Here is a 52,392-nt window from a genome sequence, read left to right as displayed (position 1 = left end):
CGTCATGCCCGGTCCGGAAAGTCGACGAGCGGAGCGAAGGAACCGTGCGAAGCACGGCGTGAGGACCGCCAGGCACCGGGCACCACCCGTTGGCGACAGCACTTAGCCTTTAGCTAGCCGGGCACCCGGTCCAACCCGTTGGCGACAGCGCTTAACCTTCAGCGCGCCAGGTAACTTTCATCCGCTCTGTGGTACACCGGGCCTCTGGCCCGGCTTACAGAAGGGGATTAAACCTGCTCAGCTTCCGCTTTCTCACGCTTAAGCTGGTAATACTCGGCAGTGGAAACGCTCAATGGCGCCCGGCCCCGGATCAGATCGGCCATCTTCTCGGCGATCATTACCGTCGGCGCATTCAGATTACCGGTAGTAATCTGCGGCATAATTGAAGCATCGACCACGCGGAGATTCTGCATTCCGTGCACGCGCCCTTCTGCATCCACAACGGCCATCTCATCGTTGCCCATCGCGCAGCTTCCGCACGGATGATAAGCCGTTTCAGCATGATCGCGGATAAAGGCGTCAATCTGCTCATCGCTCTGCACGGCGGCACCTGGCTGGATCTCTTCACCACAGTATTCTGCCAGCGCGGACTGACGCATAATATCGCGCGTCAGACGAACCGCACTGCGAAACTCTTCCCAGTCCCGCTCTTCGGACATGTAATTAAAGAAGATTGACGGCGCAGCATACGGATGCCTGGAGGTCAGCTTCACGCGTCCCCGGCTCTTTGAACGCATTGGGCCAACGTGGGCCTGGAAGCCGTGCTCTTTAACCGGGCTGCTGCCATTGTAGTTAATGGCGACCGGCAAAAAGTGATACTGCAAATCCGGCCAGTCCGGCTTATCATCGCTGCGGATAAACCCACCCGCTTCGAACTGGTTGCTCGCGCCAATGCCGGTGCCTTTAAACAGCCACTCAGCACCGATAGCAGGCTGATTCCACCACTGGAGCGATGGATAGAGGCTGACCGGCTTTTTACAACGGAACTGCATATACACTTCCAGATGGTCCTGCAAATTGCGTCCCACGCCCGGCAGAGCATGCACAACCGGGATATCCAGCTCGCGCAGCCACTCTTCCGGACCAACGCCAGAGCGTTGCAGGATCTGTGGAGAAGCAATTGCACCGCCGCACAGCAGAACCTCACGCGTGGCCTCAGCCTGCTCCTCTTTACCGTTACGCAGCCAGCAAACTCCCGTCGCCGTTTTGCCGCTAAACAAAATCCGATCGGTCTGTGCATGGGTAATGATGGTCAGATTGGAGCGCTGTTTCGCCACGTCCAGATAACCGCGCGCGGTGCTGGAACGCCGACCCTGCGCAGTCACGGTTCTGTCCATCGGGCCAAACCCATCCTGACGATAGCCATTCAAATCGTCTGTCTCGTGGTGCCCTGCCTGCTTCGCGGCGTCAATAAACGCCCGGAACAGCGGATTGTTGCCCTTTTTAGGGGTCGTAACGCTCAGATAACCGTCGCCGCCGTGGTAGTCATTTTCACCGATATCGCGCTTTTCCGCCTTGCGGAAGTACGGCAGGCAGTTGAGATAGGACCAGTTCTCCAGCCCCTCTTTTTTTGCCCAGTTATCGTAATCCATCGCGTTGCCGCGAATGTAACACATGCCGTTAATCAGTGAAGAGCCCCCCAGCCCTTTACCGCGTCCGCACTCCATGCGGCGGTTGTTCATTTTAGGCTCTGGATCGGTTTCAAATGCCCAGTTGTAGCGTTTACCCTGTAGCGGGTAAGCTAAAGCGGCTGGCATTTGGGTACGGAAGTCCAGGCGATGGTCTTTCCCGCCAGCTTCCAAAAGCAGTACCGATACGTCAGCATCCTCAGTCAGTCGCGTTGCCAGCACATTACCTGCTGAACCCGCCCCAATAATAATATAATCAAATTTCTGCATTAAACCTCCAGATAGCCGCGGCCATACCGGCCGCGGCAATAAATCAGAATGCGGACGGATAGTCGCCCATTTCAATCAGGATCGATTTGGTGCGCGTATAATGGTGCAGCGTTTCCAGCCCATTCTCACGCCCAACGCCCGACTGTTTGTAGCCACCCACCGGCATCGGAGCCGGTGATTCACCCCAGCTGTTTACCCAGCAGATGCCCGCCTCAAGCTGATGAATAACGCGATGTGCACGGTTCAGCGAGGTGGTAAACACGCCTGCAGCCAGGCCGTACTGCGTATCATTAGCACGCCCGATGACTTCTTCTTCGTCATCAAAGGCCAGGATGCTCATCACCGGACCGAAGATCTCTTCCTGTACGATGCGCATATCGTCGCGACAGTCGGTAAATACCGTTGGCTCAACGTAGCAGCCTTTTGCCATCGCTCCTTCGGTAATGCGTGAGCCGCCGGCCAGCAGGCGTGCGCCCTCTTCTTTACCAAGATCGAGGTAAGAGACCACTTTCTGGCAGTGCTCTTCGCTCACCAGCGGACCGAAGTTGACCTCCGGGTGGGTCGGATCGCCAATATGGATCCCCGCGACCTTCTCTTTCAGACGCTGTTCAAAAGCCGGCAGCAGCGAACGCTGTACGAACACGCGCGTACCGTTGGTGCATACCTGACCGCTGCTGTAGAAATTGGCCATCATGGCACCATCCACCGCACGTTCAAGGTCAGCATCGTCAAACACGATCAGCGGCGATTTCCCACCCAGTTCCATGGTGACTGACTTCAGGTTAGCCAGCGCCGCATCCGCCATCACGCGCTTACCGGTATTCACTTCACCGGTGAAGGAGACTTTTGCGATCCGCGGATGCTGGCTCAGCCCCTGACCGACTGCACCTGCACCCTGAACAACGTTAAATACGCCATCGGGAAGGCCTGCTTCGGTGAAAATCTTCGCCAGCTCGAGTACGCTGAGAGGGGTAACCTCGCTTGGCTTAAAAATCATCGCGTTGCCAGTGGCCAGCGCCGGGGCACTTTTCCACAGCGCGATCTGAATCGGGTAGTTCCATGCACCAATACCGGCACACACGCCCAGCGGTTCGCGACGGGTATAAACCAGCGCGCTGTCACGCAGGGGGATGGATTCACCTTCAACCGCTACCGCCAGACCCGCGTAATACTCCAGCACGTCAGCACCGGTCACGATATCGACGGCGGTAGTTTCGCTAAGCGGCTTACCGGTATCGGCGGTTTCCAGTTCGGCCAGCTGCTGATTGCGTTCGCGCAGCAGCGCAACCGCTTTTAACAGCACGCGGCTGCGTTCAACAGGCGTATAACCGCGCCAGATGCGCTGGCCGGCTTCTGCCGTGCTGACCGCACGATCAATATCCTGCTGGCTGGCCGAGGTAATTTCTGCAAGAACCTCACCGTTGGCGGGATTGATGGTGGTAAATGTTTCGCCATGACCCGCTTCTTCGCGGCCATTAATGTAAAGTCCACGGCGTTGCATATCTGCCATACCTCCTCCTTAGGGGGTTAGTCTGCCGGGCGGTTAAGCCACAGCGCGAGATTGTGATAACAAAGCGCACGGGCTTTCTCGATGCCCTGCGTCATTGGCTGTGGCGCAAGCGTCATGCGAAGCCACAGTCCATCTATTAATGCGGCCATGCTGGCCCCTGCGTCGCGGGCCTGCTGTGGGGGCAATACCCGGGCAAACTGCGCCGTCAGGTTGGAAAACAGCCGCCGGTCGTTAATACGTTGCAAACGTTGCAGATCCGGCTGATGCAGGCTGTTAGTCCAGAACGCCAGCCAGGTCTTCAGCACCGGAGCAGTAACCTGAGAAACATCGAAGTTACCGTCAATGATTGCCCTGATTTGTGCCTCAGGCTGCGGTGCGGCCTGCTGCCGGTGCGTTTCCACCGCCAGATAAAGTTCATAAAGTATCCGCCGCATACAGGCATCCAGCAGACCGTTCTTGTCACCAAAGTAGTGGCTGACAATTCCGGTCGATACGCCGGCTTCTTTGGCAATAAGGGCCAGACTGGCGTCGGCCAGCCCTACCCGATCAATCACCGTCAGCGTTGCGTGGATCAGCTGCGCCTGACGAATCGCTTTCATTCCAACTTTTGGCATGGCTTGATTAGTTTCAACGATTGAATAGAAGTAATTGTAGCGTTTTTATATTGAACGTTCAATCAATAAAAACGCCCCTGTCGCATATTTATTACCCTGAGAGATATTAGCAGCCCAAGCCAGGGTTAAAAGCGCATGGCTGACGGGTAGCGAAAATATCGGCCCCTCTGTGAGCCCTTATCCCTTCCCGTAACGGCGGCTACGGTGAGTTATTTTGATGATATTATTAACGTGCATTTAAGTGATCTACATCATAAATAACAGCCCGCAGGTCAGCCAGATGCTGCATTCGTAGTGAATTTGGCTATTTATATCTGGTTAAAATGTATTTTACAGAGTTTTATATTGGTTAATATTCAACCCATACTATATTAATCTGACTCAGGCAAACAGGAGGGTGTGCTGCAAAATAAGTAAACGATCGTCTCATTTAAGCAATTAATACTAATACTCTGCTTTATAACAATATATAACCCCAAAATGTACGGTTTATACCCCATTCTCATTCTGTGTCACACTCCATGAACAACAGATGAAAAAAGACTTGCCTGAGACCTGCTGATCGGCGAAATTAACCGCCGCTTTTCCCATCTTATAACCATGCGGCGAATGCCCACTTAACTCTGACGGCGACTTAATTTTCCGGTCGAATCAGGATTTGAAATTCAGAGGTATCAGTGTCAACTGCAAACAAACATTCAGAGGCAATCAGCCTCAATGCATTTAAGCAACCAGGATCGTTTTACCTGATTTTTTCAATTGAGCTTTGGGAACGTTTCGGCTATTACGGCCTGCAAGGCATTATGGCGGTCTACCTGGTTAAAATGCTGGGTATGTCTGAAGCCGGTTCCATCACGCTATTCTCCTCTTTTAGCGCCCTGGTCTACGGTCTGGTCGCCGTGGGCGGCTGGCTGGGTGATAAGGTGCTGGGGACCAAGCGCGTGATCGTGCTCGGTACGCTGGTTCTGGCGATCGGTTACGCCCTGGTGGCATGGTCGGGCCACGATGTGTCGATGGTCTATATCGGTATGGCGACCATCGCTGTGGGTAACGGCCTGTTCAAAGCGAACCCCTCCTCCCTGCTCTCTACCTGCTATGAGAAGGACGACCCGCGTCTTGATGGCGCGTTCACCATGTATTATATGGCGATCAATATTGGTTCGTTTTTCTCCATGCTGGCTACCCCCTGGCTGGCGGCGCATTACGGCTGGGGCGTGGCCTTTTCGCTGTCGTTCGTCGGAATGCTGATTACGCTGGTTAACTTTATGCTGTGCCGGAAATGGGTGAAAAACTATGGTTCTAAACCTGACTTCGCCCCCCTGCATATAGGTAAGCTACTGGCCACGCTGGTCGGTATCGCGGTGTTGATCGCGATGGCTACCTGGCTGCTGCATAATCAGGGTATTGCCCGGGGCGTGCTGGCCGTCATTGCTATCGGTATTCTGCTGGTCTTCGCCAAAGAGACGTTCGCGCTGAAAGGGGCGGCCCGCCGCAAAATGATTGTGGCCTTACTGATGATGATTGAAGCGGTAGTCTTTTTTGTCCTTTATATGCAGATGCCGACCTCGCTGAACTTCTTTGCCATTCGCAACGTCGAACACAGCATTCTGGGCATCGCCTTTCAGCCCGAGCAGTTTCAGGCGCTGAATCCCTTCTGGATAATGCTGTTCAGCCCGCTGTTAGCCGCGCTCTACAATAAGATGGGCGATCGCATGCCGATGCCGCATAAGTTTGCCTTCGGCATGCTGCTCTGCTCTGCGGCCTTTCTGGTGCTGCCGCTGGGCGCCAAATTTGCCAGCGAGCTGGGTATTGTCTCGGTCAACTGGTTAATTCTCAGCTACGCCCTGCAAAGCGTGGGAGAACTGATGATCTCGGGTCTCGGTCTGGCGATGGTCGCGCAGCTGGTTCCTCAGCGCCTGATGGGCTTTATCATGGGTTCCTGGTTCCTGACCACGGCGGGTGCCGCGATGGTCGCCGGTAAAGTGGCCAACCTGATGGCGGTGCCGGGCGATATTAACGATGCCCATCAGTCACTACAGGTTTATGCGCATGTGTTTATGCAAATCGGGATTGTGACCGGGGTTATCGCAGTATTGATGATGCTGATTGCGCCGAAGCTGAATCGCATGACGCAGGGCGTAGAGTCTGAGGTGAGATAAACGCGCCGCTGACGGCTAAGATAAGGGCGATAGCAGCGGTTATGCGTCCTTCCCTCTTTAAGGGCGATACCGGGTATCGCCCTTTGTTGCTAGAGTTTGACCGCCTCGAAAAGCTGCTGCGGATGGGCAATGCCCTCCTGCGCCGCCACCAGCTGTAGCTCGTACTCGCCCATCTCGTGGGTTTTCAGCATCACCGCATAGACCGCGGCAGTGACATGTTCCAGCGCTTCCCGCAGCGGCTTACCGTGCAGTAGGTCCACCAGCAGCAGACCACTGGTCAGATCGCCAACGCCGACCGGCTGACGCACGCCAAAATCCACCAGCGGACGGCTGATATGCCAGGCCTCGCTGGCCGTCACCAGCAGCATTTCAAACCGATCGCTGCGCAGCCCCGCGCGCGCCAGATGCTTGACCAGCACCACTTTCGGCCCTTTAGCGACAAGCTCGCGTGCGCTGGCGACGGCCTGCTCCAGGTTAGCCACGGTATTTCCACTGAGCATTTCCAGCTCCAGCAGATTCGGCGCGATAATATCGCTGGCGGGCAGTGAAGACTGCGTATGAAATTCAGCCACGCCGGGGGCAACGATGCAGCCTTTCTCCGGATGTCCCATCACGGGATCGCAGAAGTACCAGGCGTCAGGATTCGCCGCTTTCACCTGGCGAACGATGTCGAGGATCTCTTCGCCCTGCTCTGCCGAGCCAAGATAGCCGCTCAGCACGGCGTCACAGGTTTTCAGGCGATCGATTTCGGCGATGCCCTTCACAATATCGGTCAGATGGGTGGCGGGCATCACCATACCGGTCCAGTGTCCATACTGGGTATGGTTTGAGAACTGGACGGTATTAAGAGGCCAAACGTTTGCGCCCATACGACGCATAGGGAATTCAGAGGCGCTATTGCCCGCATGGCCGAACACGGTGTGCGACTGAATCGAAAGAATATTTTTCATAGCAGAACCCAGACAACCTTACCAAAAATAAAGGCCGGTCAGAGAGACCGGCCAGGGGAGCGTTTTTATTTCCAGACAATCAGACTGTAATTCTTCTTGCCGCGGCGCAGCAGGGTAAACCGGTCGAAGAGGCGATCCTGGTCAATAAAAGCATACTCTGCGCTAAGTTGGATCTCACCGTTGATGCTGACCGCTTTTGAGTCAATCAGCTTGCGGGCCTGACCGCGAGACGGGGCAAGTTCACCGTCCACCATCGCCTGTTGCAGATCCTGACCGCGCTCAAGGGAGATAATCGGCATGCCGTCCTGCGCCAGCTGCTCAAAATCGGCTTCGGTCATATCACTCAGCGCACCGGAGAACAGGCTTTTGGTGATGCGCTGTGCGGCCGCCAGGCCTTCCTCGCCGTGTACCAGTCGGGTGACCTTTTCAGCCAGCACATACTGCGCACGCGGCGCTTTGCCGCTCGCTTTATCTTCCTGCTCCAGCGCATTGATCTCTTCAATTCTCATAAAGGTGAAGAATTTCAGGAAGCGATAAGCATCGGCATCCGCGGTATTGATCCAGAACTGGTAAAACTTGTACGGGCTGGTTTTCTTCGCGTCAAGCCAGACGGCCCCACCCTCGGTTTTACCGAATTTGGTGCCGTCTGCCTTGGTGATAAGCGGAACGGTCAGGCCAAATACCTGGTTCTGATGCAGACGACGCGTGAGGTCGATGCCTGAGGTGATATTCCCCCACTGATCGGAGCCGCCAATTTGCAGCGCCACGCCGTAACGCTCGTTCAGACAGGCGAAGTCGTAGCCCTGCAGCAGGTTATAGGAGAATTCGGTGAAGGAGATGCCCTGATCGTCACGGTTCAGACGCTGCTTAACGGCCTCTTTGTTGATCATCTGATTGACCGAAAAGTGCTTGCCGATATCGCGCAGGAAGGTCAGCACGTTCATGCTGCCAAACCAGTCGTAGTTATTCGCTGCGATTGCGCTGTTATCGCCGCAGTCAAAATCAAGAAACGGCGCGACCTGATGACGGATTTTATCCACCCATTCATTCACGGTTTCGGCCGTATTCAGTTTGCGTTCGTCAGCCTTGAAGCTGGGGTCGCCAATCATGCCGGTCGCTCCACCCACCAGCGCAACCGGGCGGTGGCCCGCGTCCTGAAAGCGCTTCAGGCAAAGCAGCGGCACCAGATGGCCCAAATGCAAGCTGTCTGCGGTGGGATCAAAGCCGCAATAGAGTGCGACTGGCCCCTGCGCCAGACGTTCCGCTAACGCCTCCTCATCCGTTACCTGGGCAACCAGGCCCCGCTCTTGCAATTGTTTAATCAGGTTACTGCTGTCCATCTGAGGCTCCATGTAGAAACGTCGGTACCTTACTGGTACACCGCTTTCCGCTGACGTGCGGAGAAAATTAAGGCCTATAGAATAAAGCGCTGACGCACTCTGTGCCAGCGCTTAACGGGATTATTTCGTCGCTTCAGGGCGCCAGACGGTCGATTTTCCAGCCCGCTCCGTCTCGCTGGTAGAAAAAGCGATCGTGCAGGCGATGTTCGCCCCCTTGCCAGAACTCCATTGAGTTAATGGTGATGCGATATCCGCCCCAAAAGCTGGGGAGTGGGATTTCGCCCTGCTGAAACTTCTGCTTAAGCTCAAGGAACTTACCCTCCAGCACGCCGCGTGCGGAGATGCGACTCGACTGCTTCGAGACCCATGCACCTATCTGGCTTTCGCGCGGTCGGCTGTGGAAGTATTTCATCACCTCCAGCATGGACAGCTTTTCTACGCTGCCGAGCACCATGACCTGCCGCTCCAGCATATGCCAGGGGAACAGCAGGCTGATGCGCGGGTTTTGCGCCAGCTGATGCGCCTTGCGGCTGCCCAGATTGGTATAGAACACCATACCCTGCGCATCCACATGCTTAAGCAGCACGATACGCTGATAAGGCTGACCCTGTTCGTCCACCGTTGCCACGCTCATGGCCGTCGGATCGGGCAGCCCGGCCTCAACGGCCTGATTCAGCCACTGTTCAAACAGGACCAGCGGATCGGCAGGCAGATCCTTACGACGCAGGCCACCGCGGGTGTATTCGCGGCGCAGATGGGAAATTTGCTGAAGATTATCGTTGTTCATCGCTCAGGCTCGGCTGGCAGGAAAAGGAGCGTGTGCGCTTTATCCTGCTGAATATTAATGGACTAACTGCCGGACAGGCGGCAATCGTTGATGATAAGTTTACCGTTTCGTTCAATAAACGCCTCATCCCCTTTGGACCAGAACGTATAGGTGCCATCGCTGTAGCGCGTACCGGAGGCCGCCACCTGCTGTTTAAGCGTGACCGGATTGCCGTCCAGTATCAGGTTCACTTCTTCCCGCGCATTATCCAGCACCACCGTTAGCGGCAGAGTTCCACAGGTATAGTGCAGGGTTTTCTGCTCATCCGGAGGGGCATGAAACATGCTACAACCCGATAGCAGGACCAGAGTAAAGCCCGGAAGCCACTTTTTCACAGGATCTCCTAATTTATCATCTGTTTGCGCCCGGCTGAAATACCGGGAAATCATCATTCGGTCCGGCTGGCAGGGAAAATAGCGCCGATAACCGATGCCGCGCGCGCGCCGGTCACCGAAGGCAGATTGCCTGGCTGGCCGGACAGCGTGCGGTAAGCCAGCCAGGCAAAGGCCAGCGCCTCCATATCATCCCCGGGGATACCCGCTTCGTCAGTGGACATCACCTGCGTACCGGCCAGATGTACCGCAAGCCGGGTCATTAGCAGCTGATTACGGCTGCCGCCGCCGCAGACCATCAGTCGCTCACAGCCGCCACTGAGCATCACCTGTTCCGCGATGCTCAGCGCCGTCAGTTCAGCCAGCGTAGCCTGAACATCCTGTGGCTGAACGCCGGGAAAAGAGGCGATATTTCGCTCAATCCAGCCCAGATTAAAATACTCTCTGCCGGTCGATTTTGGCGCGGGCAGGGAAAACCACGGATCGCTCATCATCTGCTGAAGCAGCGGTAAGATCACGCGGCCGCCACCGCCCCAGGCGCCGTCTTCATCATAGCCCACCCCGCGCTGACGCCAAATCCAGGCATCAAGCAGCATATTGCCTGGCCCGGTATCGTAGCCGCCCACCGCCCGACCGGGGATCAGCAGAGACAGATTGGCGATGCCGCCAATATTCAGCACCATGCGGCGTTCGCCAGGATGCATCAGCACGGCCTGGTGAAAGGCGGGCACCAGCGGAGCGCCCTGCCCGCCCAGCGCCATGTCACGTCGGCGAAAATCCCCTACCACCGTAATCCCCGTTGCGGCGACGATCTGGTTGTTATCGCCGATTTGTAGCGTATTCGGCGCGTCGCCCCCCGGCTCATGCCAGACGGTTTGCCCGTGGCAGCCGATGGCAGTGATGTCGTCTTTTTCCAGCCCCTCACGCTTCATCAGTGCATTCACGGCTTCGGCAAAGAGACGGCCAAGTCGGGTGTCAAGCTGCCCAAGCTGTGAAAGACTGAGCGCCTGTCCATGACATATCGCCAGAACCTGCTGGCGCAAATCTGCCGGAAAGGGGTGGCAGTAGCTGGCCTGCTGCGCCACCATCTGCTGGTCAATGGCCGCCAGTACAACATCAACGCCATCCAGGCTGGTACCGGACATGACACCGATATATCGTCCTGACTTCATCTTTTCTGGCCTTACCCACGGTGGGTTAATGGAGAATCATGGATACAGACTCGCAAAAATAGCCCGGCAATTCTATGATTAACTGTGCGATTTTACGTAAGCCCGTGACGCGGGCGTCTGTTTTGGTCTTCTGCGTTTGATTGATTTCTGGTTTAATTTGCCTGCGCTACGCTCTTATGCAGTTTTTTTTCCAGAAATAGCAACCGGGCGTGGCTTGTGCCATATAATAATGTTATCGATTGCTGCCCAGTGGGTGCAGCAGGTAAATAAGAATGGAGTTTTAACGATGATAAAGCGTTTATTAATCGTGGCACTGACCGGTGTGACATTAGCAGGATGCACCAATACTGATACGCTGTCCGGTGATGTTTACAGCGCCTCCGAAGCGAAGCAGGTTCAAAACGTAACCTACGGTACGCTGGTTTCCGTAAGACCGGTTCAGATTCAGGGCGGTGATGACAGCAATGTTATTGGTGCCATCGGCGGTGCCGTACTGGGGGGCTTCCTCGGGAATACGGTGGGTGGCGGTGCAGGTCGTAGCCTGGCGACCGCTGCCGGTGCCGTTGCGGGCGGCGTAGCCGGTCAGGGCGTACAGGGGGCGATGAACAAGTCGCAGGGCGTTGAGCTGGAAATTCGCAAAGATGATGGCAACACGATCATCGTTGTGCAGAAGCAGGCAGCAAGCCGCTATGCCGTGGGTCAGCGCGTATCCATGGCGTCAAACGGCAGCCAGATTACCGTTTCCCCTCGTTAAGAAGCACGATGAAAAAACCGGCAGTCGCCGGTTTTTTTTATTCGTCGCGGTTTTGCAGTTCGAGAATGTTTTTCTCAAGCCGGGCTATCAGCGTCACCAGCTTTTCCACTTCCTGCGAAGAGATACCGGATAAAATATCATCCCGCGTGGCGTCAATCACATCCTCAACCTGACCAATAATGGGCGCCGCTTCGGTGGTTAACTTAATGCGTTTGGCACGTCGGTCGCTGGCACAGGTGGTGCGGGTGATTAAGCCTTTTTCTTCCAGCTGATCGAGGGTACGTACCAGCGAGGGCTGTTCAATACCAATCGCTTTTGCCAGTTGAATCTGCGACTGCTCGGGTGGAAGCTGATGAATATTGTGCAGCGTAACCCAGTGTGTCTGTGTGAGCTCAAGCGGCTTCAGGCGTTGATCAATCAATGAACGCCATATGCGTACCAATCTTGCGAGATCCGTTCCCAGTGGTGTATCCAATTTCATCTCCTTATAATTAGCTTGCTACCTATCAAGCTTGATTCTAGACTATTCTGCGAGTTTACAGGACAAATTACAAATTCATCATCGTAACCGTGGTTTCCCGGTTCACCCGTGCGGATCCAGAAGGAAGACTTAATCCGTGAGCAACGTGCTATTTACCCCGACATCGCCGCTGACTGACTTACTGTTCGGCGCCTCTCTCTACTTTCCTCCCCTGTTTAAGGCCGTACTGCTCGGCTTTTTCATCTGGCTGCTGCTACATCCCCTCCTGAGGGACTGGATGTACTCGGGTGAGATTTGGCACCCCACCCTTTTGGATCTTTCTCTTTTTATTTTGTGCGTCAGCGGCTCGCAGTGGCTGCTGATCGCCTGGTGACACCATGAAATTTGGCACTTTAAAATATTTCTCTACCCTGATCTTTTTTGCCGCCGCCCTGTGCGCTGGCTGGTGGCTGTGGAACTACTATATGCAGTCGCCATGGACCAGAGACGGCAAGGTCCGCGCAGAGCTGGTGAATATTACGCCTCAGGTTTCGGGACGCATTGAACAGCTGTGGGTCAGGGATAATCAATACGTCACCCGGGGCACCCGGCTGATGACACTGGACGATGAGCCTTATCGCATCGCCGTCCTTAACGCCGAAGCGGAGCTTGCAAAGGCGCAGTCCGATCTGTTGAAAGCCCAGCACGAGGCACGTCGCCGCGCCAGCCTGCCGCATAATGTTATCTCCGCCGAAGATCTGGATGCCGTTAACCTGAACGCCCAGGCGATGGCGGCCAGTGCCAAAGCGGCTCAGGCGGAGCTGGAGCGGGCAAAATGGAACCTCGGGCAGACGCAGATCCTGGCGCCTGCTGACGGCTGGGTAACCAATCTGACCGTGCGCCCCGGCAACTATGCCACCAGCGGTACGCCGGTGTTTGCCATGGTAGACAGCCACTCTTTTTATGTCGTCGGTTACTTTGAAGAAACCAAGCTGCGGCATATTCGTCCTGGCGACAAAGCCTCTATCCGCCTGTACAGCGACGATCGCCCCCTTACTGGCGTGGTTGAAAGCATTGGACGGGCAATCTATGACCAGAGCGTGGAAACGGACAGTGGACTGGTAGCCGACATCAAACCTAACGTTCCCTGGGTTCGTCTGGCCCAGCGCGTACCGGTTCGCATTCGTCTGACCGCTGTTCCAGCGGATTTGCCGCTGGTCGCGGGCACAACCTGCACCCTTTCCATTCAGCCATGAATCTGCGCTGGCTGGAGTGGCAGCAGCTGCCGTGGATCAAAGCCACCGGCGGGCAGTGGCGCTATGCGTTGCGTAACAGCATTGCCATGTGTCTGGCGCTCAGCATTGCTTACGGGCTGGATCTGGATGAACCCTACTGGGCGATGACCTCCGCTGCCGTCGTCAGCTTCCCCACGGTGGGCGGCGTCATCAGTAAAAGTCTGGGGCGGATTGCAGGTAGCCTGATCGGCGCGGGAGCCGCGATGCTTATTGCCGGGCATACGCTCAACGAGCCCTGGCTGTTCTCGCTGTCGATTGCCGCCTGGCTGGCCCTCTGCACGTGGATCGCGAATCACTATCAGAATAACGTCGCCTACGCCTTTTCGCTGGCGGGCTATACGGCGGCGATCATCGCCTTTACCACGGTCAATATTACCGATATTACCCAGCTGTGGAATATTACCCAGGCGCGCGTTTGCGAAGTCATTTCCGGTATTCTCTGCGGGGGGCTGATGATGATGATCCTGCCCAGCACCTCCGATGGCGACACGCTGATCACCTCGCTCAGGCAGATGCATGACCGACTACTGGAACATGCCGGGCTCCTGCTGCAACGCGAAACGACCGATAACGTGCGCAGCGCCCATGAAAAAGTTATCGGCCAGATCCTGACGCTTAACGTATTGCGCATTCAGGCCTTCTGGAGTCACTATCGCTTTCGACGGCAGAACAACGTGCTTAACTATGTTCTGCACCAGCAGCTCAGGCTGACCAGCGTGATTTCCAGCCTGCGGCGCATGCTGCTGAACTGGCCGGATGCGCCCCCCGGGCTGTTCAGTGCCCTACAACAGTTGCTGAACGAGCTGGCAAAGTCAGACTGTGACAAATTTCGCCTGGCGCGCATTCTTCAGTCCGCCGCGCCTGCCGACCCGGCGGATTATCGCCATCACGCTTTCTGGCATCGTCTGCGCTACTTCTGCTGGATGTACCTGAATATCAGCCGCTGGCTGCGACAGTTTGAGCATGCGGATACGGATGCGCGCCTTTCGCCGCCTCCCGTCCCCTCGCTGGCGCGGCACACGGACAGCGCAGAGGCGGGCTGGAGCGCCTTCCGCACCTTTGTGGTTATTATTCTCGGCTGTGCGTTCACGATCGCTACCCAGTGGGAATCGGGCGAGGCGGCACTGACGCTCGCGGCAATCAGCTGCGTGCTGTACTCCTCGGTGCCCTCACCGGCCAGCAGCGTCTCGCTGCTGTTGAAAACGCTGCTGTTGCTGAGCGTGTTCAGCTTTGTCATAAAATTTGGCGTTATGGTGCAGATTGATGTGTTGTGGCAGTTTCTGCTGCTGCTTTTCCCCCTGTTGATTACGCTACAGCTCTTTAAGCTCCAGCAGAAGGAGCGGGCCGCGCTGTGGGGGCAGCTGATTGTGTTTATGGGATCCTTTATCTCCGTCACCAATCCCCCCTCCTGGGATTACCAGCAATTTATCAATAATAACCTGGCGAAAGTGTGCGGGGTGATGCTGGCATGGCTGGCTTTTCAGATCCTGCGCCCCAGCTCGGATAAGCGACGCAGTCGTCGTCATATTCGCGCGCTGCGCCGCGATTTTCTCGATCAGCTCAGCCGTCGCCCCCGACTCAGTCAGAACCGCTTTGAGTCGCTGATTTACCATCGGGTGAACCAGCTGAGTGCCAGTCGCGACGAAAATGCCCGACTGTGGCTGCTGCGCTGGGGGGTGGTGCTGCTTAACTGCTCACATATTCTCTGGCAGCTCCGGGAGTGGCAAACCGCGTCGGCTGGCTTAAACCGGGAGCGGGAGGCAACACTTCAGGATTTGCAGAGCATTATCAGCGCGCGCGGCGTACGTCATCGCTCGCTGGCTGAGACGCTCGCCGGACTGGAGGAACGCGTTACCACGCTGGCGGCGGAGGGCGGGCGGGAAGAGACGGTGCTGGCGGGGATTATCTGGCGCCTTTACTGCTCACTTTCACAGCTACAGCAGGCCCTGCCTGAACAGGCCAGTCCCAACAGCGCATAACCTTACAGAACAGGTAGCCTCTGCCGCCGCCTGCCCGCAGGGAAGATGTCCGCCCGAAATATTCCCGCTCAGAATAATGTGGGTTGTTCAGGCTCGTCGGGTTCGTCACGTTTTCCGGCGCGCTGCGCGCGTAAATAGCGCTGACGACAGAGGCGCAGCACCTCACGCTTCTGCGCGTCGCTCATCCGTCCCCAGTTGAAGCGTTCGTCGCGGCTGCGCAGGCAGCCTGTGCAATACCCCAGCCGGTCTGCCTGGCAAATACCCCGACACGGCGAGGGAACGGGAAAGAGTTCCAGCTGTTCTGACACCGCACCTCCTGATGATAAACCTGTCTCAATTGAAGATCGGTTATCGCAGCTGCGCAAGCAGCGGGAAAAAAATAGTCGTAAATCTGATGTTTTTCGCGATATTCCCGGTACAGTCTGCCAGAATGCTAACGCCACTTTTTTATGCCGGGCCTTGTTATCGCTGGATATTAGTTAAGGTTTCACTAAGTTTGCAGCGATATTATCCCGGCAGTTTAATTTGTTATCGGATAATCATGAAACTCCTGTCCCGGTTACGTTGTAACGAAAATGCATTTAATATCTACGCTGCGCTTTTTTTTACCGTCGTGCTTAATGCCGTTTTTATTAGTCATGCCTGGGAAACCATCCCTTATATCACCCTGCATGACTACCTGTTCGCGGCGACGCTGCCGCTGGTGCTGTTTTGTGCCTTTCTGTTCATTTTCAGTCTGATCGCGCTGCCGTGGATACGAAAACCGTTAGTGGTGGTGCTGGTGCTGGCCAGCGCGGCGGCCAACTACTTTATTTACAGCTTTGGTACCGTCATTGATACCAATATGATTCAAAACGTTTTTGAAACCGACGCTCAGGAGGCGACCGCTCTCTTCACCCTGCGCTATATGGTATGGATGGCAGCCTTCGGCCTGCTCCCCGCGGCAATTTTTACCCTGGTACGTATCAGCACCCGCCGCCCTGGCTGGATGAATGCGGTGCATCGCGTGGTCACTGCCCTTGCGTCGATTGTTATTATCCTGCTGGTGGCTGCGCTGTTTTATAAAGACTACGCGTCGCTTATTCGTAATAACAAAGGGCTGGTCAAGATGATTACGCCTGCCAACGTTATTAGCGGCGTCAGCCACTATGCGGATAATCGCTGGTTTGCGGGCGATCAAAAGCTGGTGAGAATCGGCCTGGACGCGCATAAAGGCCCGCTGATTAAAGCAGAGCAAAAGAAAACGCTGGTGGTGTTTGTCTTAGGCGAGACGGGCCGCGCCGAAGACTTTTCGCTTGGCGGCTATGCCAGGGACACCAATCCGAAGCTGGCGCGTGATGATGTCATCTATTATCCCAATGCCAGCTCCTGCGGCACGGAAACCGCTATCTCCGTTCCCTGCATGTTCTCTAATATGCCGCGCGCCCACTATGACGCCAACCTGGCCCATCACCAGGAGGGCGTACTGGATATTATGGCCCACGCAGGCGTTAACGTTCTGTGGCGCGAAAACGACGGCGGCTGCAAGGGTGCCTGCGACCGCGTGCCGCATACCGATATGACAAAATGGAAGGTCAGTGAACTGTGCCGGAGCAATTTTTGCCTCGACGACGTGCTGCTTCACCGCCTGAATAACTATATCGACAGCGTAAAGGACGACACGGTGATTGTGCTTCATCAGATGGGTAGCCACGGCCCGGCCTACTATCAGCGCTATCCCGCAGAGATGCGCCGGTTTACGCCCACCTGCGACAGTAATCAGATCCAGGACTGCGATCATCAGGCGCTGGTTAATACCTACGACAATTCGATCCTCTATACCGACTCGATGCTGGACAGCACCATCACCCTGCTAAAGTCGTGGAGCAGCAAATACAATGTGGCGCTGGTTTATCTCTCCGATCACGGTGAATCGCTCGGCGAGCATGGCATGTACCTGCACGGCACACCCTACGTTTTTGCGCCCAGCCAGCAAACTCATATCCCTTTCCTGCTGTGGATGTCAGACGACTATGCCCGCACCTATGACATTAACCAGACCTGCCTGCGGCAGAAAGCAAAGTCTGACGCGGTTTCCCAGGATAATATTTTCCACACGCTGCTGGGGATGATGAATGTGCAAACCCGTGAATATCAGCCGGCGCTGGATATGGTAAAAGCCTGTCAGTCTTAACGTTTGCGCGGGGGCGGATAAATCATTCCCTGTCCCCGCCTGCGGATCGGACTTGCAGTCAGGTTTGTAACAGACCGATCGGTCTGTTAAGGTAGAAAGATGAAAACGGCCCGACATGACACACGTGAACATATCCTCACCACTGGCGAAGCGCTTTGCGTGCAGCGCGGCTTTAACGGTATGGGACTGATTGAGCTGCTGAAAGTGGCTGAGGTGCCTAAAGGGTCGTTTTATTACTATTTCCCCTCGAAAGAGGCCTTTGGCGTGGCCATGCTGGAGCGTTATTTTGCGGCCGGACATGCACACCTGCGCGATGCGCTTGACGCACAACCGGGCAATCAGCGACAGTCCGTGCTGGATTATTATCATCATTCCCTGACCCGCAGTCAGGAGATGGGTTTTACCGGCTGTCTGTCAGTGAAGCTTTCTGCCGAAGTTTGCGATCTTTCTGAACCGATGCGTAATGCACTGGATGCGGGCTCAAAGGCGCTGATAGCGACCCTGACGGGTGCGCTTGAGCGTGCCGTACACCAGGGCACGCTGTGCCTTGAATATACCGCCAGAGACTGTGCACAAAATGTCTATACGCTCTGGCTCGGCGCAAGCCTGCAAAGCAAAGTTTCCCGCGACAGCGCGCCACTCTTCAGTGCATGGCAGGAAATGAAAAGAATGCTGCCCGCGCCCGCTTAAAAAAAAACACCTCAACTAGTCGACCGGTCTACCAGGAGTAATAATGGAACTTAAGACGCTTTTTACCCCCTTAAAAACCGGCGCGATTACCGTGTCGAACCGCGTGTTTATGGCACCGCTGACGCGTCTTCGCAGCATCGAGCCGGGTGATATTCCTACCCCGCTGATGGGCGAGTACTATCGCCAGCGCGCCAGCGCCGGCCTGATCATCACCGAGGCGACCCAGATCTCCGCTCAGGCAAAAGGCTACGCGGGCGCGCCGGGTTTACACTCATCTGAACAGATTGCAGCCTGGAAGAGTATCAATCAGGGTATCCACGATGAGGGCGGCCACAGCGCCGTTCAGCTATGGCATACCGGCCGCATCTCTCACACCAGCGTTCAGCCCGGCGACGAGGCCCCGGTCTCCTCTTCAGCTATTAATGCCGATACGCGTACTTCATTACGTGATGATACCGGCGCGACCATCCGCGCGGCGACCTCCACGCCCCGTGCACTGACGCTGGATGAAATCCCGGGCATTGTGAATGATTTCCGTCAGGCGGTCATCAACGCCCGTGAAGCGGATTTTGACCTGGTGGAGCTGCATTCTGCCCATGGTTATCTGATCCATCAGTTTCTCTCCCCGGCTTCTAATCAGCGCGCGGATGGCTACGGCGGCAGCGTAGAAAATCGTACCCGCTTTGCGCTGGAAGTGGTGGATGCGGCGATTGCGGGCTGGAGCGCCGATCGTATCGGCATCCGCATCTCCCCGCTGGGTCCTTTTAATGGACTGGACAATGGAGAAGATCAGGAAGAGGCGGCGCTGTACTATATTGGCGAACTGGCCAAACGTAAGCTAGCCTACCTGCATATTTCCGAACCTGACTGGGCAGGCGGCAAGCCTTACAGCGAAGCGTTCCGCAAGGCCATTCGCGCCGTCTATCCGGGAGTGATCGTCGGTGCCGGCGCCTATACGGCGGAGAAAGCCGAAACGCTGATTGAGCAGGGGCTGATAGATGCGGCTGCCTTTGGCCGCAGCTATATCGCCAATCCCGACCTGGTGGCGCGACTAAAGTCCAGCGCACCCCTGAATGAGCCTCGCCCGGAGACCTTCTACGGCGGCGGCGCTGAGGGTTATACGGATTACCCTGCGCTCGGGGATTGAGGCTTTAGCCTCAGGGTTGCCTGGATTACGTCCGGCTGCGAACGCCGCTATACTGAATATTTACCGTTGTCGGATGATAACGCTTACCACATATTTACCGTTATCGGATGATAACGCTTACCACAAGAGGATGTTATGCGCTTACTTCACACTATGCTCCGCGTTGGCGATTTGCAGCGTTCAATAGATTTTTACACCAACCTTCTGGGCATGCGCCTGTTGCGCACCAGCGAAAACAGTGAATACAAATACACGCTGGCTTTTGTGGGCTATGAGGAAGAGAGCGAAGGGGCAGTGCTTGAGCTGACCTGGAACTGGGGCGTTGAAAAATATGACCTCGGCGATGCTTATGGTCACATCGCGCTGGGCGTTGATGACGTTGCCGCCACCTGCGATCGCCTTCGTAAAGCAGGCGGCAGCGTGGTGCGTGAAGCCGGCCCGGTAAAGGGCGGCTCAACCATTATCGCTTTTATTGAAGATCCGGACGGATACAAAATCGAGCTGATTGAGAACAAGCACGCCGGCCACGGCCTGGGTAACTGATACCCACGGGTGCTTTCGGGCACCCTCTCCCCCTCTTCCCCTGCTGCATCCCGTACTGAAATTTGCCATAATACGCGCTGCATTTTTTCGCCTGTGAGATCCTGATGTCTGAATCGAACGAACTTAACGCCCTGAGCAGCCGTTTTCGCGGTTTTTATCCGGTGGTCATTGATGTGGAAACCGCCGGGTTTGACGCTAAAACCAATGCGCTACTGGAAGTCGCCGCCGTCACGCTGAGAATGACTGAGGATGGCTGGCTGGAGAAAGACGAAACGCTTCACTTCCACGTTGAGCCGTTTGAAGGATCTATCCTGATGCCAGAAGCACTGGCGTTTAACGGCATTGACCCCGGCAATCCGCTGCGCGGCGCGGTCAGTGAATATGAGGCGCTGCATGCCATTTTCAAAATGGTGCGTAAGGGCATCAAAGAGCGGGGCTGCAATCGCGCCATTATGGTGGCCCATAATGCGACCTTTGATCTTAACTTTATGAATGCGGCGGCGGAGCGCTCAGGCCTGAAGCGTAATCCGTTTCATCCCTTCGGGACCTTTGATACCGCTGCGCTAAGCGGGCTGGTGCTGGGACAGACGGTGCTGGCTAAAGCCTGCCTCGCGGCCGGTATGCCTTTCGATAGCAGCCAGGCGCACTCCGCGCTGTACGACACCCTGCAAACCGCCGATCTGTTCTGCGAGCTGGTTAACCGCTGGAAGCGACTGGGTGGCTGGCCGCTGCCCATTGCCGACAGCGAGGCATAAAAAAAGCGGGGATCGTCGATCCCCGCTTTGCAAACCCAGCGAAAACTTACTCAGCCGCGTCAGACGGATATTTTTGCGCCGTCTCTTTAATCAGCTGCAACAGTTCACCGCGCTGATACATCTCGATGATGATATCGCATCCGCCCACCAGCTCACCGTCGATCCACAGCTGTGGAAAGGTCGGCCAGTTAGCGTATTTTGGCAGCTCGGCACGAATATCCGGGTTCTGCAGGATATCAACATAGGCAAAACGTTCGCCACAGGCTGACAGCGCCTGAACGGCCTGTGCTGAAAAGCCACAGCTTGGCAGTTTCGGAGAACCTTTCATATAAAGCAGAATCGGGTTTTCTGCTATCTGGCGCTCAATTTTCTCAACAGTACTCATAAATGCCTTCCTATAACGGATACTTCGTGTTTATTTATTGTAGCGACTCTGGCCCCCTGATGAAAACGACATTTTCAGTAAGGGAATTATCCTGGGGGTTCCGCGTGGCGAATTATCCAGCGGTAAAAACAACAAAATAACATTTGCCTGAGCCTGACGCCGCTGCTGTCCGGGCTTACCCCGGGTTGATGAGCACATAACCAGCTGATTATGCTGAAATTGCCAACAATTACTTGTTGTACATCATTGAAACAAAAAAGACCTTACCTTTTGTTAAAGAGTTAGATTAGAATTGCGCTCACTTGTCTGCCGTATAGCAGATATCCTAATTTAGCCGAGCTTCTGCCTCTGGCGGGAGCATAAACAGTTAATGGTAACGATGCGTTTACTTATCACGCTCCTGATGCTGGCCTTCGCGCAGCTCTTTTTTAATGTGGCGCACGCATCGCCACATGCTCCAGTTAATGCAAACCACCATAAGGTGGAAGGCAGTGCCGCACGTGAGGACGATCGTCGTAAGCGGCGGCAGGTCAAGGGTAGCGTAACGAAAAAAGTTAAAGAGTCCACCCGCAAGTCACGCCGTATACCCGCCACCCGCCTCAAGGCCAAAAAAACGCTCGCGCCGCAGCCTGTATCGTCCCACTCCCGGAAATCTACCCTCAGGCATAAAGCGGCTTTACAGGCCAGTTTGGGTAAAAAACACTATGGTCACCGTCGTGGCAAATCCGTCGAACAGGGTGAAGAACTGACCGCCGAGGTGCTTAGCGCCCCGCTAAAAATGAGCAAGGCACACCGGGCGCGTTATCAAAAAGCTCGCCAGACGGCGATGAACAAGCTGATGGGCCAGTTGGGTAAACCCTACCAGTGGGGCGGAACATCGCCTAAAACGGGCTTCGACTGTAGCGGCCTGGTGTGGTATGCCTACAAGGATCTGGTGAAGTTTAAGATCCCCCGCACCGCCAATGAGATGTACCACCTGCGCGATGCGGCGAATATTAAACGCGGCGAGCTGGAGAAAGGCGACCTGGTTTTCTTCCGCATTAACGGACGCGGCACGGCGGATCACGTAGGCGTTTATCTTGGCGGCGGTAAATTTATTCAGTCGCCCCGTACGGGAAAAGATATTCAGGTTAGCGCGCTGGCTGATGAATACTGGCAGAGTCACTACATCGGCGCACGTCGGGTGATGACACCCAGAACGATCCGCTAATCTCCGTGTCGCGTAGTGAATAAAAAAAGGCCGATCTGACGATCGGCCTTTTTATTTTCCTGGACTAATGATTTCTCCGCACTCTCTTTCTTTACTGATTACGGATAGTGAATTCAGGCAGCATCATGCGTTATTTATGGATTGAAAAAAATTTCATGTGATGAACTAATAACGATTTTTACCTTTGTAGTACGTCAGGTAAATAAACAACCAACTAAAATACAATGACCAAAGTTCAGAAAAAACATTCAATCCTGTAAATCGCGCATGGATTCTTGCGTCAACCTAAATTATGCTCTTTTCAGACTTAATCAGTATCGTCTCAGTACTCTCAATTATGTGAGTCAATATCAATTTTTATTACCTGAAACAAATACTGAAGAGGTATGTATGAAAAGGCATTCCAAACTTGAATCCACAGCCAGCGATAAGCAAAAGGTTTCAGTAAAGGATGTCGATGATGCCAAGGGTTTCATCAATCAGGAGTATTTCTATGGTCCTGTCAGCGTGACTAATAGTAGTAATGTGGACCTGACCGGCTTATCAGTCCATGTTGAGCGTTTCCGCGGAGGTATGAACGCTTCTGTAAGATGGGAAGACTACTTTGAAGTTTACTATACGCCTGAGAAATTTGATTTACAAAAAGGCAAATCAACATTTGTTTCTATGGTATATAAACCGAAAAAGGTTTCTATGCCGGGCTGGGTAATTAATGGTGAGACGTGGAGTTGCCAGGTTAGAATTGTAGATAAAAACGGGAATAAAAGCCAATCGTATTATTCTCATGTTGTGTTTATTATGCCTCAGGAGGACATCAATATTACACAAAAGTTTTTGAGTAAGTGGAAGCCTGACCATACCAAAAATGAATATATCTATAGCTATCGATTGAACCTCACCAGCGATTATGAAACTGTTACTGACTGGTATGTTTTCCTGGATATACCTGGAAACGGTGTTGTATATCCGGCATGGCTTGACACTGTGAGTAGCTGGGTTAAACTCAGTGACTACCAGACCCCAGTCAGCAACACCACACTTGTAAGCATTGGCGATGCCAGCCACGCTATTCTGCCAGACACAAGTGTTACTCTTGATATCCAAATATTGTATCCTGATGAATCTGAAAAATACGAAACGCTGGGTAATATTGGGCTTAATGGTAAATTTTTCGGACAAAAATTAGCGCGATTCGAGAAATAAACAGTGCTTAGCCTAAGCTGGTTTTATTTTTGGTTAGTCAATACTATAAAGTGGATCAGCACATTATTTTATCTCTTATCTCGCAGAAATAGCAAAGCGCCTGTCGGTTTCTGAGGAGTGTCCCATCGACGCGGTAGCGGCACGATATCGCTAAAGTAAAAAAATAGGCCGATCTGACGATCGGCCTGTTTTTTTTAGTGCATGACGGCGGTAAAGCTGAAAATAATAATCATTAACAGCGCGCTACCGGTGGTCAGCAGAGACAATTTCAGATCGGTGTCCACAGAAACTCCTTTATACCCTTACAGTTTGTGTCACCATCAATTTTCCCACACCCGGCGGTAAAAATCTCGTTTTCTCTGCTCAGCCTTGCTAGAATTCCATTTCGTTGCGCAACGGGTTGCGTTCGCGGTCTGCAACCGACGCAACAGGCCTGGCTGGCTGCCCCCTTTTCCTTACTGACGCCACCGACTATTCATAAAAAACGGCGACGGATTTTGCCGTTTCAGGCAATCGTTTAACAATATACTTATCAGCAAGTTGCGGTAAGTACAGGAGTAGTGATTTCATGGCAACAATCAAAGATGTGGCTAAACGTGCCGGGGTGTCGACCACCACGGTGTCCCACGTCATTAATAAAACGCGCTTTGTGGCCGAAGCCACGCGGGAAGCAGTATGGACTGCTATCCGCGAACTGCATTATTCGCCAAGTGCCGTCGCCCGCAGTCTCAAGGTTAATCACACCCGGACCATCGGCCTGCTGGCAACGTCCAGCGAGGCGCCCTACTTTGCCGAGATTATTGAAGCCGTGGAGAACAGCTGCTTTGCCAGCGGTTACACCCTGATTCTGGGCAATGCGCACAACGATCTGGTCAAACAGCAGGCGTATCTGTCAATGATGGCGCAAAAGCGCGTCGATGGCCTGCTGGTGATGTGCTCCGAGTATCCTGATGAACTGATCCAGATGCTTGAAGATAACCGAAATATTCCTATGGTCGTCATGGACTGGAGCGAGTCACGCGGTGATTTTACGGATACGGTGCTGGATAACGCCTTTGAGGGGGGTTATCTGGCAGGCCGCTATCTGATTGAGCGCGGCCATCGCGATATTGGCGTCATTCCCGGTCAGCTGGAGCGTAACACCGGCGGTGGTCGTCATGCCGGTTTTCTAAAGGCGCTATCCGAAGCGGGGATCACCCTGCGCGATGAGTGGCTGGTACAGGGTGATTTCGAACCCGAATCTGGCTATCGTGCCATGCAGCAAATTTTATCCCAGAAGCAGCGTCCTACCGCCGTATTCTGCGGCGGCGATATTATGGCGATGGGGGCGATTTGTGCCGCTGATGAGATGGGTCTGCGCGTACCCCAGGATATCTCGGTCATCGGCTATGATAACGTGCGCAACGCGCGCTACTTCACCCCGGCCCTGACCACCGTTCACCAGCCAAAAGAGAGGCTGGGCGAAACGGCCTTTGAAATGCTGCTGGATCGTATTACCAGCAAGCGTGAGGAGCCACAGACGATTGAAGTTCATCCCAGCCTGATCGAGCGTCGTTCAGTGGCGGATGGTCCCTTTGTAGACTATCGCCGCTAACGCCATTAGTCGCCTGCTCACTCCTCTGCCCCCTCGTTCAGCCACTCATTATTGAGCGTCCCGGTGTCGCCAAGATAGTCGAGCAGCCAGCCCAGGGCGGGGCCGGCCTGCTGCTGCGACCAGCTGACGCAGCAGGGGCTGTCGGGAAATGTCGCGGTGAGCACAAGTTCCGTCAGTGCGCCGCTGCTCAGCAGCGGACGGGCAAAATGTCCTGGCACCATTCCGACGCAAAGCCCGGCCAGCAGGCAGTCCGCAGCGCTTTCCCAATCGGGCACCACCAGCCGACGCTGATTATCCAGCGTCCAGGTAGTGCGTTTGGGCAGCGCGCGGGACGTGTCTTCCAGCGTCAGAGAAGGCCATTCGCGGATGGCTTCCTCGCTGACCGGTCCTGAGATTTCTGTCAAAGGATGGCGGGCGCTAACCACACAGCGCCAGTTCAGCGCGCCCATATTGCGAAAGGCAAAGCGCCCGCCAACGGGTATTGCCTGAGTTGCGCCAATCGCCACATCTACCCGGCCATCCGCCAGCGCATCCCACACGCCATTAAACACCTCCGGGGAAAGGTGTAATTCCATATCCGGGAAATGACGGTAGAAATCGACAACCAGCTGCCGGGTGCGCTGGGGTTTCACTATCCTGTCTACGGCGATATTTAGCTGCCCGCGCCAGCCGTTTGCTACCTGCTGGCACTGACGCCGGGTGGCGAGCATTTTTTTGATTACGCTCCGCCCCTCCTGAATGAAGTAGCGTCCCGCCTCGGTCAGTTCGACATCGCGATGACGGCGTGTAAACAGCGAAACGGCCAGCCACTCTTCCAGCTGACGTACGGTATAGCTGATAGCGGAGGGGACCCGGTGCAGCTCAGCAGCAGCGGCGGTAAAGCTGCCATTTCGGGCAACGGCATCAATCACTTCGAGGGAATGTTCTGACCACATTTTCTGCCTGCAAATTTTTTGAACGCAATGGACAAATATTAGCGTTTCACAACGCCTCTGGCACGCATTTACACTCTGCGCCGTTATATTCTTCTGAAATTAAGAGCAAAAAAATGCCTGCAAAACTTTTTACCCTTTACCTGGCGCTGCTTAGCGTCATCGGCTTTCTGGCCACCGACATGTATCTGCCTGCCTTTACCCTGATGCAGCAGGATCTGCAAACCGACGCGGGAGCTATCGGTGCCAGCCTGAGTCTCTTTCTGGCGGGCTTTGCCTGTGCGCAGCTGATATGGGGCCCTCTCTCCGATCGAATCGGCCGTCGTCCGGTGCTGCTAATGGGTCTGAGCCTGTTTGCCATCAGCTGTGCCGGAATGTGGTGGGTGCACAATGCCACCCTTCTGCTGGTGCTGCGCTTTGTGCAGGCCATTGGCATCTGCGCGGCCGCCGTAACCTGGCAGGCGCTGGTGATTGACCGCTATTCCGCCACCCAGGCCAGCAAGGTTTTTGCCACAATCATGCCGCTGGTAGCACTCTCTCCGGCACTGGCTCCCCTACTAGGCGCCTGGCTGCTCAACCATTTCGGCTGGCGCGCAATTTTTATTGCCCTGATGGTCATTACGCTACTACTGCTGGTTTGCACGCTCTTTTTGACAGCAACACCACGCGTTATGCCAAAAAAAGGCGATAAGAAGACGGGTTTTCTAACCCTGCTGAAATCTCCTGTTTACAGCGGTAACGTGCTGATGTACGCCGCCTGCTCTGCCAGCTTCTTTGCCTGGCTGACCGGTTCGCCGTTTATCTTATCCGCGCTGGGCATGTCACCTGGCAGCATTGGCCTGAGCTACTTCCCTCAGACGCTGGCCTTTCTGACCGGCGGCTATGGCTGTCGAACCCTGCTTAAGCGTACGGAAGGCGGCTCACTTCTGCCCTGGCTGCTTGGCCTGTACAGCCTGAGCATTATTGCATTTTTTATCGCGGCTCAGCAGGCGACCCCCTCTGTGTATGCGCTGCTTCTGCCGTTCTGCGGCATTGCCCTGGCGAACGGTGCGCTGTATCCGATTGTTGTCTCGAATGCCCTGCTTCCCTTCCCGCAGGCCAGCGGTAAGGCCGCAGCGCTGCAAAATACGCTCCAGCTGGGGCTTTGCTGCGTGGCCAGCCTGCTGATCTCCTCATTTCTTACCCGCCCGCTGTGGTCTACCTCGCTGGTTATGCTGTCGACTGTCCTTTTTGCCATAATCGGCTATATTTTACAGCGTACAAAAGCGGCAGAAACGTCACTGCATCGCGCTGAAAGTAGTCGTTAACCTGCTGAATACTCTTAGTTAGCAACCTAACAATAAACATTTGAATATTGTCAGGGGTGAGCATATACTCGTTTCGCTAGGTAAAAAAATAACAATTTCCGCCTGATAACCCTCCGCTTTGCTGGCAGATAACCTGCCAGCAGGGTGAAGGATATCGGGGATACCTGCCAGGCCTCTTATGCTTTCAGCAAGTCTGACGGTTAAACGAGAAATAAAAGGTAAATTTTCAATTCTGACAGGGTAGTCTGGATTTAATCCGTGCATCCCCGTTGCTCTACTCTGCTAATATTTATATTCAATCCTCTGTAACGCCGGAAATCAGACGTACGCTAGCGTGTGCGTATTCTCAAAACCCCGTAGGAATTGTTTTTTCTATTTCTCGGGTATCAACCACACAGGGTGATGGAGAGACTATGAGTTCATCGTGTATAGAAGAAGTGAGCCTGGAAGAGAATCAGTGGTACAGAATCGTTCAGGAGATGTTGCGCAGTGCAGATATCGACGTTAATGGTACGCGCCCGTGGGATATTCAGGTAACCAACCCTGCCTTTTTTAAGCGCGTGCTACAGGAAGGCTCACTGGGGCTGGGTGAAAGCTATATGGATGGCTGGTGGGAGTGTGAAAGAATGGACATGTTCTTTCATCGCGTATTACTGGCGAAGCTCGATGAGAAACTCCCCCATCATTTCAAAGATACCTTACGTATTGCCGCCGCAAGACTAACCAATCAGCAGTCAAGAAAGCGCGCGTGGATAGTAGGAAAGGAACATTACGACCTCGGCAACGATCTGTTTTCTCTGATGCTTGATTCCCATATGCAGTACTCCTGCGGTTACTGGAAGGAAGCCCGGACGCTGGAGGATGCGCAGAATGCAAAATTAAAAATGATTTGCGAAAAGCTGCAATTAGCGCCCGGTATGTCCCTTCTGGATATCGGCTGCGGCTGGGGCGGGCTGGCAGAATATGCAGCGCGTCACTATGGCGTTCGCGTTTCTGGCGTCACTATCTCTGCCGAACAGCAAAAAATGGCCCAGCAGCGCTGTGAAGGATTGGATGTCACTATCCTGTTACAGGACTACCGCGATCTGAATGAACAGTACGATCGGATTGTTTCCGTGGGGATGTTTGAACATGTCGGCCCTAAGAATTACGCCACCTACTTTAACGTGGTGAACCGAAATCTGAAGCCGGATGGGCTTTTCCTGCTGCATACCATTGGGGCGAATACGACCGGCGAGAATGTTGATCCCTGGCTGGACAGATATATATTCCCTAATGGTCGCCTGCCCTCGGTTAGCCATATTGCTGAGGCCAGCGAACCTCACTTCGTTATGGAAGACTGGCATAATTTCGGCCCGGACTATGACACCACGCTGATGGCGTGGATTGATCGTTTTCTTGCAGTGTGGCCTGAGCTTTCAGAAAAGTACGGTGAGCGCTTTAAACGCATGTTTATTTATTATCTTAATGCCTGTGCAGGGGCCTTTCGTGCACGCCATATGCAGCTCTGGCAGGTGATGTTTACCCACGGAATTGAAGGGGGACTTCGCGTCCCACATTAATCCTGGTCCGCTAAAAGGCCGGCGTTATTTACGCCGGCCTTTTTATGCCTGGCATTTCGGGCGCTTTTATCAGCTATAGCTTACAGGCGGTTTAGCGTGGTTCTGGGGCGTCCTGAGCGACAGCCTGGCTAAGCAGGGCGTCACGCTGTGCCAGTACGCGTTCGACGGTTTCAATGATCGCCTGAGTGTGCGGATCGATTTCAATATTTACGCGATCCCCCAGACGTTTGGCCCCCAGCGTGGTCCTCGCCAGCGTTTCAGGAATAAGGTGTACGCAGAAACGGGTTTTGGTCACTTCCCCAATCGTCAGGCTTATTCCATCAATGCCAACAAATCCTTTATGCAGGATATATTTCATCTGCTCCGCATCACGCGGTTTAAACCAGATTTCGCGGTTATTTTCTGAGATAAGAATTTTGCAAATCTCTGCCGTGGTCATAATATGGCCAGACATGAGATGACCACCAATTTCATCACTGAATTTTGCTGCCCGCTCGACGTTGACGTAATCGCCAATACTGAGATCGCCCAGATTAGTGATGCGCAGCGTCTCTTTGACCAGATCGAAATTTACCCGGTCGCCGTTTATTTCCGTCACCGTCAGGCAACAGCCATTATGAGAAACGGATGCGCCCAACTCCAGACCTGGCAGCATGTCGGGCGGAAGTCGCACGGTGTGGGTGCGGAAATTAGGCTTCTCGTCAATCGCGAGCAGTTCGGCGGTGCCCTGCACAATACCGGTAAACATGGTTATCACCTCAAATAGAGTATTCTACCTGTTAGTTTGCCCTGGCTTACGCGTAAATCCAAACGCCCACGTTTTTTTTACTCCGACAGTCTGCGCTATTTTTCCGGCTAAGATTGGCTATTTGCTCTGCGAACATTACACTGATCGGCCAGCCCTGCTGTTAAACGCGGTGTTCAGTGCGATATTGCGGCAGCCAGGCTCCCTTCTACATAAATATAAACAGGTGTTCGTGTGCAGAAGTACCTTATTGAGGCGCGTCAGTTATTAGCGCTGGCGATCCCAGTGATCTTTGCTCAGGTGGCTCAGTCCGCTATGGGATTCGTCGATACGATTATGGCCGGCGCTGTTAGCGCCACGGATATGGCCGCGGTTGCCGTGGGCACCTCAATCTGGCTGCCCGCCATTCTCTTTGGACACGGTTTGCTGCTGTCACTGACGCCGGTGGTGGCGCAGTATAATGGTTCGGGTCGTCGGGAGCGCATTGCGCATCAGGTACGCCAGGCATACTGGCTGGCGGCGGTGGCTGCCGCCGTGGTGATGGTGCTGCTTTATAACGCCGGTTTTGTCATTCGCAGCATGCACAATATTGACCCGACGCTGGCGGACAAAGCGACAGGCTATCTGCATGCGCTGCTGTGGGGCGCGCCAGGCTATCTGTTCTTTCAGGTGGCGCGCAATCAGTGCGAAGGACTGGCTAAAACCCTGCCCGGCATGATTATTGGCTTCCTGGGTTTGATGGTAAATATCCCGGTTAACTATATCTTTATCTATGGTCATTTTGGCATGCCCGCGCTGGGCGGCGTGGGCTGTGGAGTGGCGACGGCTTCGGTCTACTGGGTAATGTTTGTGGTAATGAAACTCTGGATCCACCGCGCGCATTCAATGCGTGATATCCGTTTGCCGACGCGCCTGAGTGCGCCAGACAGTGCAGTGCTCTGGCGTCTGTTTACGTTAGGCCTGCCGGTTGCGCTGGCGCTGTTTTTCGAGGTCACGCTGTTCGCAGTTGTCGCGCTGCTGGTCTCCCCCATGGGGATCGTCGAGGTTGCCGGGCATCAGATCGCACTGAATTTCAGTTCGTTAATGTTCGTTATGCCGCTTTCACTGGGCGTGGCGACGACGATCCGCGTGGGCTTCCGGCTTGGGCAGGGATCGGCCGACGCGGCACGGGTGTCCGCCTGGACGGCACAGGGCGTCGGGATAACCATGGCCTGTATGACCGCATTGTTTACCGTGATGTTTCGCGAGCAGATAGCGCTGCTTTACAACGATAATCCGGCCGTGGTTACGCTAGCCGCTCAGCTGATGCTGCTGGCTGCGGTATACCAGATTTCCGATTCAATCCAGGTGATTGGCAGTGGCATTCTGCGCGGTTACAAAGATACGCGTTCGATCTTCTTTATCACCTTTACGGCTTATTGGGTGCTCGGCCTGCCCTGTGGGTATGTGCTGGCGATGACAGACTGGGTGGTTTCACCGCTGGGCCCGGCGGGTTTCTGGATGGGGTTTATCATCGGTCTGACCTCCGCTGCAATCATGATGGTCTGGCGTATCCGCCGCCTGCAGCGTCAGCCAGCCGAGCGGATTCTGGCACGTGCAGCACACTAATTTTCCGACATTTTTTGTGCAGGCATGCTTAAATATGCTGCGCTTCGCACAGTTGCGCAGCAGTCACACAGAAAAAAGCGGATTCTGCTTGCCAGGCGGTAACGCTGTCGTTAATATTCGTCCCCGCTGTTAGCAATACAGTAATGATGCGTTCTTAGCTCAGTTGGTTAGAGCACCACCTTGACATGGTGGGGGTCGGAGGTTCGAGTCCTCTAGAACGCACCACNGTCCCCGCTGTTAGCAATACAGTAATGATGCGTTCTTAGCTCAGTTGGTTAGAGCACCACCTTGACATGGTGGGGGTCGGAGGTTCGAGTCCTCTAGAACGCACCACAGTGCGTCCGTAGCTCAGTTGGTTAGAGCACCACCTTGACATGGTGGGGGTCGGTGGTTCGAGTCCACTCGGACGCACCAGCATTTATGCGTTCTTAGCTCAGTTGGTTAGAGCACCACCTTGACATGGTGGGGGTCGGAGGTTCGAGTCCTCTAGAACGCACCACTCCTGATAGCCACTTCCTGCGTTACCTTTTTCTGTNATGCGTTCTTAGCTCAGTTGGTTAGAGCACCACCTTGACATGGTGGGGGTCGGAGGTTCGAGTCCTCTAGAACGCACCACTCCTGATAGCCACTTCCTGCGTTACCTTTTTCTGTATTTCTCCCTCAACCAATCTCCCGCTTGCACTATGCTCGTCCCTTGCTGTGACGCCCCTGCGCCCGTTTTTATTGCGCAACACCATGCGCTAACGCAATAATTGACGGATAAGATCATGCTTTTTAGTTGGTTTTCGTCTACCCGAATCGCTATAATCACCGGCGTTGTTTCATTTGAATGGTTTCAGCGTATGGTTGGCCCTTTACAAAAAACGATAGCGTCCTGCGCCCTTCGCTGCGCATGCGCTGAAACTGCGTCTCAACTTCCTCTGCAAACGACCCTACTGTCACCTATTCTTAATCTGTACCGCAGTTTACGACTCAAGCAAAAATTCTTCTCCGGGGCTTTTTTACCGGCGCCGGGATTGCCACTCTCACATCCATTACAACTTAATAGATAACTCGTCATGAAAAAGACCAAAATTGTTTGTACTATCGGACCAAAAACCGAATCGGAAGAAATGCTGACTAACCTGCTGGATGCGGGAATGAACGTAATGCGCCTTAACTTCTCTCACGGCGATTATGAAGAGCACGGCAAGCGCATTGCCAATCTGCGCGCCGTAATGAGTAACACCGGCCACCAGGCGGCGATCCTGCTGGACACGAAAGGCCCGGAAATTCGCACCATGAAGCTGGAGGGTGGCAACGATGCCGCGCTGAAAGCAGGCCAGACCTTTACCTTTACCACCGACCAGTCCGTGGTGGGTAACACCGAACGCGTTGCGGTCACCTATCCGGGTTTTGCCTCAGATCTCAAAATCGGCAATACCGTGCTGGTAGATGACGGCCTGATCGGCATGGAAGTGGTTGAAGTCACAGAAAACACCGTGGTCTGTAAAGTCCTTAACAATGGTGACCTGGGTGAAAACAAAGGCGTTAACCTGCCGGGCGTTTCTATCCAGCTGCCTGCGCTGGCCGAAAAAGACAAGCGTGACCTGATCTTCGGTTGTGAACAGGGCGTTGATTTTGTTGCGGCGTCATTTATCCGTAAGCGCTCAGACGTGCTGGAGATCCGTGAGCATCTTAAGCAGCACGGCGGCGAGCATATTCAGATCATCTCCAAGATCGAAAACCAGGAAGGCCTGAATAATTTCGACGAAATCCTTGATGCGTCCGACGGCATCATGGTTGCGCGTGGCGATCTGGGCGTTGAGATCCCGGTTGAAGAAGTTATCTTCGCTCAGAAGATGATGATCAAAAAATGTAACCGCGCACGTAAGGTGGTTATCACCGCCACTCAGATGCTTGATTCGATGATCAAGAACCCGCGCCCTACCCGTGCGGAGGCAGGCGACGTGGCTAACGCCATTCTCGACGGTACCGATGCGGTCATGCTGTCGGGCGAAAGCGCGAAAGGACGTTATCCCCTGGAGTCAGTCACCATTATGGCGACCATCTGCGAACGTACCGATCGTGTTATGAAGAGCCGTATCGATTCGCATCATGACAACCGTAAAATGCGCATTACTGAAGCAGTATGCCGTGGCGCGGTAGAGACGGCGGAAAACCTGGAAGCCCCCCTGATCGTGGTTGCCACAGAAGGCGGTAAATCGGCCAAATCCGTGCGTAAATACTTCCCTAACGCCACCATTCTCGCGCTGACCACCAATGCACTCACCGCTCGTCAGCTGCTGCTGAGCAAAGGCATTGTGACCAGCGTCGTCGACGTGATTGCCTCAACCGATGACTTTTACCGCCTGGGTAAAGAAGCCGCGCTTGCCAGCGGCTACGGTCAAAAAGGCGATGTGGTGGTGATGGTTTCTGGTGCCCTGGTGCCAAGCGGAACAACCAATACCGCATCCGTACACGTTCTGTAATTTCAGATTAGGGTTTGAGATTAAAAAAGCGCCCGAGTGGCGCTTTTTTTATAGTCATCATCTGGAAATACCACAAAACATCTGCCTGAAATTATCCCCTCAAAATTTTATAAACTTAAGAAGTGTCCGATTAAACGCGCCTGTTTTAGCTAATTTTTTTGTACTTAAGTGCAAAGACGATGCTTCTTTGAGCGAACGATCAAATTTAAGCACCTTCTCATCAAAAATTTATTCTCATTAGAAAATACTTTGTGTAATACTTGTAACGCTACATGGAGATTAACTCAATCTAGAGGGTATAAATAATGAATCGTACTAAACTGGTACTGGGCGCGGTAATCCTGGGTTCAACTCTGCTGGCTGGTTGCTCAAGCAACGCTAAAATCGACCAGCTGTCTACCGACGTTCAGACTCTGAACGCTAAAGTTGACCAGCTGAGCAACGACGTGAACGCAATCCGTTCTGACGTTCAGGCTGCTAAAGATGACGCAGCTCGTGCAAACCAGCGTCTGGACAACCAGGCTCACTCTTACCGTAAGTAAGAGTTCTGGTTATGAAAATGGCGCACAGTGTGCGCCATTTTTTTTGTCTAAAATGTCCCCTCACTTAAGCCGCCCGCCGGTAGTGAGTCGTCTTAATTTACCGTACAGCTACCGCTGATTTATCCCCCTGTAACGCCCCGAAGCTTCTTATCCATACCCTGTCCTGCAAACCTACCTGTTACTATTCATCACGCGGCTTAAGATGCTGCCCCGGCTTAAACGCTCCACAAGCCATGCTAACGTGCCTGCGGCATGCGGTGGCTCAGGGTGTCGATTGTGACGGTAATGCGTCTGAATCCTGCTGGTTGCGGCTGTAAGGCAGAGTTGCCTGCTCTGGCTCACCGCTATTCACCAGCACCGGCATCCCTGAACGACGTTTCAGTGCGTCACCGATAACCTGCCCGTCGCTCAGCCCACTGTTGATAAATTTTTTCGCGCCAGAAGTGAGCAAAATGGGCATGGTCTGCGGATCGTCGCGATCGCTATGCGAAAGCGGCTGATGCACCTCGATATAGCGCTTGCCGTCCGGCTCTGTGGCATATTTCACCGGCTGGTTAACTATCTGTACGCGTGTCCCCGTGGGAACACTGTCAAACAGGGCTTTAATGTCATCGGGCCGCAGACGAATACAGCCCGAACTGACGCGCATCCCAATACCAAAATCCGCATTAGTCCCATGTATCAAATAGTGCCCCGCCCCCCAGGCAAGGCGCAGAGCGAAAAGCCCCATCGGGTTTTGCGGACCGGCGGGCACGGTAACGGGCAACGTTTTCCCCTCTGCGGCATAGCGTTTACGGATATTGGGCGTCGGTGTCCATGAAGGGTTTGGGATTTTCTGACTAATGCGGGTTACCATCGGTGGCGTATTCGCCCCCAGCTGACCAATACCAATCGGGTAAACAATGACCCGGTCCCCACCTTTAGGGTAATAGTAAAGGCGCAGCTCGGCGACGTTAACCACTATCCCTTCCCGCCGGGTATCGGGCAGAAGCATCTGCAAGGGTATAGTCAGCTTTGTACCGGGTGCAGGTAGCCAGGGATCGGTACCGGGATTAGCCTCCAGCATTCCCAGCAGCCCGGTTTTATAGGCGGCCGCGACGCTTTCAAGCGGGCGACCATCATCAGGAACGACGTAGGTGGTGTTCTCGCCGATCAGGCGGCTGTTTTCGGGCGGCAGCGGGTACTCTGTGGCATTAACGCAGGAGGAGGCGATCAGGAGCAGCAACAACGATGAAAGATGCGTCAGACAGCGTTTCATAGAGGCTTCTCGATGAGCAGGAGAGAAACCTCCCGACAGCAGTGCGGGAGGCCTGCCGGGAAGGCGTAGTGATTAGCTTAGCGTAGCGGCCTTCTGGCGAATTGCACGGATCATTGCTTCTAAACCCTGTGAGCGGGAAGGCGTAAGATGCTGCGCCAGCGCCAGCTGCTCAAAGAAAGGACGAACGTCAAAGCCAACGATATCAGCAGGCGTCATATTCTGATAGAGGATGAAAACCACCGCCACCAGTCCCTTAACAATCGCCGCGTCACTGTCGCCCTGCAGGGTGACGTAGCCGCTGCTATCGGTATCCATAATTATCCATACCTGGCTCTGGCAGCCCGATATGGCATTCTCGGGCTGGTGCAGTGCATCAGGCAGCGCGGGCAACAGGGCACCCAGCTCGATGACATACAGGTATTTCTCTTCCCAGTTTGCGCAGCGGGTAAAGTTGCGCACCAGTTTCTCTTTATCTGGCAAACTTGCCATTACTCTCTCCCTTATCGGTGGGCAGCCCTGAACAACTGCGCCTGACCACTTCAAGCAGCGGTCAGGCGCGTTGGAACAGCTATTTAGCCGCCCAGCAGACGGTGTATACGTGTCAGGCCTGCCGCCAGTCGATCGGCCTCTTCTTCGCTATTATACAAAACGAAAGAAGCGCGGCACATTGCCGGTACGCCGTAATGCGTCATCAGCGGCATCGCGCAGTGATGACCCGTGCGAATCGCTATCCCATAACGATCCAGAAAGCTGCCGACGTCATAGGCATGATGCTGACCCAGATTGAACGCGATCACGCCTGAACGCGCCTGAGGACCATAGATAACCAGGCCAGGGACCGAAGCCAGTTTATCCAGCGCATAGCGCATCAGCGCCTGCTCACGCTGGTGGATGACATCCAGACCCAGTGCAGTTATCCAGGAGAGTGCCGCACCCAGTCCAATAATGCCGCCCGTATTGGGCGTGCCTGCCTCAAAGCGCCACGGCGCAGCGGCAAAGCGCGTGCCTTCCGTGAGGCTGACAGTGGCTATCATCGACCCACCGCCTTCCCACGGTGGCATCTCATCCAGCAGGGCCTTACGCCCGTAAAGGATGCCAATGCCGGTGGGGCCGTAAATTTTATGGCCGGAAAAGACGTAAAAATCGCAGTCCAGATCCTGGACGTCGACCTGCTGATGCATCACCGCCTGCGCACCGTCAATCAGCGTGGTCACCCCGGCCGCTTTTGCCCGCGCTACCAGCTCTTTCACCGGGTTAACCGTGCCCAGAACGTTAGAGACGTGGGTGACTGCCAGCATACGGGTGCGGCTGTCTATCAGCGTGGAGAGGTTGGACAGGTCCAGCTCACCGGTTTCGGTCAGCGGGATAAAGCGTACTTCTGCGCCAACACGTTCGGCCAGCATCTGCCAGGGAACGATATTGGCGTGATGCTCCATCCCGGTGATCAAAATATTGTCACCGGCCTGCAGCTGACGGCTTCCCCAGCTGCTCGCTACCAGGTTGATCCCCTCGGTGGTGCCTTTGACGAAGATAATCTCTTCCGGCGATGCGGCATTCAGAAAGCGTGCCGCCTGAATGCGCACGTCTTCCATTGCGGTAGTCGCTTCCGCACTCAGGGTATGAATACCCCGATGCACGGCCGCGTAGCCATGCGCGTAGAAATGACTCTCGGCGTCGATGACCGCCTGCGGCTTTTGTGCGCTGGCCGCACTGTCAAGATAGGCCAGCGGTTCGCCATTCACTTCTCGCGCCAGAATAGGAAAATCAGCCCTGACGCGTGTCAGGTCAAAACTCATTGAATGCCTCCGGGAAAACGCTGTGCGATACGTTGCATTACCGCCTCTTTCAGCACGTCATCCGTAATGGCTTCGGTTAATTCTGCGGCAAACGCATAGATAATCATACGCTGCGCTGACGCTTCGTTAATGCCGCGCGCGCGCAGATAAAACATCTGCTCGTCATCAATACGCCCGATGGTGGCACCGTGGCTGCACTTAACGTCATCAGCGTAGATTTCCAGCTGGGGTTTGGTATCCACCTCAGCCAGCCGGCCCAGCAGCAGGTTGTTGTTGTTCATCTGGCCGTCGGTTTTCAGCGCATGCTTAGCCACTTTTATCAGGCCGTTAAAAACCGCGCGCGCCTTATCGCGGACGATAGTTTTATGCAGCTGTCGGCTCTGACAGTAGCCTTTGTTGTGCTCAAGCCAGGTGCGGCTGTCACAAACTTCTTTCTCGATCGGCAGCATCAGGCTGTTAATGCCCAGCTCACTGCCCTCACCGTTCAGCTGAACGCTGGTATTGTGCCGGGTCAGACCCGCTCCCAGCAGGAAGCTGTGGCTCTGAACGCGCGCGTCACGGCCAATAACCAGATCGTTGTGGGCAAAGTGGAAGCTGCTGTTGTGCTCAAAGGCCAGCTTGTAGTGCGTCAGCGCGGCATTGTCGCCCACTTCTGCGGTAAAGCGGCCGCCGGTGAAGTGGCTGGCTTCGTTCAGGCTGACGTAGTGCTCAATCACCGAGGCCTGTGCGCCATCGTCCAGCTGGAGATGATGACGATAGTGTGACGTATTCATCTCTGCCTGGGCGCTGCCGCTGCTGATATGCAGCAGGTAAAGCGCGCGCGGCGCCTGTTTTCCACGCGCCAGGCGGACCAGCGTCACTTCTTCTGCCAGACTTTCCGTCAGGTGCAGGAATACCTCAGGCTGTAGCGGCGCGTTAAGTTCGCGGCGCTCACCCGCCTGAGAAATCTGGATATCAAACAGATCATAGCTGCTGTCACTGAGGGCTTTGCTGAAACGCCCGTCGACAAACACCAGTTTGACGGCGTCGATCTCCAGGGCGCGTTCTGTAACATCAGCCGCGCTCAGTTCAGAGGAGTGCGTTTGCACAAAGTTCTGCCCAAACAGACTCTCCAGCGGGGTATATTTCCAGTTTTCCTGCTTGCGCGTCGGCAGTCCGAGACGCAATACCTGCTGCCAGTGGTGCTGTGCCTGAAGCGAACGGCTTGCGCCGTGGCTTTCAAACAGGTGATGCCACTGCTGCAGGGCGTTGTCACTACTCCTGGTCGGTAAGCCAGCCATAGCCTTGCTCCTCCAGTTGTTTCACCAGCGTAAAGTCGCCGGATTTGACGATTTTGCCCTGATACAGAACGTGAACGAAGTCCGGCTTGATATAGTCCAGAATGCGCTGATAGTGCGTCACAATAATGAATGCACGCTTGCCGTCACGCAGCGTGTTAACGCCGTTAGCGACCGTTTTCAGCGCATCGATGTCCAGACCTGAGTCGGTTTCATCCAGGATGCACAGCTCGGGTTCAAGCGCTGCCATCTGCAGAATATCATTACGCTTTTTCTCACCGCCCGAGAAGCCAACGTTAACTGAACGCGTCAGCAGGTCTTCCGGCATTTTCAGCAGGTGAATTTTGTCTTCAATAAAGTCCTGGAAGTCGAAACGATCCAGCGCCTCGCTGCCGCGATACTGACGCACCGAGTTCACTGCGGTTTGCAGAAAGAACTGGTTGCTGACGCCCGGGATCTCAACCGGATACTGGAACGCCATAAAGATGCCTTCCCCGGCCCGATCTTCGGGAGAGAGTTCAAGCAGATCTTTACCTTTAAAGCTAACGGAACCACCGGTCACTTCATACTCTTCGCGCCCGGCCAGCGTGGCAGAGAGCGTACTTTTTCCTGAGCCGTTAGGGCCCATGATGGCGTGGACTTCACCCGGTTTTACTTCAAGATCCAGCCCACGCAGGATCTCTTTGTCTTCAATGCTAACCTGTAAATCTTTAATACTTAACATAGTGTTTCCCTGGCAGTGCCGTCCAGCACTGCGCTCAGTGACCGTACGCGTGGGCCATTAGCCCACGCTGTGTTCAAGGCTTATCGCCAGCAGTTTTTGTGCTTCCACCGCAAACTCAAGCGGCAGCTCGGAGAAGACGTCTTTACAGAAGCCGTTAACGATCATTGAAATGGCATTATCTTCGCTAATGCCGCGCTGCAGGCAGTAAAAGAGCTGGTCTTCGCCAATACGTGACGTTGTCGCTTCGTGTTCAAGCTGGGCAGTATTATTCCGCACTTCAACATAGGGGAAGGTGTGCGCACCGCACTCGGCACCAATCAGCATGGAGTCACACTGGGTAAAATTACGTGCGTTGGTGGCCGTCGGCATGATCTTGACCAGACCCCGATAGGTGTTCTGGCTTTTACCCGCCGAGATCCCTTTGGAGATAATGGTCGATTTGGTATTTTTACCGATGTGGATCATTTTGGTGCCGGTATCGGCCTGCTGATGACCGCTGGTCAGCGCGACCGAGAAGAACTCACCAATAGAGTTATCACCGCGCAGGATCACGCTTGGGTACTTCCAGGTGATGGCCGAGCCGGTTTCTGACTGAGTCCAGGACATTTTGCTGTTTTCACCTTCACACAGCGCACGCTTGGTCACAAAGTTCAGAATACCGCCTTCAGTTTCGCCGCCGGAGAACCAGTTCTGCACGGTGGAGTACTTCACTTCGGCATCTTTATGGATGATCACTTCCACCACCGCCGCATGCAGCTGATAGCTGTCACGCACCGGGGCTGAACAGCCTTCGATATAGCTAACGTAGCTGCCTTCATCGGCAATCAGGATGGTACGCTCGAACTGACCGGTTTTCGCCGCGTTGATGCGGAAATAGGTCGACAGCTCCATCGGGCAGCGCACGCCTTTAGGAATGTAGACAAAGGTACCATCGGAGGCGACGGCCGAGTTCAGCGCAGCGAAAAAGTTGTCATTCGCGGGCACCACCGTACCCAGATACTGTTTTACCAGATCCGGGTGGTCGTGGATGGCTTCACCGAACGAACAGAAGATAATGCCCTGCTCTGCCAGCTTGCCGCGATAGGTGGTTGAAACTGAAACAGAGTCAAAAATCGCATCAACCGCGACTTCCTGCCCCTCACGCACCGGCACACCTAACTGTTTAAAAGCGTTCTCCACTTCTTCTGTCAGGTAGTCGGGCGCCTGTGAACCAGAGGCCTGCGTGGCACCCGGCTCGGAGGCACAGCTGTCATCACAGTTGCCGCAGGAGGGCGCGGAATAGTAGCTGTAATCCTGATAGTTCAGCGACTTATAGTTGGCTTTCAGCCAGTGCGGCTCTTCCATCTCCAGCCAGGCAGCGTAAGCTTTCAGGCGGAATTCCAGCATCCACTCCGGCTCGTTGCGCTTGGCGGAAATGGCGCGCACAACGTCTTCGCTGAGGCCATTTTCGAACTCTTCGGTTTGCAGCTGGGTGAAGAAACCCTCTTTGTACTTCTGGTTTCCTTCCCAGATCTGCACATCATCCGATGTTTCAGTAATTCGGGACATAAAGTTTACTCAACGCCAAAGCTCTCACCACAGCCACAGGCGTGTTGAGCTTTAGGATTATTAAATTTGAAAATCTGATTCAGGCCTTCACGAACAAAATCCAGTTCCGTTCCGTCGATGAAAGGCATTGCCTGTAACGGCACGTAGAGATGCGCGCCCTGATGAATAAAGACCAGATCGTCTGCGGCGGGCTCTTTCACCAGATCCATGGTGTAGCCAAAGCCAGCACAGCCGGATGTCTTCACACCCAGCTTCAGGCCCTTCACATGCGGGTCGTTGGCTGCCAGCGCAATGATTTGCTGGGCTGCACTATCAGTGAGCGTCAGGCCTTTCCAGACGAAGTCATCCGGTGAAAAAGAAGCAGTAGTTGCTGATGGCATAAAGTTACCTCGCGAGTCGATAGCCCTGAGGGCTAATGTCTCTATGTTAGTGATATTGAATATCGCTTCAACCTCTTGTTTTGCAGGGATTAAGGCCAACGGGACTTTTTTAGCCCTTTTTATACAGTTTAGACCCTGTGAAGAGGATGACGATCGGCATTACACTCCGATTTAACGAAATTATAACACATTGAAAAAAGGCCAGTAAATAACGGCCACGCTGTGATGACCGTGAATTATAGATATTTTACCGCTTTCAGACATGCCGCGTATCGTTATTACCAATTTTTATGAGAGGCAGCATTTATGGGTAAAAATTTTCCGCCGGAAACGTTGAATAATGCGTCATTTATAATATGATAATGATTATCATTAGCACGAACGAGCCCTGAGATGAATCTTTCGATAAGCGCCTGGCTGCACCAGAAGATTGACGACTACAAGTTTTCAGTTCGCGATATCACCGTTGATTTCTACATGGCTCAGGCCAAACTCAACCGGCCACAGTGCAGCCTTGAACACCTGCGTCGATTCAATGACATTTGCCTGGACATGGCCGAGCTGTGCCAGCTAAACGGCGATGACCGCAGTTACCTGCACGCGCTGGGTAAGCTCCATCACCGCTTACTGGTCGAGCTGGGTAACCCCGAACGCGACAGGCTGTTTCGGATGCAGGCCTGGCAGCTGGCACGACATTCCCTTACCCGTCTGTGCCACGAGCTGGCGCTAACCGGCGACTGGGATCGCGCCACCCGCCTGCAGAGCGATTTTGTTAAGCATGCCGCGTGGATAATTTGACAACCGGGCTGCCTTAACCCGATCCGACCTTATCCCGGTGAGCACATCCCGACCTTGCCGCTATTCTGGCCCGGCCCCATGCCTTACCACTCCCACAGCTGCCCCCCTCCTTCAGGAGGGGCAACATGATATCACTCTTTGCCCCTGGCTGACAAAACTGCGGTGGTTAGTCTGACCGAGCAACACAGCCGCTGGCGGGGGTCAAAAATGTCTATCTGCCAGCGCTGGTGGTTACGCCCGATGTGCAGCGCACGACACACGCCGCGCACCTCCCCTTCCCTTACCGGGCGCAGATGACTGGCGTTGATCTCCAGCCCGACGATCCGCTCCTCCCCGGACGTACATAAATAACCCGCCACCGATCCCAGCGTCTCGGCAAGCGCGACCGAGGCACCGCCGTGCAGCAGACCAAAGGGCTGACGGGTGCGAGAATCGACCGGCAGCGTCGCCTCCAGCGTCTCCTCGTTGATGGCGGTAAAGACGATCCCCAGCGTTTCTGCCAGGTTGCCCCGTCCCAGCTGGTTAAGCTCTGCCAGGGGCATCTTGCGTTGCCAGATAGCCATTAAATAATCTCCAGCAGCGCCTGAAGGGGATGGCGCACGCCGTTCCCTTCCACGCGCTTCACCTGACTGCGGCACGAGTAACCCGTCGCCAGGCAGCGCTGCCTGGGCAGCTTTTGCAGCGCCTGATGCCAGGAGAGCTCATAAATACCGAGTGAATTTTTTAGATTCTGGCTTTCGTGACCATAGGTCCCCGCCATGCCGCAGCAGCCAACGCTGACGTTCTCCAGCCGGGCGCCAAAACGGGCAAAAATGCTCTCCCACTGTTTGGTCGAGCCGGGCAGCGCCGTCACTTCCGTACAGTGCCCGAACAGATACCAGCACTCCCCGCTTTGCGGCCTGGGGTGGCTCTCAGGGAGAGCCTGCTGCAGCCACTCGTGCACCAGCTGAACGTGGAAATCACCCCGCTGCTCGCCCAGGGTCAGGCGGTACTCATCGCGATAGCACAACACCAGCGCCGGATCGACGCCCACCAGCGGTAATCCCAGCTGCGCCACGCGATTAAGGAAATCGGCGGTTTTCTGGGCCGTGCGCGCAAAGCGTTGCAGGAAGCCCTTCACATGCTGGGCCTTTCCATTCGGTGAAAACGGCAGTACCACTGGCTGGTAGCCCAGCTTTTCGATCAGGCTGACAAAATCAGCGACCAGTCGGGCCTCGTAATAGCTGGTGAAGGGATCCTGCACCACCAGCACATAGCGTTCGCGCTGTGCGTTGCTCATCGCCTCAAGCTGTTCGAGGGTGGTGGTCATTGCCTGCTGTCCCGCCAGCTCTTTTTTAAGTGACGGAGAGGAGAGCAGGGGCAGATCCACCATGCCAATATGTTTTCTGCTCAGATCGCGCAGCAGCGGCTGACGCAGAAAAAAGTTAAACACCCTGGGGGCTTTCGCCATCAGCGGGGCATAACTCTCCACGCTGGCGACCAGATAGTCGCTGGCCGGACGCAAATAGCGGGTGTGATACAGCTGCAAAAAGCGCGACCGGAAGCCGGGCACGTCAATTTTGATCGGACACTGAGTCGAGCAGGCTTTACAGGCCAGGCAGCCCGACATCGCCTCCTTAACCTCATGCGAAAAATCATACTCCCCACGCTGGGCATGCCAGCTGTTTCGCGTTCGCGCAATCAGCCCGCGCAGGCTGACCTTCTCCTTCGGCAGGTTTTTCTCCAGTGCCACCGGATCAACCCCCTGCTCGGCCAGCAGGCGAAGCCATTCGCGGGTGAGCGTGGCGCGCCCCTTCGGCGAGTGAATACGGTTAGCGGTGATCTTCATCGAAGGGCACATCGGGCTGCGGACGTCAAAGTTGAAGCACAAACCATTACCGTTGCACTCCATCGCCCCGCGCCAGTCGGCTCTGACATTAATGGGGATCTGCCGATCCCAGGTTCCGCGTTTAACCGCATCCACGGCCATCATCGGTGCATCAAGGCCAAATGGGGTGCAGATTTTCCCCGGGTTAAGCCGGTTGGCCGGATCGAATGCCGCTTTGATACGCCTGAGTTCATTGAAAAGCGCTTCGCCAAAGAATTCCGGGCTGTACTGCGCGCGAAATCCCTTGCCGTGCTCGCCCCACAGCAGGCCACCAAAGCGTGCCGTCAGGGCCACCACTTCATCGGAGATCTGCTTCATCATCATCTCCTGCTGCGGGTCGCACATATCCAGTGCGGGGCGCACGTGCAGCACCCCGGCATCCACATGGCCAAACATGCCGTAGCTCAGGCCATGTCCGTCCAGCAGTGCGCGGAACTCAGTAATATAATCGGCCAGATGCTGCGGGGGCACGCAGGTGTCTTCCACGAAGGGAATAGGCTTGGCACCGCCTTTGGCATTTCCCAGCAGGCCTACCGCCTTTTTACGCATGGCATAGATACGTTCAATACCGTCCAGATCGCTGCAAATCTGATAGCCGATAATGCCTGCCTCATGGGCGGCGATCAGCGCATCCAGCCGCTGGCAAAGCGCAGCGACCTGTTCAGCAATCGCGGCGCCGTCGTCACCGGCAAACTCAACAATATTGAGTCCCGCCACGTCGCTGCCCGGCACATCGGTAATCAGTTCGCTCACCGAATGCCAGACGATATCCTCCCGCGCCAGGTTCAGCACCTTTGAATCGACCGTCTCTACCGACAGCGCCTTTGCCTCCACCATAAAGGGGGCGCTGCGCAGGGCGGAATCGAAAGAGTCATATTTGATGTTAACCAGCTGGCGCACTTTAGGGATACGCGTGATATCAAGCCGGGCCTCGGTAATAAAGGCCAGGGTTCCCTCTGAGCCACACAGCAGTCGCGTCAGGTCAACCTGTTGCAGATCGTCACTCAGCACATGGCGCAGATCGTATCCGGTCAGGAAGCGGTTAATTTTCGGGAATTTATCCAGCACCAGCTGGCGATTATCGCGGCAGCTTGCCAGCACGGTGCGGTAGATTTTTCCTTCCGCCGTCGCCTCCGCTGCCAGCTTTTCTGCCAGTGCGACGGGAATGCTACGCGTGTCAAGGATGTCACCACCCAGCAGAATGGCGCGCAGGGCCAGCACGTGATCGGACGTTTTACCGTACACCAGCGATCCCTGACCCGACGCGTCGGTATTTATCATCCCGCCCAGCGTGGCCCGGTTGCTGGTGGAAAGCTCAGGGGAGAAGAAAAAACCATAGGGTTTAAGAAATGCATTCAGCTGATCCTTAATCACACCCGCTTCAACCTTTACCCATCCCTGCTCAACGTTAATATCAAGAATGCGGTTCATATGGCGGGACATATCCACCACAATTCCCTGATTAAGCGACTGCCCGTTGGTACCGGTTCCCCCTCCGCGCGGGGTAAAGATGAGATCGCTAAAGCGCGCCTCTCCCGCCAGGCGGGCTATTAGCGCCACATCGGCGGTGGACCGGGGAAAAATAACGGCATCAGGGAGAAGCTGGTAAATGCTGTTGTCGGTGGAGACGCTAAGGCGATCGGCATAGTGAGTAGCGGTATCGCCAGTGAAACCCTGCTGCTCTAACGCCTGCAAAAAATTCAGCACCAGTTGGATCAGGCCTGGCGCCTGAGAAATTTGTGGGATCATTTTCGGGTGACCAAATGTGGAATATGCATTTCTGTTGATTTAACGGTTTTATCATATTTTTTTATAAACTGTCGCGATTTCAAAAAACCGTGGATAAAAGAATCCTGCACGGCATCTGTCGTAAACGCGTTTAATACATCATGATAAGGAGGCGGGTGCAGCGCACTGGCTGCCTGCCGCTGCCCGCACCATTATTCCGCATCGTTCTTATTTTACCCGAGGTAATGTTTACGCATGAAGAACGTAGAAAAAGGCTGGGATTTGCCGCAAATCGTCTTCTCCCTGATGTTTATAACCCTGATGATTGTTGCCTGTTTCTGGGTGGTTCAGCCGTTTGTGCTGGGTTTTGCCTGGGCCAGCATGGTCGTTATCGCTACCTGGCCACTGATGATCAAACTTCAGCACTGGCTCTGGGGGCGACGCTCACTGGCAGTGATTGCGATGACGCTGATTCTGATCCTGCTGTTCATTATTCCGATTGGGATTCTGGTCAACAGCCTGATTGAGAACAGTGGCCCGGTGATAGCCTGGGCCACCTCCGGCCATTTGCTACTGCCGGATATGCACTGGATGACCAGTATTCCCCTGGTAGGCAGAAAGCTCTACTCCGGCTGGCATCATCTGGTACAGGGCGGCGGCAGCGCGATGATGACCACCATTCAGCCTTATATCGGCCGCACCAGCGTGTTCCTGTTTGCCCAGGCAGGACATTTTGGCCGCTTTATGCTGCACCTGGGTCTGATGCTGCTGTTCAGCGTGCTGCTCTACGCACGGGGGGAGCAGGTTGGCCATGGTATTCGCCATTTTGCCTTCCGCCTGGGTTCACGACGGGGTGACGCCGCCGTGCTGCTGGCCGGTCAGGCCATCCGCGCCGTGGCGCTCGGGGTGGTGGTCACCGCGCTGGTTCAGGGCATTCTGGGTGGCATTGGCCTGGCCATATCCGGCATCCCTTACGCAACTATCCTCACGGTCCTGATGATATTCTCCTGCCTGGTGCAGCTCGGCCCGCTGGTCGTACTGGTGCCGGCCATCGTCTGGCTCTACTGGAGTGGTGACACCACCTGGGGAACGGTACTGCTGGTATGGAGCTGCGTGGTCGGCACGCTGGACAACGTACTGCGTCCGATGCTGATCCGTATGGGTGCCGATCTGCCGATGATATTGATCCTCTCCGGCGTCATTGGTGGCCTGGTCGCATTCGGGATGATTGGTCTGTTTATTGGACCCGTGGTGCTGGCGGTTTCTTACCGCCTGGTGTCGGTGTGGGTGCATGATGTCCCCGCTCCCGAAGAGGATCCGCTGGAAGTGGTGGAAGAACTGGCGGAAATTGAACACGAAGCGCACATTAACGCAAAATAATTACCCCGGGCGGTCATTTTTGTGACCGCCCTCACTACCTGGATAAAATGATCGCCCCCAGCGCTTAACGCGCTTTGATTAGGGCCGTTTATCATAAAAGCTTCTTTTTAAGCCTTTTCAATTCTTCACTCCCCGTAATGATTACCTTTAATACAGTTTCAATTCCGTTTCTGTGGCTGACAGCCCACGAAAGATTATCGCTTTTAAACTAATGAGAGGATTCTTAATGACTCGTCAGGCCCATCTGAATATTATGAATCATACGCTTACGATCAAGCTGCTGATTTTTAAACAACCTTTTACACCCCGGGTTAAATAAAGAATTGCTGTGTGTAGTCTTTGCCCATCCCATGTGGTGGGCTTTTTTTTGCCTGTTATCTACCTAAAAGGCCAGATAATCTGGCCTTTTAGGTGTTTTGCTAATAAATCGCGCTATTTTTCAGCTATTTCCGCCAGGCTGAGCCAGGTTTGTACCACCGTATCTGGGTTAAGTGACAAACTATCAATTCCCTCATCCATCAGCCATGCGGCAAAGTCTTCGTGATCGGAGGGGCCCTGCCCGCAGATGCCAACATATTTCCCCTGTTTCTTCGCCGCCCGGATCGCCATCGACAGCAGCGCCTTAACCGCGTCATTGCGTTCGTCGAACAGCGCCGAAACAACGCCAGAATCCCGATCGAGGCCCAGCGCCAGCTGCGTCATATCGTTTGAGCCAATGGAGAAACCATCGAAATAGTGCAGAAACTGCTCCGCCAGCAGCGCGTTCGATGGGATTTCACACATCATAATGATTTTCAGCCCATTTTCGCCGCGCTTCAGCCCCTGACGCTCCAGCTCCTCAACCACGGCCTTCGCCTGGTCTACGGTTCTGACAAAGGGCACCATAATTTCAACATTGGTCAGCCCCATATCATTACGCACCCGCTTCACTGCGGCACACTCCAGGGCAAAGCAGTCGCGGAAGCTGTCGGCCACATAGCGACCCGCGCCACGGAAGCCCAGCATGGGGTTTTCCTCTTCAGGTTCGTAGCGTTCACCGCCCACCAGATTGGCATATTCGTTAGTTTTGAAATCAGAGAGGCGCACGATAACGCGCTTAGGCGCAAAGGCCGCCCCCAGGGTGGCAATCCCCTCAGTCAGGCGGCCGATATAAAACTCAACCGGATCGTCAAAGCCTTTCATCATCAGGCGGATCTGCTGCTGCAGTTCCGGCGTCTGCTGGTCAAATTCCAGCAGCGCTTTGGGATGCACGCCTATCATGCGGTTAATAATAAATTCCAGTCGTGCCAGTCCCACCCCCTCATTGGGCAGGCAGGCGAAATCAAATGCACGGTCCGGATTCCCTACGTTCATCATGATTTTTAGCGGTAGCGGCGGCATTTCATCGACCTGCGAGCTTTTCACCTCGTAGTCGAGCAGATCGTTGTAAACGTAGCCGGTGTCGCCTTCGGCGCAGGAGACGGTCACCTTGTGGCCATCTTTTAGCACGTCGGTCGCATGACCACAGCCCACCACGGCGGGAATACCCAGTTCACGGGCGATAATGGCTGCATGGCAGGTTCTGCCACCGCGATTGGTCACAATCGCGGACGCTTTCTTCATAATCGGTTCCCAGTCCGGGTCGGTCATATCCGTTACCAGCACATCACCTTTTTCGATGCGATTCATCTCGCTGATATCGTGAATAACCTTGACCTCCCCCGCGCCGATACGGTGCCCAATCGCGCGTCCTTCGACCACGACCTGACCTTTACCCTGCAGCGTATAGCGCTCCATCACCTGGCCGTTAGAACGGACGGTTTCCGGGCGGGCCTGCACAATAAACAGCTTACCGGTGTGACCGTCTTTGGCCCATTCAATGTCCATGGGTCGCTGGTAGTGTTTTTCTATCTGCACGGCCTGGGCAGCCAGCGCCTCTACCTCTTCCTGAGTCAGGCAGAAACGATCGCGATCCGCCTCCGGCACATCTTCGATTTTGACCTGCTCACCATGTTCCTGCGAATCGGCATAGACCATGCGTATTTTTTTCGAGCCCATAGTTCGGCGCACGATGGCCGGGCGGCCAGCGGCCAGCGTGGGCTTGTGCACATAGAATTCATCAGGGTTTACCGCTCCCTGTACCACCATTTCACCCAGCCCCAGCGCAGCCGTAATAAATACCACCTGATCGAAGCCCGATTCCGTGTCGATGGTGAACATCACGCCAGCCGAGGCCAGGTCTGAACGCACCATGCGCTGGACCCCCGCCGAAAGCGCCACGCCACGATGGTCGTACCCCTGATGCACACGGTAGGAAATAGCGCGATCGTTAAACAGCGAGGCGTAGACGTGTTTTACCGCGACCAGCACGGCATCGAATCCCTGTACGTTGAGGAAGGTTTCCTGCTGACCGGCAAAAGAGGCATCGGGCATATCCTCGGCCGTGGCCGATGAGCGCACGGCAAAGGAAGCCTCAGCGTCATCAGCCGATAGCTGCTGGTAGGCCTCGCGGATCGCCTGTTCCAGCGCAGGCTGGAATGGGGTATCCACAATCCACTGGCGGATCTGTTTGCCCGCTTTGGACAGTTCGTCAACATCATCAATATCGGTCACATCGAGCAGCGCGTAAATCCGCTGATTAACGCCGCTTTGATCAAGGAACTGATTGAACGCCTCCGCCGTCGTCGCAAAGCCGTTGGGCACGGATACGCCCAGCGAAGACAAATTAGTAATCATTTCTCCCAGAGAGGCATTTTTGCCTCCCACCCGATCAACATCGTTCATGCCAAGCTGGTTATACCAAAGCACGAGCGGCAGTTCGCCATTATTGGACATCGAAGCAATCCTTTTTGATTTAATTAAGATGATGAGGACTGAGTATGACGTTATGAGCCTGGCATATTCGTACCACGGAATAAAACTGTTGAATCGATCAAGCAGCCAGAATGTCCATCTTTTCAGAAAACTCCGCGCCCCACGCAGGCGTTGCGCAACAGATATAGAAAATATTTATAATTTAATCAATAAGATAGTTATCATCTTAATTTCAGGAGATTTTACCCGTTGCGCAACGTGCATTAATTCCCTTTAAGAATGATATCTTTTTAAAGTGCTATTTTTAGGAATGAACAAGCGGTTTTTATTAAGCATCAGTAGCTTTTATGAAGATGTAAGGACTTTATAAAAACAAATAGTTCACATCAACTAATTATGAACTATTTGTTTTATTATGCTGTTGTTATCACAATTTGCTTTGTGCCACCGGCTTAATTTAGTCTGCAGGAATGATAATAACGGGAGAGTAACTGACGTGAACAATGAACGAAGTGTGTTTTATATCTCTGATGGTACGGCCATCACCGCCGAGGTGCTGGGTCATGCGGTTCTTTCACAGTTTCCCGTTGCTATTAACAGCGTGACCCTGCCGTTTGTGCAGAACGTGCAGCGCGCCCAGGCCGTCAAGGCACAGATCAACGCTTTATACGCCACAAGCGGGGCACGTCCACTGGTTTTTATTTCGATAGTCACACCTGAAATACGCGAGATTATCCTGCAAAGCGACGGTTTCTGTCAGGATATCGTCCAGTCGCTGGTAGGCCCGCTACAGCAGGAGCTGGGCATTGCGCCTTCGCCCGTCGCCAACCGCACTCATGGCCTGACGGCTGGTAATCTGGGTAAGTATGACGCGCGTATCGCGGCAATAGATTATACCCTGGCACACGACGACGGCATTTCTCTGCGTGGGCTGGAAGATGCTCAGGTTATTTTGCTGGGCGTGTCACGCTGCGGCAAGACGCCCACCAGCCTCTATCTGGCGATGCAGTTTGGTATCCGCGCGGCCAACTATCCCTTTATCGCCGATGATATGGATAATCTGAAGCTTCCCCCTGCCCTGAAGCCCTTCCAGCATAAGCTGTTTGGTCTGACTATCGACCCCGAGCGGCTGGCCGCCATTCGGCAGGAGCGCGCAGAGAATACCCGCTACGCCTCAATGCGTCAGTGTCGGCTGGAGGTCGGTGAGGTTGAAGCGCTGTTCCGTACCCATAAAATTCGCTACCTCAACAGCACGAACTATTCGGTAGAGGAGATCGCTACCCGCATCCTGGATATCACCGGGCTGACGCGCCGCATGTATTGACGTAGCCGATCAGGATAGCCACTCAAAAGCAGCGGGCGTAAAAAGTGATATTTATCGCGTTACGCCCGATTAGCCTCCGTTTGCTGTTGAATTCATCGCCATTTGGTTTATTGTGATCGCCATCACTTCCCGGCACTTTTGCCGCAGCGAAGACAAAATTTAGAGAGTGCAATGAACAAAACAGATGAACTGCGGACCGCGCGCATCGAGAGCCTGATTACGCCTGACGAGCTGGCGCAGCGGCATCCGATCACGCCAGCAATAGCCTCCAACGTTACCGCCTCACGCCAGCGTATCGCCCGTATCCTGTCCGGCGACGATCCGCGATTGCTGGTGGTTATCGGCCCCTGCTCCCTGCACGATCCGCAGGCGGCGCTGGACTATGCCGCCAGGCTTAACCTGCTGCGCGAGAAATATCACTCCCGACTTGAAATTGTTATGCGCACCTATTTTGAGAAGCCGCGTACCGTCGTCGGCTGGAAGGGGTTGATCTCCGATCCTGACCTCGACGGCAGCTATCGGGTAAATCACGGCCTTGAGATCGCACGTAAGCTGCTGCTGGATATTAATGCGCTGGGTATGCCGACCGCCACCGAATTTCTGGATATGGTGGTAGGTCAGTTTATCGCCGATTTGATTAGCTGGGGCGCGATTGGCGCACGCACCACCGAGAGCCAGATACACCGCGAGATGGCCTCAGCCCTTTCCTGCCCGGTGGGCTTTAAGAACGGTACCGATGGCAATATTCAGATTGCCGTGGATGCCATTCGTGCTGCGCGTGCCAGCCATATGTTTTTGTCCCCCGATAAATACGGTCAGATGACGATTTATCAGACCAGTGGGAATCCCTCGGGGCATATTATTATGCGCGGCGGCAGGCAGCCAAATTACCACGCAGAGGACATTGCTGCTGCGGCAGTGTTGCTACGCGAGGCCCGGTTACCGGAACAGCTGGTGATAGATTTCAGTCATGGCAACTGTCTTAAGCAGCATCGTCGACAGATGGAGGTTGCCGCCTCGGTGGCTCAGCAAATTCGCGATGGCTCAAGGGCGGTTGCCGGCGTGATGATTGAGAGCTTTTTGCAGGAGGGTACGCAGAAGGTGCAGGCGGGTATTCCACTGGTGTACGGTCAGTCTGTAACCGATCCCTGTCTGGGCTGGGAGGATAGCGAGGAAGTGCTGGCTTTGCTGGCCGGGGCCGTTGATTCACGTTTTTGATAGCGATCGGTTTCGCTGATGCCGAAATGTTGCTCTGTGCCCCCCTGGGGCGGGGCCGGCGCTGCAATGGCTGGAGATGTCGCCTACGTGTGGGGCCCGGTGCCGGATGTACAACGCTAAAGGCTAAGTGCTGTCGCCTACGGGT

General features: G+C 54.5%; 46 protein-coding genes and 5 tRNA genes. 27 read left to right on the top strand and 24 right to left on the bottom strand.

Features of this window, described 5'->3' with window-relative positions:
• Positions 1-227: 227 nt before the first annotated feature.
• From betA to betI, 3 genes are read right to left on the bottom strand one after another with little or no spacing between them, the layout of a single operon-like run.
• Positions 228-1,898, bottom strand: a complete 1,671-nt coding sequence (betA, locus tag A1830_RS07005) for a choline dehydrogenase (RefSeq protein ID WP_067703641.1) — start codon at positions 1,896-1,898, stop codon at positions 228-230.
• A gap of 43 nt (positions 1,899-1,941) precedes the next feature.
• A complete protein-coding gene (gene betB, locus A1830_RS07000) occupies positions 1,942-3,399 on the bottom strand; it encodes a betaine-aldehyde dehydrogenase (protein WP_082804111.1) in 1,458 nt (485 codons plus the stop codon).
• 26 nt (positions 3,400-3,425) lie between these two features.
• The gene (gene betI / locus A1830_RS06995) at positions 3,426-4,022 is read right to left on the bottom strand and encodes a transcriptional regulator BetI (protein WP_067703636.1); all 597 of its coding nucleotides are present in this window, start codon (positions 4,020-4,022) and stop codon (positions 3,426-3,428) included.
• 677 nt (positions 4,023-4,699) lie between these two features.
• On the opposite strand from betI, the gene dtpA reads away from it, so the two are divergent.
• Positions 4,700-6,181 carry a dipeptide/tripeptide permease DtpA gene (dtpA, locus tag A1830_RS06990; protein WP_067703634.1) on the top strand — a complete coding sequence of 494 codons (1,482 nt, stop codon included), beginning with the start codon at positions 4,700-4,702 and terminating at the stop codon, positions 6,179-6,181.
• Positions 6,182-6,270: 89 nt separating this feature from the next.
• Here dtpA and pdxY read toward each other — a convergent pair whose 3' ends face one another.
• From pdxY to anmK, 5 genes are all read right to left on the bottom strand, one after another.
• Entirely contained in the window at positions 6,271-7,131 is an 861-nt protein-coding gene (gene pdxY, locus A1830_RS06985) for a pyridoxal kinase PdxY (RefSeq protein ID WP_067703632.1), read from the bottom strand.
• A 65-nt stretch (positions 7,132-7,196) separates the two neighbouring features.
• The gene (gene tyrS, locus A1830_RS06980) at positions 7,197-8,471 is read right to left on the bottom strand and encodes a tyrosine--tRNA ligase (RefSeq protein ID WP_067703629.1); all 1,275 of its coding nucleotides are present in this window, start codon (positions 8,469-8,471) and stop codon (positions 7,197-7,199) included.
• A gap of 133 nt (positions 8,472-8,604) precedes the next feature.
• A complete protein-coding gene (pdxH, locus tag A1830_RS06975; RefSeq protein WP_067703626.1) occupies positions 8,605-9,258 on the bottom strand; it encodes a pyridoxamine 5'-phosphate oxidase in 654 nt (217 codons plus the stop codon).
• A 62-nt stretch (positions 9,259-9,320) separates the two neighbouring features.
• Positions 9,321-9,632: an MliC family protein gene (locus A1830_RS06970; RefSeq protein ID WP_369815691.1), complete on the bottom strand. Its 312-nt coding sequence runs from the start codon at positions 9,630-9,632 to the stop codon at positions 9,321-9,323.
• A 53-nt stretch (positions 9,633-9,685) separates the two neighbouring features.
• A complete protein-coding gene (anmK, locus tag A1830_RS06965; RefSeq protein ID WP_067703623.1) occupies positions 9,686-10,801 on the bottom strand; it encodes an anhydro-N-acetylmuramic acid kinase in 1,116 nt (371 codons plus the stop codon).
• Between the two features lie 286 nt (positions 10,802-11,087).
• Here anmK and slyB point away from each other — a divergent pair, with 286 nt between their 5' ends.
• Positions 11,088-11,555: an outer membrane lipoprotein SlyB gene (gene slyB / locus A1830_RS06960; RefSeq protein ID WP_067703743.1), complete on the top strand. Its 468-nt coding sequence runs from the start codon at positions 11,088-11,090 to the stop codon at positions 11,553-11,555.
• A 37-nt stretch (positions 11,556-11,592) separates the two neighbouring features.
• Here the strand turns inward: slyB and slyA are convergent, their stop codons facing one another.
• A complete protein-coding gene (gene slyA / locus A1830_RS06955) occupies positions 11,593-12,036 on the bottom strand; it encodes a transcriptional regulator SlyA (RefSeq protein ID WP_304439236.1) in 444 nt (147 codons plus the stop codon).
• 136 nt (positions 12,037-12,172) lie between these two features.
• Between slyA and A1830_RS06950 the strand changes: the two genes are divergently transcribed.
• From A1830_RS06950 to A1830_RS06940, 3 genes are read left to right on the top strand one after another with little or no spacing between them, the layout of a single operon-like run.
• A complete protein-coding gene (locus A1830_RS06950; protein WP_067703620.1) occupies positions 12,173-12,409 on the top strand; it encodes a DUF1656 domain-containing protein in 237 nt (78 codons plus the stop codon).
• Between the two features lie 4 nt (positions 12,410-12,413).
• Positions 12,414-13,271, top strand: coding sequence for an efflux RND transporter periplasmic adaptor subunit (locus A1830_RS06945; RefSeq protein ID WP_067703617.1), 858 nt, complete (start codon positions 12,414-12,416; stop codon positions 13,269-13,271).
• A complete protein-coding gene (locus A1830_RS06940) occupies positions 13,268-15,289 on the top strand; it encodes an FUSC family protein (protein ID WP_067703615.1) in 2,022 nt (673 codons plus the stop codon). Before A1830_RS06945 ends, A1830_RS06940 begins: the two co-directional genes overlap by 4 nt.
• 68 nt (positions 15,290-15,357) lie before the next feature.
• Here A1830_RS06940 and A1830_RS06935 read toward each other — a convergent pair whose 3' ends face one another.
• Positions 15,358-15,597 (bottom strand): DUF1289 domain-containing protein, encoded by a 240-nt coding sequence (locus A1830_RS06935; protein WP_067703613.1) that lies wholly within the window; start codon positions 15,595-15,597, stop codon positions 15,358-15,360.
• A 233-nt stretch (positions 15,598-15,830) separates the two neighbouring features.
• Here A1830_RS06935 and eptA point away from each other — a divergent pair, with 233 nt between their 5' ends.
• From eptA to rnt, 5 genes are all read left to right on the top strand, one after another.
• Positions 15,831-17,462, top strand: coding sequence for a phosphoethanolamine transferase EptA (eptA, locus tag A1830_RS06930; protein ID WP_067703610.1), 1,632 nt, complete (start codon positions 15,831-15,833; stop codon positions 17,460-17,462).
• A gap of 99 nt (positions 17,463-17,561) precedes the next feature.
• A complete protein-coding gene (locus A1830_RS06925) occupies positions 17,562-18,152 on the top strand; it encodes a TetR/AcrR family transcriptional regulator (protein WP_067703608.1) in 591 nt (196 codons plus the stop codon).
• A gap of 43 nt (positions 18,153-18,195) precedes the next feature.
• On the top strand, positions 18,196-19,299 hold the full coding sequence (locus A1830_RS06920) for an alkene reductase (protein WP_067703605.1): 1,104 nt from the start codon (positions 18,196-18,198) through the stop codon (positions 19,297-19,299).
• Positions 19,300-19,434: 135 nt separating this feature from the next.
• Positions 19,435-19,842: a lactoylglutathione lyase gene (gene gloA, locus A1830_RS06915; protein ID WP_067703602.1), complete on the top strand. Its 408-nt coding sequence runs from the start codon at positions 19,435-19,437 to the stop codon at positions 19,840-19,842.
• 104 nt (positions 19,843-19,946) lie between these two features.
• Positions 19,947-20,597 carry a ribonuclease T gene (rnt, locus tag A1830_RS06910; protein WP_067703599.1) on the top strand — a complete coding sequence of 217 codons (651 nt, stop codon included), beginning with the start codon at positions 19,947-19,949 and terminating at the stop codon, positions 20,595-20,597.
• Positions 20,598-20,643: 46 nt separating this feature from the next.
• On the opposite strand, the gene A1830_RS06905 is transcribed toward rnt, so the two are convergent.
• Complete coding sequence (locus A1830_RS06905) at positions 20,644-20,982, bottom strand: Grx4 family monothiol glutaredoxin (RefSeq protein ID WP_067703596.1); 339 nt, start codon at positions 20,980-20,982, stop codon at positions 20,644-20,646.
• A gap of 379 nt (positions 20,983-21,361) precedes the next feature.
• On the opposite strand from A1830_RS06905, the gene A1830_RS06900 reads away from it, so the two are divergent.
• Complete coding sequence (locus A1830_RS06900; RefSeq protein ID WP_067703593.1) at positions 21,362-22,192, top strand: C40 family peptidase; 831 nt, start codon at positions 21,362-21,364, stop codon at positions 22,190-22,192.
• A 390-nt stretch (positions 22,193-22,582) separates the two neighbouring features.
• Positions 22,583-23,395, top strand: a complete 813-nt coding sequence (locus tag A1830_RS06895; protein WP_067703590.1) for a hypothetical protein — start codon at positions 22,583-22,585, stop codon at positions 23,393-23,395.
• A 194-nt stretch (positions 23,396-23,589) separates the two neighbouring features.
• Here A1830_RS06895 and A1830_RS22540 read toward each other — a convergent pair whose 3' ends face one another.
• Positions 23,590-23,679: a cytochrome bd-I oxidase subunit CydH gene (locus tag A1830_RS22540; protein WP_156484948.1), complete on the bottom strand. Its 90-nt coding sequence runs from the start codon at positions 23,677-23,679 to the stop codon at positions 23,590-23,592.
• A 284-nt stretch (positions 23,680-23,963) separates the two neighbouring features.
• On the opposite strand from A1830_RS22540, the gene purR reads away from it, so the two are divergent.
• Positions 23,964-24,989 carry an HTH-type transcriptional repressor PurR gene (purR, locus tag A1830_RS06890; protein WP_067703587.1) on the top strand — a complete coding sequence of 342 codons (1,026 nt, stop codon included), beginning with the start codon at positions 23,964-23,966 and terminating at the stop codon, positions 24,987-24,989.
• Positions 24,990-25,006: 17 nt separating this feature from the next.
• On the opposite strand, the gene punR is transcribed toward purR, so the two are convergent.
• Positions 25,007-25,924 carry a DNA-binding transcriptional activator PunR gene (gene punR, locus A1830_RS06885; protein ID WP_067703584.1) on the bottom strand — a complete coding sequence of 306 codons (918 nt, stop codon included), beginning with the start codon at positions 25,922-25,924 and terminating at the stop codon, positions 25,007-25,009.
• Between the two features lie 113 nt (positions 25,925-26,037).
• On the opposite strand from punR, the gene punC reads away from it, so the two are divergent.
• The gene (gene punC / locus A1830_RS06880) at positions 26,038-27,228 is read left to right on the top strand and encodes a purine nucleoside transporter PunC (protein ID WP_067703581.1); all 1,191 of its coding nucleotides are present in this window, start codon (positions 26,038-26,040) and stop codon (positions 27,226-27,228) included.
• 413 nt (positions 27,229-27,641) lie between these two features.
• Entirely contained in the window at positions 27,642-28,790 is a 1,149-nt protein-coding gene (cfa, locus tag A1830_RS06875) for a cyclopropane fatty acyl phospholipid synthase (RefSeq protein WP_067703578.1), read from the top strand.
• Positions 28,791-28,881: 91 nt separating this feature from the next.
• On the opposite strand, the gene A1830_RS06870 is transcribed toward cfa, so the two are convergent.
• On the bottom strand, positions 28,882-29,538 hold the full coding sequence (locus A1830_RS06870) for a riboflavin synthase (RefSeq protein ID WP_067703575.1): 657 nt from the start codon (positions 29,536-29,538) through the stop codon (positions 28,882-28,884).
• A gap of 231 nt (positions 29,539-29,769) precedes the next feature.
• On the opposite strand from A1830_RS06870, the gene A1830_RS06865 reads away from it, so the two are divergent.
• From A1830_RS06865 to A1830_RS06830, 8 genes are all read left to right on the top strand, one after another.
• On the top strand, positions 29,770-31,143 hold the full coding sequence (locus tag A1830_RS06865; protein ID WP_067703572.1) for an MATE family efflux transporter: 1,374 nt from the start codon (positions 29,770-29,772) through the stop codon (positions 31,141-31,143).
• Between the two features lie 148 nt (positions 31,144-31,291).
• A tRNA-Val gene (locus A1830_RS06860) sits at positions 31,292-31,368 on the top strand.
• Positions 31,369-31,399: 31 nt separating this feature from the next.
• Positions 31,400-31,476, top strand: a tRNA-Val gene (locus A1830_RS06855).
• A 4-nt stretch (positions 31,477-31,480) separates the two neighbouring features.
• A tRNA-Val gene (locus A1830_RS06850) sits at positions 31,481-31,557 on the top strand.
• Positions 31,558-31,565: 8 nt separating this feature from the next.
• Positions 31,566-31,642, top strand: a tRNA-Val gene (locus tag A1830_RS06845).
• Positions 31,643-31,681: 39 nt separating this feature from the next.
• Positions 31,682-31,758 (top strand) — tRNA-Val (locus A1830_RS06840).
• 443 nt (positions 31,759-32,201) lie between these two features.
• A complete protein-coding gene (gene pykF, locus A1830_RS06835; protein ID WP_067703569.1) occupies positions 32,202-33,614 on the top strand; it encodes a pyruvate kinase PykF in 1,413 nt (470 codons plus the stop codon).
• Positions 33,615-33,919: 305 nt separating this feature from the next.
• Entirely contained in the window at positions 33,920-34,156 is a 237-nt protein-coding gene (locus A1830_RS06830) for a major outer membrane lipoprotein (protein WP_016169824.1), read from the top strand.
• Positions 34,157-34,418: 262 nt separating this feature from the next.
• Here the strand turns inward: A1830_RS06830 and A1830_RS06825 are convergent, their stop codons facing one another.
• From A1830_RS06825 to sufA, 7 genes are all read right to left on the bottom strand, one after another.
• Complete coding sequence (locus A1830_RS06825; RefSeq protein ID WP_067703566.1) at positions 34,419-35,414, bottom strand: L,D-transpeptidase family protein; 996 nt, start codon at positions 35,412-35,414, stop codon at positions 34,419-34,421.
• Positions 35,415-35,486: 72 nt separating this feature from the next.
• Positions 35,487-35,903 (bottom strand): cysteine desulfuration protein SufE, encoded by a 417-nt coding sequence (gene sufE / locus A1830_RS06820; RefSeq protein ID WP_067703563.1) that lies wholly within the window; start codon positions 35,901-35,903, stop codon positions 35,487-35,489.
• An 83-nt stretch (positions 35,904-35,986) separates the two neighbouring features.
• Positions 35,987-37,210, bottom strand: a complete 1,224-nt coding sequence (gene sufS, locus A1830_RS06815; protein ID WP_067703560.1) for a cysteine desulfurase SufS — start codon at positions 37,208-37,210, stop codon at positions 35,987-35,989.
• A complete protein-coding gene (gene sufD, locus A1830_RS06810) occupies positions 37,207-38,490 on the bottom strand; it encodes a Fe-S cluster assembly protein SufD (protein ID WP_067703557.1) in 1,284 nt (427 codons plus the stop codon). Before sufD ends, sufS begins: the two co-directional genes overlap by 4 nt.
• Entirely contained in the window at positions 38,465-39,211 is a 747-nt protein-coding gene (gene sufC, locus A1830_RS06805) for a Fe-S cluster assembly ATPase SufC (protein WP_067703554.1), read from the bottom strand. Before sufC ends, sufD begins: the two co-directional genes overlap by 26 nt.
• A 57-nt stretch (positions 39,212-39,268) precedes the next feature.
• Positions 39,269-40,759 (bottom strand): Fe-S cluster assembly protein SufB, encoded by a 1,491-nt coding sequence (gene sufB, locus A1830_RS06800; RefSeq protein WP_067703551.1) that lies wholly within the window; start codon positions 40,757-40,759, stop codon positions 39,269-39,271.
• A gap of 5 nt (positions 40,760-40,764) precedes the next feature.
• Entirely contained in the window at positions 40,765-41,139 is a 375-nt protein-coding gene (sufA, locus tag A1830_RS06795) for a Fe-S cluster assembly scaffold SufA (RefSeq protein ID WP_067703548.1), read from the bottom strand.
• A gap of 393 nt (positions 41,140-41,532) precedes the next feature.
• On the opposite strand from sufA, the gene A1830_RS06790 reads away from it, so the two are divergent.
• On the top strand, positions 41,533-41,937 hold the full coding sequence (locus A1830_RS06790; protein ID WP_067703545.1) for a hypothetical protein: 405 nt from the start codon (positions 41,533-41,535) through the stop codon (positions 41,935-41,937).
• Between the two features lie 131 nt (positions 41,938-42,068).
• On the opposite strand, the gene A1830_RS06785 is transcribed toward A1830_RS06790, so the two are convergent.
• The gene (locus A1830_RS06785; protein WP_067703543.1) at positions 42,069-42,500 is read right to left on the bottom strand and encodes a hotdog fold thioesterase; all 432 of its coding nucleotides are present in this window, start codon (positions 42,498-42,500) and stop codon (positions 42,069-42,071) included.
• Positions 42,500-45,553 carry a D-2-hydroxyglutarate dehydrogenase YdiJ gene (locus tag A1830_RS06780; RefSeq protein WP_067703541.1) on the bottom strand — a complete coding sequence of 1,018 codons (3,054 nt, stop codon included), beginning with the start codon at positions 45,551-45,553 and terminating at the stop codon, positions 42,500-42,502. The genes A1830_RS06785 and A1830_RS06780 overlap by 1 nt, the downstream gene beginning before the upstream one ends.
• Before the next feature lie 234 nt (positions 45,554-45,787).
• Between A1830_RS06780 and ydiK the strand changes: the two genes are divergently transcribed.
• Complete coding sequence (gene ydiK / locus A1830_RS06775) at positions 45,788-46,912, top strand: AI-2E family transporter YdiK (RefSeq protein WP_067703539.1); 1,125 nt, start codon at positions 45,788-45,790, stop codon at positions 46,910-46,912.
• Between the two features lie 432 nt (positions 46,913-47,344).
• On the opposite strand, the gene ppsA is transcribed toward ydiK, so the two are convergent.
• On the bottom strand, positions 47,345-49,726 hold the full coding sequence (gene ppsA / locus A1830_RS06770) for a phosphoenolpyruvate synthase (protein WP_067703536.1): 2,382 nt from the start codon (positions 49,724-49,726) through the stop codon (positions 47,345-47,347).
• A 475-nt stretch (positions 49,727-50,201) separates the two neighbouring features.
• Here ppsA and A1830_RS06765 point away from each other — a divergent pair, with 475 nt between their 5' ends.
• Positions 50,202-51,029, top strand: a complete 828-nt coding sequence (locus A1830_RS06765) for a posphoenolpyruvate synthetase regulatory kinase/phosphorylase PpsR (protein ID WP_067703533.1) — start codon at positions 50,202-50,204, stop codon at positions 51,027-51,029.
• Positions 51,030-51,200: 171 nt separating this feature from the next.
• Positions 51,201-52,247, top strand: coding sequence for a 3-deoxy-7-phosphoheptulonate synthase (locus A1830_RS06760; RefSeq protein WP_067703530.1), 1,047 nt, complete (start codon positions 51,201-51,203; stop codon positions 52,245-52,247).
• The last annotated feature ends 145 nt before the right edge of the window (positions 52,248-52,392 follow it).

The organism is Erwinia sp. ErVv1, from assembly GCF_900068895.1.
Taxonomy (GTDB): domain Bacteria; phylum Pseudomonadota; class Gammaproteobacteria; order Enterobacterales; family Enterobacteriaceae; genus Erwinia.
Note: the sequence above shows the minus strand (reverse complement) of the source record. Positions and strands in the feature narration are given on the sequence as shown.

Bases quoted from the DNA above. Each gene is read 5' to 3' on its own strand.
- betA (WP_067703641.1), bottom strand. From the start codon at position 1,898: ATGCAGAAATTTGATTATATTATTATTGGGGCGGGTTCAGCAGGTAAT.
- betB (WP_082804111.1), bottom strand. From the start codon at position 3,399: ATGCAACGCCGTGGACTTTACATTAATGGCCGCGAAGAAGCGGGTCAT.
- betI (WP_067703636.1), bottom strand. From the start codon at position 4,022: ATGCCAAAAGTTGGAATGAAAGCGATTCGTCAGGCGCAGCTGATCCAC.
- pdxY (WP_067703632.1), bottom strand. From the start codon at position 7,131: ATGAAAAATATTCTTTCGATTCAGTCGCACACCGTGTTCGGCCATGCG.
- tyrS (WP_067703629.1), bottom strand. From the start codon at position 8,471: ATGGACAGCAGTAACCTGATTAAACAATTGCAAGAGCGGGGCCTGGTT.
- pdxH (WP_067703626.1), bottom strand. From the start codon at position 9,258: ATGAACAACGATAATCTTCAGCAAATTTCCCATCTGCGCCGCGAATAC.
- anmK (WP_067703623.1), bottom strand. From the start codon at position 10,801: ATGAAGTCAGGACGATATATCGGTGTCATGTCCGGTACCAGCCTGGAT.
- slyB (WP_067703743.1), top strand. From the start codon at position 11,088: ATGATAAAGCGTTTATTAATCGTGGCACTGACCGGTGTGACATTAGCA.
- slyA (WP_304439236.1), bottom strand. From the start codon at position 12,036: ATGAAATTGGATACACCACTGGGAACGGATCTCGCAAGATTGGTACGC.
- A1830_RS06945 (WP_067703617.1), top strand. From the start codon at position 12,414: ATGAAATTTGGCACTTTAAAATATTTCTCTACCCTGATCTTTTTTGCC.
- A1830_RS06940 (WP_067703615.1), top strand. From the start codon at position 13,268: ATGAATCTGCGCTGGCTGGAGTGGCAGCAGCTGCCGTGGATCAAAGCC.
- eptA (WP_067703610.1), top strand. From the start codon at position 15,831: ATGAAACTCCTGTCCCGGTTACGTTGTAACGAAAATGCATTTAATATC.
- A1830_RS06925 (WP_067703608.1), top strand. From the start codon at position 17,562: ATGAAAACGGCCCGACATGACACACGTGAACATATCCTCACCACTGGC.
- A1830_RS06920 (WP_067703605.1), top strand. From the start codon at position 18,196: ATGGAACTTAAGACGCTTTTTACCCCCTTAAAAACCGGCGCGATTACC.
- gloA (WP_067703602.1), top strand. From the start codon at position 19,435: ATGCGCTTACTTCACACTATGCTCCGCGTTGGCGATTTGCAGCGTTCA.
- rnt (WP_067703599.1), top strand. From the start codon at position 19,947: ATGTCTGAATCGAACGAACTTAACGCCCTGAGCAGCCGTTTTCGCGGT.
- A1830_RS06905 (WP_067703596.1), bottom strand. From the start codon at position 20,982: ATGAGTACTGTTGAGAAAATTGAGCGCCAGATAGCAGAAAACCCGATT.
- A1830_RS06900 (WP_067703593.1), top strand. From the start codon at position 21,362: ATGCGTTTACTTATCACGCTCCTGATGCTGGCCTTCGCGCAGCTCTTT.
- A1830_RS06895 (WP_067703590.1), top strand. From the start codon at position 22,583: ATGAAAAGGCATTCCAAACTTGAATCCACAGCCAGCGATAAGCAAAAG.
- purR (WP_067703587.1), top strand. From the start codon at position 23,964: ATGGCAACAATCAAAGATGTGGCTAAACGTGCCGGGGTGTCGACCACC.
- punR (WP_067703584.1), bottom strand. From the start codon at position 25,924: ATGTGGTCAGAACATTCCCTCGAAGTGATTGATGCCGTTGCCCGAAAT.
- punC (WP_067703581.1), top strand. From the start codon at position 26,038: ATGCCTGCAAAACTTTTTACCCTTTACCTGGCGCTGCTTAGCGTCATC.
- cfa (WP_067703578.1), top strand. From the start codon at position 27,642: ATGAGTTCATCGTGTATAGAAGAAGTGAGCCTGGAAGAGAATCAGTGG.
- A1830_RS06870 (WP_067703575.1), bottom strand. From the start codon at position 29,538: ATGTTTACCGGTATTGTGCAGGGCACCGCCGAACTGCTCGCGATTGAC.
- pykF (WP_067703569.1), top strand. From the start codon at position 32,202: ATGAAAAAGACCAAAATTGTTTGTACTATCGGACCAAAAACCGAATCG.
- A1830_RS06830 (WP_016169824.1), top strand. From the start codon at position 33,920: ATGAATCGTACTAAACTGGTACTGGGCGCGGTAATCCTGGGTTCAACT.
- A1830_RS06825 (WP_067703566.1), bottom strand. From the start codon at position 35,414: ATGAAACGCTGTCTGACGCATCTTTCATCGTTGTTGCTGCTCCTGATC.
- sufE (WP_067703563.1), bottom strand. From the start codon at position 35,903: ATGGCAAGTTTGCCAGATAAAGAGAAACTGGTGCGCAACTTTACCCGC.
- sufS (WP_067703560.1), bottom strand. From the start codon at position 37,210: ATGAGTTTTGACCTGACACGCGTCAGGGCTGATTTTCCTATTCTGGCG.
- sufD (WP_067703557.1), bottom strand. From the start codon at position 38,490: ATGGCTGGCTTACCGACCAGGAGTAGTGACAACGCCCTGCAGCAGTGG.
- sufC (WP_067703554.1), bottom strand. From the start codon at position 39,211: ATGTTAAGTATTAAAGATTTACAGGTTAGCATTGAAGACAAAGAGATC.
- sufB (WP_067703551.1), bottom strand. From the start codon at position 40,759: ATGTCCCGAATTACTGAAACATCGGATGATGTGCAGATCTGGGAAGGA.
- sufA (WP_067703548.1), bottom strand. From the start codon at position 41,139: ATGCCATCAGCAACTACTGCTTCTTTTTCACCGGATGACTTCGTCTGG.
- A1830_RS06790 (WP_067703545.1), top strand. From the start codon at position 41,533: ATGAATCTTTCGATAAGCGCCTGGCTGCACCAGAAGATTGACGACTAC.
- A1830_RS06785 (WP_067703543.1), bottom strand. From the start codon at position 42,500: ATGGCTATCTGGCAACGCAAGATGCCCCTGGCAGAGCTTAACCAGCTG.
- A1830_RS06780 (WP_067703541.1), bottom strand. From the start codon at position 45,553: ATGATCCCACAAATTTCTCAGGCGCCAGGCCTGATCCAACTGGTGCTG.
- ydiK (WP_067703539.1), top strand. From the start codon at position 45,788: ATGAAGAACGTAGAAAAAGGCTGGGATTTGCCGCAAATCGTCTTCTCC.
- ppsA (WP_067703536.1), bottom strand. From the start codon at position 49,726: ATGTCCAATAATGGCGAACTGCCGCTCGTGCTTTGGTATAACCAGCTT.
- A1830_RS06760 (WP_067703530.1), top strand. From the start codon at position 51,201: ATGAACAAAACAGATGAACTGCGGACCGCGCGCATCGAGAGCCTGATT.